Source organism: Hoyosella levis (assembly GCF_026008515.1).
GTDB lineage: Bacteria > Actinomycetota > Actinomycetes > Mycobacteriales > Mycobacteriaceae > Lolliginicoccus > Lolliginicoccus levis.
Map to the genome: position 1 here is coordinate 57,672 of NZ_BQYM01000005.1, position 57,671 is coordinate 115,342.

At 67.9% G+C, this 57,671-nt stretch carries 45 protein-coding genes, 1 tRNA gene and 1 pseudogene (2 of these 47 cut by a window edge); 25 read left to right on the top strand and 22 right to left on the bottom strand.

What is annotated here, in order from left to right; all coding sequences use genetic code 11:
• A protein-coding gene (locus tag QC765_RS06965; RefSeq protein WP_278313712.1) for an MmpA family trehalose lipid delivery protein crosses the window boundary here: on the bottom strand, positions 1–62 show its start. The gene continues 1,759 nt to the left of window position 1, outside the view; the window shows 62 of its 1,821 coding nt (coding positions 1–62); the start codon lies at positions 60–62; the stop codon falls past the left edge of the window.
• Between the two features lie 66 nt (positions 63–128).
• On the opposite strand from QC765_RS06965, the gene QC765_RS06970 reads away from it, so the two are divergent.
• Positions 129–1,355, top strand: a complete 1,227-nt coding sequence (locus QC765_RS06970; protein ID WP_309297297.1) for a polysaccharide biosynthesis protein — start codon at positions 129–131, stop codon at positions 1,353–1,355.
• Here QC765_RS06970 and pgfA read toward each other — a convergent pair.
• A complete protein-coding gene (gene pgfA / locus QC765_RS06975) occupies positions 1,334–2,461 on the bottom strand; it encodes a cell envelope lipid trafficking protein PgfA (protein WP_278313713.1) in 1,128 nt (375 codons plus the stop codon). The genes QC765_RS06970 and pgfA overlap by 22 nt on opposite strands.
• A 138-nt stretch (positions 2,462–2,599) precedes the next feature.
• Here pgfA and QC765_RS06980 point away from each other — a divergent pair, with 138 nt between their 5' ends.
• On the top strand, positions 2,600–3,820 hold the full coding sequence (locus tag QC765_RS06980; protein ID WP_278313714.1) for an acyltransferase family protein: 1,221 nt from the start codon (positions 2,600–2,602) through the stop codon (positions 3,818–3,820).
• Here the strand turns inward: QC765_RS06980 and QC765_RS06985 are convergent.
• From QC765_RS06985 to QC765_RS07000, 4 genes are all read right to left on the bottom strand, one after another.
• The gene (locus QC765_RS06985) at positions 3,751–8,007 is read right to left on the bottom strand and encodes an alpha-(1->3)-arabinofuranosyltransferase (protein WP_278313715.1); all 4,257 of its coding nucleotides are present in this window, start codon (positions 8,005–8,007) and stop codon (positions 3,751–3,753) included. The genes QC765_RS06980 and QC765_RS06985 overlap by 70 nt on opposite strands.
• A 15-nt stretch (positions 8,008–8,022) precedes the next feature.
• Positions 8,023–8,193 (bottom strand): DUF2613 domain-containing protein, encoded by a 171-nt coding sequence (locus tag QC765_RS06990; RefSeq protein ID WP_278313716.1) that lies wholly within the window; start codon positions 8,191–8,193, stop codon positions 8,023–8,025.
• Positions 8,194–8,265: 72 nt separating this feature from the next.
• Positions 8,266–9,372: an isochorismate synthase gene (locus tag QC765_RS06995; RefSeq protein ID WP_278313717.1), complete on the bottom strand. Its 1,107-nt coding sequence runs from the start codon at positions 9,370–9,372 to the stop codon at positions 8,266–8,268.
• Positions 9,373–9,462: 90 nt separating this feature from the next.
• Positions 9,463–9,942, bottom strand: coding sequence for a universal stress protein (locus QC765_RS07000; protein WP_278313718.1), 480 nt, complete (start codon positions 9,940–9,942; stop codon positions 9,463–9,465).
• Between the two features lie 177 nt (positions 9,943–10,119).
• Here QC765_RS07000 and QC765_RS07005 point away from each other — a divergent pair, with 177 nt between their 5' ends.
• Together QC765_RS07005 and QC765_RS07010 are read left to right on the top strand one after the other, a co-directional pair.
• Positions 10,120–11,322, top strand: a complete 1,203-nt coding sequence (locus tag QC765_RS07005; RefSeq protein ID WP_278313719.1) for a glycoside hydrolase family 3 N-terminal domain-containing protein — start codon at positions 10,120–10,122, stop codon at positions 11,320–11,322.
• A gap of 105 nt (positions 11,323–11,427) precedes the next feature.
• Positions 11,428–12,027: a TetR/AcrR family transcriptional regulator gene (locus QC765_RS07010; protein WP_278313720.1), complete on the top strand. Its 600-nt coding sequence runs from the start codon at positions 11,428–11,430 to the stop codon at positions 12,025–12,027.
• A gap of 123 nt (positions 12,028–12,150) precedes the next feature.
• On the opposite strand, the gene QC765_RS07015 is transcribed toward QC765_RS07010, so the two are convergent.
• Positions 12,151–13,032 carry a MaoC family dehydratase gene (locus QC765_RS07015; RefSeq protein WP_278313721.1) on the bottom strand — a complete coding sequence of 294 codons (882 nt, stop codon included), beginning with the start codon at positions 13,030–13,032 and terminating at the stop codon, positions 12,151–12,153.
• Positions 13,032–14,375, bottom strand: coding sequence for a 3-oxoacyl-ACP reductase (locus QC765_RS07020; protein ID WP_278313722.1), 1,344 nt, complete (start codon positions 14,373–14,375; stop codon positions 13,032–13,034). Before QC765_RS07020 ends, QC765_RS07015 begins: the two co-directional genes overlap by 1 nt.
• A 231-nt stretch (positions 14,376–14,606) precedes the next feature.
• On the opposite strand from QC765_RS07020, the gene QC765_RS07025 reads away from it, so the two are divergent.
• Together QC765_RS07025 and QC765_RS07030 are read left to right on the top strand one after the other, a co-directional pair.
• Positions 14,607–15,923, top strand: a complete 1,317-nt coding sequence (locus QC765_RS07025; protein ID WP_278313723.1) for an acetyl-CoA C-acetyltransferase — start codon at positions 14,607–14,609, stop codon at positions 15,921–15,923.
• 429 nt (positions 15,924–16,352) lie between these two features.
• Positions 16,353–18,170, top strand: coding sequence for a VanW family protein (locus QC765_RS07030; protein ID WP_278313724.1), 1,818 nt, complete (start codon positions 16,353–16,355; stop codon positions 18,168–18,170).
• A 173-nt stretch (positions 18,171–18,343) separates the two neighbouring features.
• Here the strand turns inward: QC765_RS07030 and QC765_RS07035 are convergent, their stop codons facing one another.
• From QC765_RS07035 to QC765_RS07050, 4 genes are all read right to left on the bottom strand, one after another.
• Entirely contained in the window at positions 18,344–20,356 is a 2,013-nt protein-coding gene (locus QC765_RS07035; protein WP_278313725.1) for a YhgE/Pip domain-containing protein, read from the bottom strand.
• Between the two features lie 22 nt (positions 20,357–20,378).
• On the bottom strand, positions 20,379–21,065 hold the full coding sequence (locus QC765_RS07040; RefSeq protein WP_278313726.1) for a P-loop NTPase family protein: 687 nt from the start codon (positions 21,063–21,065) through the stop codon (positions 20,379–20,381).
• 247 nt (positions 21,066–21,312) lie between these two features.
• Positions 21,313–23,148 carry an acyl-CoA dehydrogenase gene (locus QC765_RS07045; RefSeq protein WP_278313727.1) on the bottom strand — a complete coding sequence of 612 codons (1,836 nt, stop codon included), beginning with the start codon at positions 23,146–23,148 and terminating at the stop codon, positions 21,313–21,315.
• Positions 23,149–23,317: 169 nt separating this feature from the next.
• The gene (locus QC765_RS07050) at positions 23,318–24,631 is read right to left on the bottom strand and encodes a hypothetical protein (protein WP_278313728.1); all 1,314 of its coding nucleotides are present in this window, start codon (positions 24,629–24,631) and stop codon (positions 23,318–23,320) included.
• A gap of 208 nt (positions 24,632–24,839) precedes the next feature.
• Between QC765_RS07050 and QC765_RS07055 the strand changes: the two genes are divergently transcribed.
• The 3 genes from QC765_RS07055 (at position 24,840) to QC765_RS07065 (ending at position 29,015) form a co-directional block, all read left to right on the top strand.
• Positions 24,840–25,805, top strand: a complete 966-nt coding sequence (locus QC765_RS07055; RefSeq protein WP_278313729.1) for a hypothetical protein — start codon at positions 24,840–24,842, stop codon at positions 25,803–25,805.
• Between the two features lie 321 nt (positions 25,806–26,126).
• On the top strand, positions 26,127–26,669 hold the full coding sequence (locus QC765_RS07060; RefSeq protein WP_278313730.1) for a hypothetical protein: 543 nt from the start codon (positions 26,127–26,129) through the stop codon (positions 26,667–26,669).
• Positions 26,670–28,835: 2,166 nt separating this feature from the next.
• Positions 28,836–29,015, top strand: a complete 180-nt coding sequence (locus QC765_RS07065; protein WP_278313731.1) for a hypothetical protein — start codon at positions 28,836–28,838, stop codon at positions 29,013–29,015.
• A gap of 10 nt (positions 29,016–29,025) precedes the next feature.
• Here the strand turns inward: QC765_RS07065 and QC765_RS07070 are convergent, their stop codons facing one another.
• From QC765_RS07070 to QC765_RS07090, 5 genes are all read right to left on the bottom strand, one after another.
• Complete coding sequence (locus tag QC765_RS07070; RefSeq protein ID WP_278313732.1) at positions 29,026–30,096, bottom strand: hypothetical protein; 1,071 nt, start codon at positions 30,094–30,096, stop codon at positions 29,026–29,028.
• Between the two features lie 330 nt (positions 30,097–30,426).
• Entirely contained in the window at positions 30,427–30,861 is a 435-nt protein-coding gene (locus QC765_RS07075) for a hypothetical protein (protein ID WP_278313733.1), read from the bottom strand.
• A gap of 32 nt (positions 30,862–30,893) precedes the next feature.
• On the bottom strand, positions 30,894–31,337 hold the full coding sequence (locus QC765_RS07080) for a hypothetical protein (protein ID WP_278313734.1): 444 nt from the start codon (positions 31,335–31,337) through the stop codon (positions 30,894–30,896).
• A 2-nt stretch (positions 31,338–31,339) separates the two neighbouring features.
• Positions 31,340–31,483: a hypothetical protein gene (locus tag QC765_RS07085; protein ID WP_278313735.1), complete on the bottom strand. Its 144-nt coding sequence runs from the start codon at positions 31,481–31,483 to the stop codon at positions 31,340–31,342.
• Positions 31,484–31,485: 2 nt separating this feature from the next.
• A complete protein-coding gene (locus tag QC765_RS07090) occupies positions 31,486–32,658 on the bottom strand; it encodes a hypothetical protein (protein ID WP_278313736.1) in 1,173 nt (390 codons plus the stop codon).
• Between the two features lie 192 nt (positions 32,659–32,850).
• Between QC765_RS07090 and QC765_RS07095 the strand changes: the two genes are divergently transcribed.
• The 7 genes and pseudogenes from QC765_RS07095 to QC765_RS07120 all read left to right on the top strand — a co-directional run bounded on the left by QC765_RS07095 (position 32,851) and on the right by QC765_RS07120 (position 39,301).
• Positions 32,851–33,099 (top strand): hypothetical protein, encoded by a 249-nt coding sequence (locus QC765_RS07095; RefSeq protein WP_278313737.1) that lies wholly within the window; start codon positions 32,851–32,853, stop codon positions 33,097–33,099.
• Positions 33,096–33,725, top strand: coding sequence for a hypothetical protein (locus tag QC765_RS07100; RefSeq protein WP_278313738.1), 630 nt, complete (start codon positions 33,096–33,098; stop codon positions 33,723–33,725). Before QC765_RS07095 ends, QC765_RS07100 begins: the two co-directional genes overlap by 4 nt.
• 233 nt (positions 33,726–33,958) lie before the next feature.
• Positions 33,959–36,361: a bifunctional DNA primase/polymerase gene (locus QC765_RS07105; RefSeq protein WP_278313739.1), complete on the top strand. Its 2,403-nt coding sequence runs from the start codon at positions 33,959–33,961 to the stop codon at positions 36,359–36,361.
• Positions 36,362–36,568: 207 nt separating this feature from the next.
• Positions 36,569–36,715: pseudogene (locus tag QC765_RS16485) on the top strand (hypothetical protein); the annotation flags it as partial.
• A gap of 102 nt (positions 36,716–36,817) precedes the next feature.
• A complete protein-coding gene (locus QC765_RS07110) occupies positions 36,818–37,165 on the top strand; it encodes a hypothetical protein (protein ID WP_278313740.1) in 348 nt (115 codons plus the stop codon).
• A 154-nt stretch (positions 37,166–37,319) separates the two neighbouring features.
• On the top strand, positions 37,320–37,985 hold the full coding sequence (locus QC765_RS07115) for a recombinase family protein (RefSeq protein WP_278313741.1): 666 nt from the start codon (positions 37,320–37,322) through the stop codon (positions 37,983–37,985).
• Entirely contained in the window at positions 37,985–39,301 is a 1,317-nt protein-coding gene (locus QC765_RS07120) for a tyrosine-type recombinase/integrase (RefSeq protein WP_278313742.1), read from the top strand. Before QC765_RS07115 ends, QC765_RS07120 begins: the two co-directional genes overlap by 1 nt.
• A 354-nt stretch (positions 39,302–39,655) precedes the next feature.
• On the opposite strand, the gene QC765_RS07125 is transcribed toward QC765_RS07120, so the two are convergent.
• On the bottom strand, positions 39,656–40,276 hold the full coding sequence (locus QC765_RS07125; RefSeq protein WP_278313743.1) for a DUF4145 domain-containing protein: 621 nt from the start codon (positions 40,274–40,276) through the stop codon (positions 39,656–39,658).
• Between the two features lie 135 nt (positions 40,277–40,411).
• Positions 40,412–40,482, bottom strand: a tRNA-Gly gene (locus QC765_RS07130).
• Between the two features lie 262 nt (positions 40,483–40,744).
• Between QC765_RS07130 and dcd the strand changes: the two genes are divergently transcribed.
• The 3 genes from dcd to QC765_RS07145 all read left to right on the top strand — a co-directional run bounded on the left by dcd (position 40,745) and on the right by QC765_RS07145 (position 44,454).
• Positions 40,745–41,311, top strand: coding sequence for a dCTP deaminase (dcd, locus tag QC765_RS07135; RefSeq protein WP_278313744.1), 567 nt, complete (start codon positions 40,745–40,747; stop codon positions 41,309–41,311).
• Positions 41,312–41,413: 102 nt separating this feature from the next.
• Positions 41,414–42,748 carry a UDP-glucose dehydrogenase family protein gene (locus QC765_RS07140; protein WP_278313745.1) on the top strand — a complete coding sequence of 445 codons (1,335 nt, stop codon included), beginning with the start codon at positions 41,414–41,416 and terminating at the stop codon, positions 42,746–42,748.
• A gap of 188 nt (positions 42,749–42,936) precedes the next feature.
• Positions 42,937–44,454 carry a hypothetical protein gene (locus QC765_RS07145; RefSeq protein WP_278313746.1) on the top strand — a complete coding sequence of 506 codons (1,518 nt, stop codon included), beginning with the start codon at positions 42,937–42,939 and terminating at the stop codon, positions 44,452–44,454.
• 13 nt (positions 44,455–44,467) lie between these two features.
• Here the strand turns inward: QC765_RS07145 and QC765_RS07150 are convergent, their stop codons facing one another.
• The 3 genes from QC765_RS07150 to QC765_RS07160 form a co-directional block, all read right to left on the bottom strand.
• Positions 44,468–45,724 (bottom strand): pyridoxal phosphate-dependent aminotransferase, encoded by a 1,257-nt coding sequence (locus tag QC765_RS07150; protein WP_278313747.1) that lies wholly within the window; start codon positions 45,722–45,724, stop codon positions 44,468–44,470.
• Between the two features lie 175 nt (positions 45,725–45,899).
• Positions 45,900–49,217: a heterodisulfide reductase-related iron-sulfur binding cluster gene (locus QC765_RS07155; RefSeq protein ID WP_373876701.1), complete on the bottom strand. Its 3,318-nt coding sequence runs from the start codon at positions 49,215–49,217 to the stop codon at positions 45,900–45,902.
• Between the two features lie 371 nt (positions 49,218–49,588).
• Complete coding sequence (locus tag QC765_RS07160) at positions 49,589–50,980, bottom strand: S1 family peptidase (protein WP_278313748.1); 1,392 nt, start codon at positions 50,978–50,980, stop codon at positions 49,589–49,591.
• Between the two features lie 312 nt (positions 50,981–51,292).
• Between QC765_RS07160 and dnaK the strand changes: the two genes are divergently transcribed.
• From dnaK to clpB, 6 genes are all read left to right on the top strand, one after another.
• Entirely contained in the window at positions 51,293–53,134 is a 1,842-nt protein-coding gene (gene dnaK, locus QC765_RS07165) for a molecular chaperone DnaK (RefSeq protein WP_278313749.1), read from the top strand.
• The gene (gene grpE, locus QC765_RS07170) at positions 53,131–53,820 is read left to right on the top strand and encodes a nucleotide exchange factor GrpE (RefSeq protein ID WP_278313750.1); all 690 of its coding nucleotides are present in this window, start codon (positions 53,131–53,133) and stop codon (positions 53,818–53,820) included. Before dnaK ends, grpE begins: the two co-directional genes overlap by 4 nt.
• Positions 53,821–53,847: 27 nt before the next feature.
• Positions 53,848–55,023, top strand: a complete 1,176-nt coding sequence (dnaJ, locus tag QC765_RS07175; protein ID WP_278313751.1) for a molecular chaperone DnaJ — start codon at positions 53,848–53,850, stop codon at positions 55,021–55,023.
• Positions 55,023–55,424, top strand: coding sequence for a heat shock protein transcriptional repressor HspR (locus tag QC765_RS07180; protein ID WP_278313752.1), 402 nt, complete (start codon positions 55,023–55,025; stop codon positions 55,422–55,424). Before dnaJ ends, QC765_RS07180 begins: the two co-directional genes overlap by 1 nt.
• A 134-nt stretch (positions 55,425–55,558) precedes the next feature.
• Positions 55,559–56,266 (top strand): TetR/AcrR family transcriptional regulator, encoded by a 708-nt coding sequence (locus QC765_RS07185; protein WP_278313753.1) that lies wholly within the window; start codon positions 55,559–55,561, stop codon positions 56,264–56,266.
• A gap of 197 nt (positions 56,267–56,463) precedes the next feature.
• Positions 56,464–57,671, top strand: partial view of an ATP-dependent chaperone ClpB gene (gene clpB / locus QC765_RS07190; protein ID WP_278313754.1) — the beginning only. Its footprint extends 1,351 nt past the window's final position; 1,208 of the gene's 2,559 nt are visible here — the first part of the coding sequence; its start codon is at positions 56,464–56,466; the stop codon falls past the right edge of the window.

Consider the following 57,671-nt stretch of genomic DNA (forward strand, 5'->3'; position numbering starts at 1 on the left):
ATCACCTGGGCGGGGCCGGCCCAGCTCGACCAATGCCGGGCTCGCGGACCAGTGAAGGGCATGCCGGAACGATACGTGCCGGCGGGCGCGGGTGGCTCGCCGAGGCATCGGCACGCCATGATGGTGGCGTGACTGGACAGGCGCGCGCGGGCACCCTCATGGCAGGGATGTCCCTCGTGACGGCCGGGTCGCTCATCGCCAACGCCGCTTCCTACCTGCTGCACGTGCCCGCGAGCAGCTGGCTGGGGCCGAGCAGCTACGGCGCGTTCGCCAGCCTGCTCGCCGCGCAGCTCCTGCTGGCGGTACCGGCGCTGGCCCTGCAGATGGTGGTGGCACGCCGCATCGTCACCGGCCGACTCGCCGGCGTCGACCGGATCGGGGAAGCACGGCACCTCGGTGCCGCGACGGTCATGCTGGTCGCGGTGGTGGCAGTGGTGGTGGTGCCCATTGCCTCGTGGGCGCTCGGCACCTCGCTGGTGGCGACGTTGCTGGCATTGAGCACGGCACCCATCCTGGTGGTGCTTGCCGCGGAGCAGGGAATCCTGCAGGGCACCGGGCGGTTCGGGGCGCTCGCCCTCGTGATCGCCGGAGCCGGCCTGGCCCGGGTGGTGCCCGCGATCCTCGTGCTCTGGCTGGGCGGGGGAGTGGAGGGTGCTCTTGGCGCGGGCGCGCTCGGCACGGTCGTGGCTGCCATCGCGGCCCGGCGCCTGGTGGGCGAGGCGCCCGCCTTCGTGGAGGGGCAGGGCTCGGCCCGCCCCGATGTAGGAGCTGTCCTGCGCGCCTCGCAGGTGCAGCTGGTGATCATGGCGTTCACCGCGATCGATCTGCTGATGGCGCGCATGGTGCTCGACGAGGTCGCCGCCGGGGTGTACGCGCTGGGGGCCGTAGCGGCGAAGGTGGCGTTCTGGCTGCCGTTCGCGGTGGGAGTCGTGCTGTTCCCGCGCATGGCGGACCCCGCGCGCACCCGCGAGTCGCTCGGCGCGATGCTCGCCGTGCTTGCTGTGCTAGGCACGGGGCTCACGGTGGCAGCGTGGCTGCTCGCCCCGATCGTTCCCGGCGTGGTGGGCGAGGATTACCGGCCCGTAGTGGGCGTGCTGTGGCTGTTCGCCGCGCACGGGGCCGTCCTCAGTGCTGTGCAGGGCGCGCTGCTGTCCGTGATCGCGCGGGATCGCACTGCTGTGGCGGCGCTCGCCTGGACTGGCCTGGTTGTGCTCGCCGGCATGCTCCTGCTGGTGCCGACCACTGTCACGGCATTCATCCTCACCGCTCTGCTCGTCGCCACGGTGACACTGCTCGCAGTGGTGGGCGCGGTACTGCGTTCGCTGCGGGAGCCCTACCGGAGCCCGCCCGAGTAGAGCATCACCGCGGGATCATCGTCAGTGCCTGCACCGTCATCGCTGTCATCAGGCTCGTCCTCGGCCGCATCATCGCGCCGGGATGCGCGAACCCCGAGTGCGAGGCCCGCGCCCAGTGACACGAGCCCGAGCGCCACGAGGATCCACGAGGTGTGGATGGACACTGGGCCAGCGCCGATGGCGAGCTGTACACGGTCCCGCTCGGCGCGCGCGGCGTCGAGCTGTGCCGCAACGGTGGCACTGGTGAACGACAGGTCATGCTCGGAGACCGGCAGGGCCCGGTCCTCGGGGCTCGTGCCGAAGAACTGGTTGACCTGCTCGCGGGAATCAACGATGGTGCCGGAGACCGGCTCGACCCATAGGTCGCGCTGCACCGTGTAGTAGCGGGTCATGAAGAGGATCTCTCCGGCATCGTCCGCGGACTCATCGACCAGGCCCCAGCCCGCACGCGTCATGCCGACTCGGTTTGCTTGGTCGCGGGTCGCGCGGAAAAGATCGACCGGGCCCAACGCCTGCCGGTAGTGGCGGACGGTCACGCCGTCGAGCTCGGTGTCCTCCACGAACTCAGCAGCCGAGGATGCGCGAGCGGTGAGGTCATACACCGGATATGCCTGGCGGCCCGCCCCGTAGGGGAAGCGGTATTGCAGGCCATCGCGGGGCAGTTGCACGGCGGGGGATTCCCGATCGACCTGCAGGGATGCAATCGGCTCGCTCACCGGCATCGCGTCATGCCGATCAATCGTCACTCGATCGATGAGCGCCGAGACCAGCCCGCGGCCCGGCGTTGAATCAGCGCGCATCAGCGCATGCCCGGCCTGCAACGTCGCGGTCTCGCTCGATACCGGATCCTCGACCGTGACGCGCGTCTGGCTGCGCAGCGGCACGTCCTCCTCCCACGGCTCCTCATCGCCCTGGGCGAGCAGCGCGACGTCGAGCAAGGTGCCGGATCCCTCCATGATGCGCGTGGACTCATGGCCGAGGGGCAACCGCTCGAGCTTCGGCGCGGTGTAGAGGGGCAGCAGCGCCGCCACCACTAGGAGGAACACTGCGAATCCCACGAGCAGGGAAGCAGCAAGACGGGCTGCGCCCCCGGAACGTCCAGCCATGAAGGATTCCCCCGTAAGCATCATGCACGTTGATTCTCGACTACGATCGACCGACGATAACAGCTGTCCCAGCGGACCGCCCGGCAGGAATTGCTGCCGTTATGCAACCAATACCCGCGGGATACGGGGGCGACACTGATGTTCAACGAACGACGCGGCACGACCACCACGGTGGCCCCGCCGGTGGCGGGCGCTGCCGGATTCCTCCCGGCCTGCGAGGGGCTGCGCGCCGCCGCCGCGCTGGGCGTGCTCGTCACTCACGTGGCTTTCCAGACCGGGTCGGTCACTGACACGATCATGGGCAGGACCTGGGGCCGCTTCGATCTCGCCGTGGCCGTGTTCTTCGCCCTTTCCGGCTTCCTGCTGTGGCGCCCGCACGCCCGCTCGGCCCGGGCCGCCGGCGCGACGGCGGGCAGCACGGCCCGCTACCTGCGGCACCGCATCGTCCGGATCATGCCCGCATACCTCGTTGTGGTGATCGCGGTGCTGGTGCTGCTGCCCGAGGCGCATGGCGCCTCGTTGCAAACCTGGCTCGGCAACCTCGCCCTGGTCCAGGTATTCGTCCCCTACAGCCTCACCAGTGGCCTGACCCAGATGTGGAGCTTGTCGGTAGAGATGGCCTTCTACCTGCTCCTGCCGCTGCTGGCATGGGTGCTGTGGCGCTTGCGGGGCCCCGCCGCGCGGTGGCGCGTCCCGGTCATTGCCGCAGCAGCTCTGCTGAGCCTGGCCTGGGGATTCCTGCCTATCCCCACCGCCGATGGGGTGCACCACGACAACTGGCTGCCCGGCTACCTGGCGTGGTTCGCGGCAGGCATGATCCTCGCCGAGCAGGCAATGCGTCCCCCTGCCTGGGCGGTGCGGCTGGCCAGGGCCCCCGGGCTCATGCTGGCGGTCGCGGCGATCGCGTTCATCGTTGCCGCGTCCCCGCTCGCCGGCCCGCCTGGCCTCGTGGATCTCGTCGCCCACGAGTACGCCGCCAAGATCGTCGCCGGTGCGATCCTTGGCTACGCCCTCCTCGCGCCGATCGTGCTGGGCGTGCCTGGCCGGGCGCACCCCATCCTCGCGCACCCGGTCGCCCTGACGCTGGGCCGATGGTCCTACGCGCTGTTCCTGTGGCACGTCGCGGTGCTGATGGTCGTCTTCCCCATCCTTGGCGTGCCGCCCTTCTCCGGCTACATGCTGGTCGTGCTACTGCTCACCGTGGCCATCAGCGTCCCCATCGCCTCGATCAGCTTCGCGCTCGTGGAGGAGCCGTCCCGCCGGGCGCTGCATGCCTGGGAAGAGCGGCGCTACCGGCCACGGCCCGGTGGCCAGGCGGCAATGACCACGGCTGCCACCGCCACGAGCGCTAGCGCCTGAGTCGATGCATCATCGCCCAGATAGCCGCTCGGAGACCGCCAGGGCCCCGTCGACAGGACCGCGGCGGAGAGGGCCATCGCCGTGCCTGCCCCGATCGAGAGGGCCCGGCTGGACGTCGCCGAGCCCCACCGGCGCGCCATCGCCCACGATGACGCCGCGACCAGTGCGTACAGCCCGGCTCCGGGCAGCCCAGCGATGAAGAATGTCGCGGCCAGGCCACCGAGCATCGCGAGGCGCCGTGATCGCCACGCCCTCGACGGCGGGATGCCTTGGCCCTTGCCCTCGCGGCGCAGCAGCAGCACGCCCCCGAGCGGTACCAGCAGCGCGAGCCCACCGAACAGGGCGAGGCGGTAGCCGGAATCCAGCGGGTACGACAGCGTCACCGCGCCCGTGGTTCCTGCTGGCACCAGCCAGCCCTGCTGCCACCCGTTGACCGTCACCGGGACTAGTTCCGCGCCGTCCGGGCCGTGCGCCACCCAGCCGCTGTTGCGGCTCTCCGGCACAACGAGCAGTTCGTCGGACGCAGCCTCCACCTCAACGACCCGGCGAGCAGGGGACCATTCCCGGGCCTCGGCCGACGTGGCCGATCCGCTGCCGCCACCCGCTTCCGCTGAGCTCTCCAGGCGTGCTCCATCGACGTGCAGCAGCTCGCCCGGATCCACGGTCACCGTGCTCGTCCCGGGCCCGAGCCGCACGGCAGGGGAGCCGCACGGGATCGCCTCCACCACGGTCCCGGCCCGCGCCTCGGCCTCCGTCATGCTCACCGAGAACTGCAAGGTCTCCTCGCCCACCTCGAGGCGCGGCCCGTCCTCACAATCGATCTCGATGATGCGCGGCGCATCGTCGCGTGCCCCGATCAGGCCGTCGCTGCTGAGCACGGCGATATCGGCGATACCAGGCGGCACGGTGCTCGACAATCCGAACGGCTCGCTGGTGCGGGTCTCGCGCCAGTCAAGGATCGTCACTTCCACCGATTCGGTCATGGCCGCGGGAACGGGGATGGATACCGTGCCGTTCTCCTGCTGCTCCTCGGTGAGCCGCAGCGTGGTTGTGGATTCTCCGGTGTCCACCCGCAGAACCGTCGGCTTCGCGGGCACGTCCGCGCGCGGCAACGTCACCTCCACACGCTCCACCCGGTGCTCCCCGGGTAGCTCCACAGTTACCGAGGGCAGCTCGCGCGCGGCAACGCTGGAGGTGGCTGGCGCGTACCACACCGTCCTCGGATCCCCATCCGCCGCGGCGAACGCATTGCCCCGGGTGTCGCCGATGCTGCTGGGCCCCACGCCACGCGGTGACTCCTCCCCGGCGAGCAGTTCCTCGAGGCGCCCGCTCTGGCGCGACCGGACAAAAACACGCGCGCTCGTGCTGGTCTCCTCGTCCGCGGTGATGCGCCGCGCCAGCACTCCCGGCTCCTCTGCGGAGCGTCCCAGCGAGGGCAGGCAGATCGCCTGCACGGGCCCATCTAGGCAGGGCCGCCGCTCCGGATGCTCCTGTCCGAGATCCCACGCCGTGACCGTGGCCCCGGCCGGCGCGGGGGGCACCTCCAGGACCCGCCCGATCTCGAGCTGGCGTCCCTCCGCGCTCACCGAGAGATCCGCGATGCCGAACTGCCCGCCGAGGGAGCCATCCTCCGTGGACCGCGCGGTGATGCGTGCCCAGCTCGTCGCGCCGAGCGGCAGCGCCGCCACTACTTCTTCCCCAGCCTCGGGCACCAGCACGGTGGACGAGCCGTTCTCCGTTCTGACCTCGAGAAAGCGGACCTCTGCCCCCGCAGCGGCAGCGCTGGTGGTGATGCGCAGCACGGCCTGCTCGATCGGTTCATCGAAATCGAGCTGCAGCCACTGTCCCACCGCTGCCTCGCCACTATTGGACAGCCAGGCCGTTGCCTCGTTGCCGTCCACGGCCGCCGCGGGGCCTGATCCTGGCTGCACAGTGCCGATCTGCGTCGCATCACCGGCCGAGGAGGACACCGTGATCCCCGGCCCGATCGGCACGGCGCGGACGAGTGGCTCATCGGTGGCGTAGTCAGCGACCCTGTTGCGAGTGCGGCGCGGATCATCAGGGCCCAACGCGTGCGAGCGCTGGTGATCCACCCGGCCGAAATCGGCCTCCCGGGCCACGGGCGTGTCCGTCACGGTGATGGGCCCCACGGGCAGGCCCGCCTCCAGGGCATCCCGCGAGAGCACGTGCGGCATCGCCTCGCCTGGATGGGCGCGCTCGTGGAGGCGCAGCAGCACCTCCGGGCCGCCCTGCACGAGGGGAACGTCCTCGGCCGCCATGGTGAACACCCCGGCCGGGAAGCTGGGGTCGGCCACGACCTCGAAGATCTCGATAGCAGGGAACCGCGGACGGGTGCCCGCGCTCGGCACCTCGATCGACCAATCGTCGTTCTCGGCATCGGACTCGGGCTGCCGGGGACCGACCAGGCCCCCGAACGCCTCCGCTCGCACCAGGCCCGGGGATCCCAGCAGCGTCTGGCGGGCGATCGCTGGCGACACCGACTGGCCGGTCACGGGGTCGATATCGTTGCGCAGCACCACATGCCGGATGCCCTGGGCCGCCAGCATCGAGGCCAGCCCGGGGGACGGCTGCCCCGCGACGAGCAGGCGCTGGACGGAATCGAGCATGCGGATGCCACCGGGCGGGATCAGCGGCACGATGTCGCGGCTGCCCCAGGGCGTGGTGGCCAGCGGTTGCAGCGGCTCGTCCCGCGTCAGGCCCCACACCTGCGAGCCGAAGGGCGCGGCCGGGACCACCAGCGCGCGCGAGGGGAGGCCTGTCTCCTCGCCCTCGGAGTTGCTGGCGAGCCACTGCGCCGTCTGCGCCCAATAGTCCGGGATCCCCCCGTGCGCCCCGCGCGGCGCGAGCTTTCCCGTCCACACCAGCGAGGTCGCGACCGCCACGGCAAGCACGACCGCGGTGGCCACCGCCATGCTCGGCGTGCGCTCCGGATGGGCGATCGCCCTGCGCCACTCCGGCCTGGCCACCGCGCCCGGTAGCGGCGCCCGCGCGAGCAGCGCTGCCAGCCCGACCGCGAGAGGCAAGCGGATCAGGGGCTCCAGCTTGTGCACATTGCGCATCGGTGCGCCCGCGCCATCGAGGAACGTGCGCGCCAGATCGCTGATCGGCGACCCCCATCCGCCCGCGTACCCCACACCGATGCCCACCAGCCCCACGGCGAGCACCAGAACCAGTCGCCCACGGGCGGGGGAGCGCAGCGCCAGCCCCGCCAGGCCAGCCGCCGCGACAAGCCCCGTGGCGAGCACCGACACGGGCTGGGTGACCAGTATCGCCCCGGCCATGCGATCCGGGGAGATGAACGGCGTCCAGCTACCAGTGCCCCGCAGGACCTCCACCAGCGATGTCCATCGCGTTGTTGTCCCTGCTGACTCGATGTAGTCAAGGAATGGCGGGCTCACCGAGCCCAGCATGAGCAGCGGCACCACCCACCATGCGGTCGCCACGATGCCCAGGGGCACCCACCAGGCCGTGAAGCGCCACCACCGGCGGTCCGGGCGATGCGCGAGCCACCACACCACCGCCACCGCCGCGCCGAACGCCGTGGCCACCGCATTGATCGCGCCCATGCAGGCCACCGCGAACGCTGACGCCGCCGCCAGTTGCCACAACGGGCGACGCGATCGACCATCGAGCGCGAGGATCACCGGGAGCAGCACCCAGGGAGCGAGCATCATCGGCGTCGTCTCCGAGGAGATCGCCCCGATCGTCGTCAGGACACGCGGCGAGCACGCGTAGGCGGCCGCGGCGATGATCCGGGAGGGACGGGTGCCGATGCCCAGGGCCTCGGTGACCCGGACAATGCCCCAGAACCCGGCGGTGAACAGGATCGCCCACCACACGCGCTGCGCCACCCACGCCGGAACCCCCAGCGCATCCGTGGCGGCGAAGAACGCGCCCTGCGGGAAGAAGTACCCATAGGCCTGGTTCTGGGTCTGCCCGAACGGGGCAAGGCTCGACCACAAGTGGCTCGCGCGATCCAGGAAGCCGATCGGGTCCACAACAAGATCGAGCTTGGTGTCCGCGACCAGCAGGCCCGGCGCCTGCAGCAAGCTCGTGACAAGCGCGACGACGGCAACGACAAGCAGTCCCCATCGCGAGAGCGGGCGCGACGCGCGGGGTACCGCGTCCTCAGCGACGGTGGGCGCGGGATCGGATCCGGCTGCCAAGAACTGCGCGGCGGCTTAGCGGCTGCCGTACTCGGGCTGGTTGAGCAATGCAGTTTGCGCCTGCTCGGACTGATCCACCTCTGGGCGGGTGTTCTGCTCCAGCAGGCCGGTGCCCACGACGACCAGCGCGAACGCCAGAGCGGTACCAGCCAGCGCGGCGATCGCCCCGGGGACGAGGAACTTCATGGAAACACTCCTAGGATCGGGCGCGCGGTGCAGTCCGCAACAGGATAGCGGTCCTGGACGCGTTCCCGCACGCTACACGCCATCCAGCATGTCCGAAGGCACGCCCAGCGCCCCGAGCAGGGTCCGCAGCTTCGCGCTCGTCTCCTCGAGCTCCGCGCGCGGATCCGAGCCCGCGACGATGCCTCCGCCGGCGAACGCGCGCGCCCGGCCCCCGCGCACCTCCGCGCAGCGGATCGACACCATCCACTCCCCGTCGCCCCGCGCATCGCACCAACCGACCGCACCGGCATAGAAGCCCCGGCTGCCCTCGGAATCCCGGATCGCCGCGAGCGCGGCCTCATGCGGAGCGCCACCCACCGCCGGGGTCGGGTGCACGTGGAGCGCCAGGTCCAGGGCCGAGACAGCCGGATCCCGCAACGTTCCCTCGATGCGCGTGCCGAGGTGCCACACCTGCGGCGTCGCGACGACCGAGGGGCGTGGTTCCACGCGCAGCCCAGTGCATAGCGGCGCGAGCCGCTCGCGCAGCCACTCCACCACGAATCCATGCTCGTGCGTGTTCTTCGCCGAGCTGGCCAGTTCCTCGGCCCGCTCGGCATCGATCACTGGGTCAGGGGAGCGGGGCGCGGTCCCTGCTAGCGGCCAGCACGACACCGACCGGCCCTCGCGGCGGACCAGGGACTCCGGGCTCGACCCCACCAGGAATGCGTCCGCCATGCCTGGACCGGCCGGGGAGAGGTCGGCGCAGAACCCGTTTCCCGCGTGATCGCGGGCGACCAGCGCGGCAAGCAACGCCTGCGGATCAATGCGCTCCGAGCATTCCACCTCCACCGACCGGGCCGCCACGACCTTCGCGAGCTCGCCCGCCTCGATCCGCGCCACCAATGCCGCGATCCGGCGCATGTGCTCGGCCGCGGAGGGCTGCTCGCGCGCGCCGACGATGGCGGGCAGCGGGGGAGCCGCGGCCGGGGGCAGCCACCTGCCATCCTGGACCGTGAACCTCGCCGGAATAGTCAGGGCGCAGCGCTCGGAAAGGTCGAAGGGCAGCGCGCCGACCACTGCTGGGGCGGAACCTTCCGCGAGCGCCCGCTGCGCGTCCCCCGGTCGATCGAACACGCCGAGCCTGCCCTCGCCGATCACGAACCGGTGGGGGCGGGACAGCACAAAAGCAGATCGATCCACCCCCGTGAGTATTCCTGGCCGGGCCGGCAACCCCCAGGGCGGGGGAGGCAAGTGCTCGCGCGAGCTAGCGCCAGCGCGGAGCGGCCGCGGCTAGCCCTCGCACGGCGGCACGATCAGCACCGGCCGGTGGCAATGCTTGAGCACCTGGTCGGCGACGCTGCTATGCAGCAATGCCTTGATGCCCGTGGCGCCCCGCGTGCCCGTCACGATGATGCTCACGTCATATTCCTCGGCCGCATCGACGATGGCCGCCCACACCGTGGTCACGGTCTCGATGCAGTGCCCCTCGCAGCGCAGCCCGGCCTCGCCCGCGAGCCGGGTGCCTTCCTCGTTGACGACGCGCGCGTCCGCGAGCGCGGCATCCTCGGCCTCGGTATCCGGGACCCAGCCAGGCTGCATGACTCCGCTCAGGCCGGAGATGCGCGCAGCCTGCCGGGAGAGTGGCTCCCAGGCGGTGACGATGATCGCGCGGCTCGCGCTGAGGAAGTGGCCCGCGTGCCGGATGGCGCGCTTGGCATTGTCCGAGCCGTCGTAGGCGATGAGGACGAGATCCGAAGCCCCCGATGCCATGATTGCCTCCCGGAACGATCAGTCTCGGTGGTCCTGGCCACAAGCCTACTCCGCTCCCTCCGCCATCGCGGCGATCTTGTCCGACGGGTTGCTCGCCGGAGCATGGCTGGACGTGTCGGCGCGAGCTGCAGCCCGGGGTGAGTAGGATCCTGCACAGTCGACGAAGGGATGGGCGCGATGCTCACGCAAACCCGGACCGCGGCGCGGCTCGCCGCGCTGCTGCTGGCAGCGACCACGGCAACAGGGCTCGTGGCCTGCACCAGCGGCGACAACTCCGGCAACGGGGGAGCGGGCACCAGCGAAACGCTGTCCACTGTGACCTCCCCGGTCGCGCACACGCCCGCCCAGGGAACCGGATCCCTCGGACTGCCCTGCGGCGAGCAGGAGTTCCTGTCCCGGTTCACCACGCGCCAGAAGCTCGCCCAGATGCTCAATGTTGGCGTCACCGGCGAGGCTGATGCCCGCAGGGTCATCGAGCAGGAGCAGATCGGCGGGTTCTTCGTCACCAGCTGGGCCGATCCCAGCTTCCTCGCCAGCGGTCGCGTCGCCGCCGTGGCGGCGGAGTCCGAGGTGCCCGTGATGGTCACCATCGACGAGGAAGGCGGACGGGTCAGCCGCGCCAAGCACGTCATCGGCGCATCCCCCTCGGCGCGCGAGCTCGCCCGCACCCGCAGTGCCGAGGAAGTGTACGAGATCGCCCGGCAACGCGGCACCGCGCTGCGCGAGCTCGGCATCACCGTGGACTTCGCGCCCGTGGTCGACATCACCGACCAGCCTGACAACGAGGTCATCGGAGACCGCTCGTTCGGTAGCACCCCCGAAGCGGTCACCGAGTACGCCGGTGCCTACGCGCGCGGCCTTCGCGACGCCGGGGTGCTGCCCGTGCTCAAGCACTTCCCTGGGCATGGGCGCGCCACCGGAGACTCGCACGTCGAGGGCGTGACCACCCCGCCCCTGCCGGAACTGCTTGGCCATGACCTCGTCCCGTTCCGCTCCCTCATCGATACCGGGGCCGCAGTGATGGTCGGGCACCTCACCGTCCCCGGGCTCACCGAACCGGGCACTCCCGCGAGCCTCAGCCCCGCGACGATGTCGCTGCTGCGCAATGGCGTCGGCTATGGCGCCGCCCCATTCGACGGGCTGATCTTCACCGACGACCTCGGCAGCATGCGGGCGGTCACCGACTTGTATGACATCACCGAGGCCGCGCTGCGCTCGCTGCAGGCGGGTGCTGATATCGCCTTGTGGATCTCCACTGACCGCGTCACCGATGTGCTCGACCGGCTCGAGTCCGCGGTCGCGAGCGGCGAGCTGCCGATGAGCCAGGTCGATGCATCCGTGGTGAGGATCGGCAAGGCCAAGGGGCTCGTCGACTGCTGAGCCCGTGGGGCCGTAGCAGGGCCACCTCTCCGCGTGCCGGGGTCGCGCCGTTGTGCGCCGACCCGTAAACTTACCCGCGGGTAAGTTTCAACGGTGAGGGTAGTGATGGCTGGTCAATCCAAGCGATTGCCGCGGGCGATCCGCGAGCAGCAAATGCTGGACGCGGCCATAGACGTGTTCGCGATGCACGGTTACCACGGCGCCTCGATGAATGCCATCGCCGCCGAGGCAGAGATCTCCAAGCCCATGCTGTACCTCTACTACGGATCCAAGGACGAGCTGTTCGCCGCGTGCATCCGCCGCGAGGGCACCCGCTTCCTCGATGCCCTCACCGGGGCAGCCGATCCAAGCCTCACCCCGCGCGAGCAGCTCGAGCATGGCATCCGGGTCTTCCTCGGGTTCGTCAACGCCAACCGCAAGGCATGGCGCGTGCTCTACCGGCAGGCGATGTACCAGAACGAGTTCGCTGACCTGGTGCTGAGCAGTCGTGATCGCGCGGTGGAGCTGACCGCGCTGATCCTGCGCTCGAGCAGCAGGGACGAGCGCAGCAACGAGCAATACCGGGTCATGGCCACCGTGCTGATCGGCGCGGGGGAGGCGGTCGCGGACCTGATCGCCGATGGGACGGCCCAGCCCGAGGACGCGGTCACCTTGCTGACCGACCTTGCCTGGCGTGGCCTAGCGGGACGCAAGCCCGTTCACTAGCTCGTCCCGCGCTGGAGGCCGCGAAGCCACTCCCGCGCTGAGAAGCATCGCCTGTGCCACACCACTGAAAAGCACCAGCCCCAGAGGGAATCCCCTGGGGCTGGCGTCTTGCTAGGTGGCTGTCTACCGCGCCGTCACCGTGGCGGTGAGGTGCGTGTAGCCCTTCTTCGGGTGCCGCAGCGCGAGGTCCCAGCCGTTCGCGGTCTTGTCCGCGAAGACCTTGACCTTGGTGGGAAGCACCACGGGCTTGCCGAACCGGACGGTGTAGTCCACCGCGTCCGGGATACGGCCCTCGATGCTGCCGAGGGTTGCTGCCGCCGTCCACATGCCGTGCGCGATGACCGTCGGGAAGCCGAATGCCTTCGCGCCGACCTTCGAGAGGTGGATGGGGTTGCGGTCCCCGGATACCTCCGCGTAATGCGCGATCAGCGCCGGGGTCACCTTGACGCTGGTGGTGGGGAGGCCGCCATCCGCGCCCGGGGCGGTATCGGTGTGCTCCGACCGCGGCTCGTCGCTGAGGCTGGTCCGCTGCTTGCGCAGGAAAGTGCTTGCCTGCCGCCACACCAGCTCGCCCTCGACAGTGATCTCGGTGATCAGATCTACGAGGAGTCCGGCCCGGTGCTCCCGCAGGTCAGTGGCATGCACATCGATGGTGAGCACATCGCTGACGGCGATGGGCTTGATCTGTTCGATGCTGTTGGCCATGTGCACCATGCCCATGGCGGGCAGCGGGAAGTCCTTGGCCACGAGCAGGCTCATCACCGCGGGGAAGCTGAGCACGAACGGGTACGTCACCGGCACTGTGTTGCGCAGGCGCAGCCCGCACACCTGGTTGTAGGCCGCGAGGTTGTCGATGTCGATGCGGACGTTCTCGTTGCGCAGCACACGGTCCGGCAGGCTCGTTGCCTTGGCGCCAGGCAGCGGCAGCATGCCCGCCACGGCCTTGGCGTAGTTGCCGAGCATGCTCTGCTTGTCGAGTACCTCGATGTTGGTTGGCTTGCCCATCAGGCACCCAGCAGGCTCTGGCCGCACACGCGGACGGTGTTGCCGGTGACCGCGCTGGAGGCAGGGCTGGCGAAGAACGCGATCGTCTCGGCGACGTCCACGGTCTGGCCACCCTGGAGCAGCGAGTTGAGGCGACGGCCGACCTCGCGGGTGGCGAGCGGGATCGCGGCGGTCATCTGGGTCTCGATGAAGCCCGGGGCGACCGCGTTGATGGTGATGGACTTCTTCGCGAGCTCGGGAGCCTCGGCGTCGACCATGCCGATCACGCCGGCCTTGGAGGCGCCGTAGTTGGTCTGGCCGCGGTTGCCGGCGATGCCCGCGATGGACGAGACATCCACCACGCGGCCGCCTTCCTTGAGGCCACCGTTGGCGACGAGGCCCTCGGTGATGTTCTTCGGGGCAACGAGGTTGACGGCCATGACGGAGTTCCAGCGACCGTCGTCCATGTTGGCGAGCATCTTGTCGCGGGTGATGCCGGCGTTGTGGACGACGATGTCGAGGCCGCCGAAGCGCTGGGCGGTCTCGGCGATCTTCTCCGCGGCATTGCTCGCGGTGACGTCGAGGGCGAGGGCCACGCCCCCGATCTTGTTGGCGACGTCGGAGAGCGCGTCGCCGGCCTGCGGCACGTCGGCCACGATCACCTTGGCGCCGTCACGGCCCATGATCTCGGCGATGGTGGCGCCGATGCCACGTGCGGCACCGGTGACGAGCACGACCTTGCCGTCGAGCGGCTTGTCCCAGTCCGCGGGAGCCGAAGCGGACTTCTCGTCCACGCGGACAACCTGGCCATCGACATACGCCGACTTGGCGGACAGGAAGAACCGCAGCGGCGCGGCAAGGCCGGTGAAGTCGTTCTTGGCCTTCGGGGAGACGTACAGGAGGTTCGCGGTGGCGCCACGGCGCAGCTCCTTGGCGATGGAGCGGCTGAAGCCCTCCAGGGCGCGCTGGGCGATGCGCTCATCGGTCTTCTTCACCAGTTCCGGCGTGGTGCCGATGACCAGGATGCGGGCACAAGGCGCCATCTTGCGCATGAGCGGCTTGAAGAAGTCGTGGAGCTGCTTGAGGCCCTCGATGGTCGTGATGCCAGTGGCGTCGAAGACCAGGCCACCGAACTTATCGGTGGTGTCGTCGCCGAGCTCGTAGTCCGACAGCAGGTCCCGGATCGGCTCGACGAGACGGCCCTCGCCGCCAACGATGACGGGGCCGGGCAGCGCGGGCTCGCCAGCCTTGTAGCGGCGCAGCTCCTCCGGCTGCGGCAGGCCCATCTTGCCCGCCAGGAACGCGCCTGGGGCGGATGAGATCAGTGTGGAGTAAAGATCGGTGCTTCCCTTTTTGCCTGACACGTGTCACCTCTCGTGAGTGTTGTCACTCGTCGCAGTTTCGCTTGTCGCAGTTCGCTACCGCACGGGCATTCACCTGCGGCGCGCCGCAGGGATGGGCGACATCCACGCATCGCCCCCGGCCGCGTTGTATCCTCCCGGAATGTACGCCGGAGTGCACGGTATCGACAACTAACTTACCGGTGAGTAAGAATACGTGGTAGTCCAACACTCCCGAATTGTTTGGAGACTGAAGTGACATCGTCGAATAAAGCGGCCAAAGCCCCCGAGGGCCGGCAGACCCGGCCCGTAGCGATCCTCGGCGGCAACCGCATCCCGTTCGCGCGCAGCAACAAGGCCTACTCGAAGGCTTCCAACCAGGATATGTTCACTGCCGCGCTCGACGGGCTCGTGAGCCGGTTCAGCCTGCAGAACGAGGAGATCGGCCTCGTCGCCGGCGGCGCCGTCCTCAAGCACTCGCGCGATTTCAACCTCATCCGCGAGTCCGTGCTCGGTAGCGCCCTCGCGCCCTACACCCCCGCGATCGATGTGCAGCAGGCCTGCGGCACCGGCCTCACCGCCATCAGCATCGTCGCGGACCAGATCGCCCTCGGGCGCTCCGAGTCCGGCATCGGTGGCGGCAGCGACACCACCTCCGACGCGCCGATCGCCGTCAACGAGGAACTGCGCAGCCTGCTGCTCGACCTCAACCGCGCCAAGACCACCGGTGATCGCATCAAGCTGCTCGGCAACCTTCGCCCGAGCCAGCTCGTGCCCGCCATCCCCAGCAACGGCGAGCCCCGCACGGGCCTGTCGATGGGCGAGCACGCCGCGATCACCGCCAAGGAGTTCGGCGTCTCCCGCGAGGGCCAGGACGAGCTCGCCGCGGCCTCGCACCAGAACATGGCCAAGGCCTGGGACGCCGGGTTCTTCAATGACCTCACCACTCCGTTCCTCGGACTGACCCGGGACGACAACCTTCGCCCGGACTCGAGCGCCGAGAAGCTCGCCAAGCTCAAGCCGGTCTTCGGCACCTCCCTCGGGGACGCCACCATGACTGCCGGCAACTCCACCCCGCTCACGGACGGTGCCTCCACGGTGCTGCTGGCGAGCGACGAGTGGGCCGCCCAGCGCAACATCCCCGTCCTCGCGTACCTGCGTGACTACGAGACCGCCGCTGTTGACTTCATCCACGGCCCCGACGGCCTGCTGATGGCGCCGACCTTCGCGATCCCGCGGATGCTCAAGCGCAACGGCCTCTCCCTCCAGGACTTCGACTTCTACGAGATCCACGAGGCATTCGCCTCGGTCGTGCTGTGCACCCTCGCGGCCTTCGAGTCGGAGGAGTACTGCAAGGATCGCCTCGGCCTCGACAGCGCGCTCGGCACGATCGACCGCAGCAAGCTCAACGTCAAGGGCTCCTCGCTCGCGGCCGGGCACCCGTTCGCCGCGACCGGTGGCCGCATCGTCGCCTCGACCGCGAAGATGCTCGCCGAGAACGGTGGCGGGCGCGCGCTCGTGTCGGTCTGCGCCGCTGGCGGCCAGGGCGCTGTGGCCATCATCGAGGCGTAAGTCTCGCGCATCAAGCAGGTCGAGTGATGGATTCGCCTGCCTGGTCATGATCGCTGGCTTGCGGGAGCCCCCGGGTAGTTGTTGCAGCCCGGGGGCTTTCGCGTTCCAGCGGTCCCGCGCGGGCCGGGGCCGATTCGTGGTTCGCGGGGCCTGTAACGCGTTGCGGGGCAACGCCGATACGGCTAGTAAGTCCCGCGCGTAGACCCGAAACCCCGACCCGGCCGTCCGCGCGGGACTTCCCGCGCGCCGCGGCCGCCTGGTCACGGACGAGGGGCAGGACTTGTCGGGATTGGTTTAGGTCATGCCGCCGCGCGAGCGCGATGGCGCGGGGCCTAACCTAGCTAGGAAGCGTGTTACCGGAGCCGCTTGAGCGGTTGGGAGGCGACTGTGGCGAATCGCAGAAGTTCGAGGGCACGGCCGTTGGTGGTCGTGGCCGGCCTGCTGATGGTGCTGGTCCTGGCCGGCGCGGTGGCTTACGCGGTGGATTGGTTCGTATCCCGGGACAAGGTGCCGCGCAACGTGACCGTGGCCGCTGTCGAGATCGGCGGACTGTCCCCCGAGGATGCGCGGCAGCGGCTGGAGGCGGAGCTGGTGCCCCGCGCCTCGGAACCGTTCGTGGTGATCGCGGACGAGATGGAGTCGTCGATCCTGCCGGACGAGGCGGGCCTGGCGCTCGATATCGAGGCGACGGTCGATCAGGCTAGTCGCCAGCCCCTGAATCCGGTGACGCGACTCGCTGATCTGTTCCGCACCCGCGAGGTCGGTTTCGCCAGCACCGTCGACGGTGCCCGGCTCGAGGCCGTCGTCGATGAGGTGAAGGCAGCCGTCGATGAGGAGGCGGTGGAGGGCGATATCGTCTTCGTCGATGGTGCTCCGCAGCTCATCCAGCCACGCGACGGCCTCATCGTGCCCGCCGACGAGGCTCGCGCCACGATCGTGGAGCGGTGGCTGTTCCCCGAGCCCGTGCGGCTACCCGTGCAGGTCGAAGAGGTGACCGTCACCGAGGAAGGCCTCGATGCGGCACTGACGGAGTTCGCGCAGCCCGCGGTCTCCTCGAACCTGGTGATTCGTGGCAAGGATGGCGCCGAGGCAGTCCTTGCCCCCGAGGAAATGGGCGATGTCGTGTCGTTCGCCCCGGATGGTGACGGTGGGCTCGAGCCCGAGTACAGCGTGGATGCCGCGCGAAGGGCATTGGCTCCGCAGTTGCGCGAGACAGAGGTCCCGCCGGTAGAGGCGACGGTACGGATCGGTGACGATGGGCCCGAGGTCGTGCCCGATCAGGTGGGCACCACCGTTGACTGGGACGCGACCCTCGCGGACCTCCCCGAGCTGATGCAGCGCGTCGAGGGCCGCACCGTGGACGCGGTCTACGAGGACACCCAGGCAGAGTTCACCACAGCTGATGCCGAGGCACTGGGCATCGAGGAAGTGATCGGCGAGTTCACCACTGGCGGATTCGCCTCCGCCTCGGGCGTCAATATCAGGCAGGCCGCGGAGGAGACCAACGGCGCGATCATCGAGCCGGGCGAGACGTTTTCCCTCAATAACCACACCGGTACCCGCAGCTACGCGCAGGGATACGTTGACTCCGGCATCATCCTCGGTGGTCGGCCGTCGACCGCGGTCGGTGGCGGCGTGAGCCAGTTCGCGACCACGCTCTACAACGCCGCATACTTCGCCGGGCTCGAGGATGTTGATCACACCGAGCACAGCTACTACATCTCGCGGTACCCAGCAGGCCGCGAGGCGACGGTCTTCGAGGGATCGATCGATCTCCAGTTCCGCAACCAGTACGACACGGGCGTGCTCATCCAGTCATTCGGCGATCAGTCATCGGTGACGGTACGCATGTGGGGCACCAAGACCGTCGACGTCGAATCGGTCAACGGTGGCCGGTGGGACTACACCTCGCCGCCACGGATCACCCTCCGCGAGGGCCCGAACTGCCAGCCAAGCGCCGGTGGCCAGGGATTCACCACCAGTGATACGCGCATCATTCGCGACGCGGACTCCGGCGACGAGATCTCGCGCGAGACCCGCACGGTCCGCTACGTGCCGCAGCCAGAAGTGGTCTGCGAGGCGCCGCCTCCGCCACCACCGCCCTCGGATGACGACGAGGGTGACAACGGCGACGAGGGGGAGGAGCGTCCGTCCGAGGAGCCCGAGCCCTCCGAGCCCGAGCCCTCCGAGCCAGCTCCACCCGCGGAGCCAGCTCCCTCCGAGCCAGCTCCACCCGCTGAGGGCTAGTAGCCAGCCGCGCGGGCCGCGCGACTCCGAGCCCGCGCGGGGCGCCCCCTTCCGCAAACGCACCGCAAACTGACCGCACAGTGGCGTGTTGCACCGGCGTGTCGAGCAGTTTCTATCGCGTTTGGCGCGCGGTGCCACGGGATGCCGCTGGGTGCCAGCGGATCAGCCCTCGATTACGCCGGGATGGGTGGGTGCAGGCGCTTCATGCTCCATTCCTGCTGCCGCCGGGCGGCGTAGGCCGAGATCGCCATCGAGACGACGAGCAAGCCAGCAAGGACTATCACGGACTGCCAGAGCCTGCCGTCGGCGCCACCGATGATGAGCTGCCGCAAACCGGTGACGGAGTATGTCATCGGCACGTAGGGGTGGATGGTCTCGAAGAGCTGGCCGGTGGTCTCGGGCGGGTAGAGCCCGCCGGCGGAGACGAGGTTGATCATGAGCAGGGCGAGCACGGCGACGCGCGCGGTCGAGGGGCCGAGCAGCACGAAGATCATCTGGATGAACGCGAGGAACGCGAACCCGACGAGAACGAGGAAGATGAGCAGCCCGGCGGGATTGGCGGCCTCGAGTCCGATCGCGTAGCGCACCACGAGGAAGGTGACGACGGCCTGGGCGGCGCTGACGAGCATCGCGGGCCAGTAGGACGCGAGGATGGTGCGCAGCCCGCCGAGTCCCGCGGCGAGCGGCCGGGACTGGAGGGGCCGCATGAGCATCCAGAGAATGAATCCGCCGATGAACAGGGCCAGCGAGATGAAGAACGGGGCCATGCCCGTGCCGAAGGTGGAGGCGTAGGCCACGTGGCGGGGGTTGACCTCGAGCGGCCCACCGATCACTTCGGCGTGCTCGAGGCGCTCCTGGTTGTTCCAGTCGGGAATCTGCTGGGACCCGGCAGCGAGCTCGCTGGCGAGGAGGGTGGCGCCCTCGTCGAGGCGGCTGGTGCCGTCGGTGAGCTGGTCGATGCCGCCCACCAGTTCCCCGCCACCGTCGGCGAGCTGGCGTAGTCCGTCGGCGAGCTCGACGGCTCCGTTGTTGATCTCCTGCGCGCCGTCGCGGAGCTGGGTGACGCCGCCGGTGAGCTGGTCGCCACCGTCGGCGGCGAGGGCGAGGCCAGTGCGGAACGGGCTGGTGGGGTCACCGATCTGGTAGGCGAGCTGGGCGGCGCCATCGCGGAGCTGCTGGAGCTGGCTTTGTGACTCGGGACCGAAGCCCTGCCGGTCGATCTCGCCGCGGATCCGGTCGAGCTCGGCGGCGCCGTCATGGGCTACCGGGTGGGGGACGGTGCGCAGGAGCGTGGCGACCTCGCTGAGCGTGCCGGTGATGTGCGCCTGCTTCTCGGCGAGCACGTCGAGCTGGGCGACGAGCTGGTTCACTCCGCCGCTGAGCTGGTCGGCCCCGTCGCCGAGCTGCCGCGCGCCATCCTGGAGGTCATCGAGCCCGTCGGCGAGGGGCAGGACTCCGTCGGTGAGCTGCTGGATGCCGCTAGAGAGCTGGCCGGTGCCATCCGCGAGGACGTTCGCGCCGTCGCGGGCGGTGACGAGGTTGGTGGCGAGCAGCTGCGCGCCCTCGCCTAGCTCGGCTACCCCGGCACGGAGCTCGCTGGTGCCGTCGGCGAGCTGCTGGCTGCCGTCGGCTGCCTCGACGAGCCCGCCACGGACTGTCTGGAGGCCGACAAGGACTTGGTCGACGGACTGGGCACCGATGGTCTCGGACATGACATTGAGGATGCGATCCATCGCGGTCTGGGCGATGGTGGTGCCGATGGCGTTGGTGGCGTCGTTGTAGGTGACACGGATGGTGGCCTTGCGCGGGTCGTCCCCCGCGGCGGAGACGAGGGCCTCGCTGAAGTCCTCGGGGAACTCGACGGCGAAGTAGTAGGTCCCGTCCTCGACGCCCTGTTGAGCCTGCTCCTGGTTGACGCGGACCCAGCCGAGGTCGCCGCGCTGCTGGAGCTCGCGGGTGACTTGCTCGCCGAACCGGACAGTCAACCCGTCCATCCGCGCTCCGGTGTCGCTGTTGACGATGGCGACGGGCATCTCGTCGACCTTGCCGAGCGGGTTCCAGTAGGCCCACAGGTACATGGCGCCATACAGGAGCGGCAGGAAGATGATCGCCACGATGGCGAGGCGGGGGAGCTTCTCGCGGCCGAACCTCTTGAGCTCGGTGCCGAAGGAGAGTGCTGCGACCATGGTTGGAGTCTCCGGACGGGGGTCAGTGGCGGCTGGCGGCAAGCTCGAGGCGAAGCACCGCGGGATGGTCAGCTACGGGATCTGCGGACGTAGTGAGGACGGTGGTGTGCTCGGTGAGAGCGGCGAGCTGCTCGACGAGAAAGCCCCGCTCGGTGCTGTCCTCGATCTGGGCGAGGTCGTCGACAGCGAGGATGCGCGGGCTGCTCATCATCGACAGCGAGATCTGTAGCAGCAGTCGCTCGAGCTGGCTGAGGTCCCACAGCACGGTCTTGCCGGTGGGGATGGGGCGATCGCCGAACAGGGGAGCGCAGGCGTGCTCGACATCCGCGTCGCCGAGGCGGCCCACGGGCCGGTACCAGGGGCTGTTCCAGGTGGCGCGCTCGCGCAGCGCATCGCGGACGGTGAGGCTGTCGTCGAGGTCGTCGATGGTGCGGAAGCCAGCGATGGCGGTGTGCTTGCGGATGCGATGGCCCCGCTTGGGGTAGGGCAGGCCGAGGATGGTCGCGGACCCTGCGCTCGGGCGCATGCGCGCGGTGAGGGTGAGCAGCAGCGCGGTCCGTCCGGTGCCCGGGGGGCTCTGGATGACCGCGAGGTCGCCCTCCTGGATGTCGAAGGTGTGCGGGCCATAGACCGTGCCGCGCGAGCCACGGAGCGAGAGGTCGGCGACGGAAATGATGGGTTCGGCGGTGTCGCCGCGCGCGTCGTCCATGGGTGGTTCCTCCGCCGTGTTGCCGCCATGTTCCCGGGATGCCGCGTAGTCGCTGGCAATGGGGCGGGCCCCGTGGTGTCCACTATCGCGGACGACGCATTGGTGTGCCCGTTGTTTGACGCTACTGACTGCTGATCAATCATGTACGGGAAGGTGGCGGAAATCATGCGCCCGGCGCGGTGATGCGAGAAGGGGCGGACCGCTTGCGCGGCCCGCCCCTACTAGGTGCTCGGTGGTGCGAGGTGGATCAGAACGCCGCCTCGTCGAGCTCCATCAGGTCGAGGTCGATGTTGGTGAGGACCTGCCGGATGGCGTGGATCTCGGGCAGCATGTTCTTCGCGAAGAACGAGCCAACCGCGACCTTGCCCTGGTAGAACGGCACATCCTTCTCGCTGGCGCCCTTGTCGAGCGCGGCGAGAGCCACCTCGGCCTGGCGCAGCAGCAGCCAGCCGATGAGCAGGTCGCCCACGGCGAGCAGCAGGCGCACAGAGCCGAGACCGATCTTGTAGAGCTCCTCGATCTGCTCGGCGGCACCCATGAGGTGCCCGGTGAACGTGCCCAGGATCGCCTGGACATCCTCGAGCGCCGCGTTGAGGAGCTCGCGCTCGTTCTTCAGGCGCTCGTCACCGTTCGGGTCGTCGATGAACTTCTTGATCTCGCCGGCGACGTGGGCCAGAGCAACGCCCTTGTCGCGGGCGATCTTGCGGAAGAAGAAGTCGAGCGCCTGGATGGCCGTGGTGCCCTCGTACAGCGAGTCGATCTTGGCGTCGCGGATGTACTGCTCGATCGGGTAGTCCTGGAGGAAGCCCGATCCTCCGAGGGTCTGCAGCGACTCGGTGAGGTACTGGTAGGCACGCTCGGAGCCGACGCCCTTGACGATCGGCAGCAGCAGGTCGTTGATGCGGTAGGCGAGGTCCTTGTCAACGCCGGCGACGAGCTTCGCGGCAGCCTCGTCCTGGTGCACGGCGGTGTAGAGGTACACAGCGCGCAGGCCCTCGGCGTACGCCTTCTGCGACATCAGGCTGCGGCGCACGTCCGGGTGGTGCGTGATGGTCACGCGCGGCGCGGTCTTGTCGGTCATCTTCGTCATGTCCGACCCCTGGACGCGCTCCTTGGCGTAGGACAGCGCGTTGAGGTAGCCGGTGGAGAGGGTGGAGATCGCCTTGGTGCCGACCATCATGCGGGCGTGCTCGATGACCTCGAACATCTGCGCGATGCCCTCGTGCACCTCGCCGACCAGCCAGCCCACGGCGGGCTTGCCGTTCTGGCCGAAGGTCAGCTCGCACGTGGCGGAGACCTTCAGGCCCATCTTGTGCTCCACGCCGGTGACGTAGACGCCATTGTGCTCGCCGTACTCGCCGGTCTCCCAGTCCACGTGGTACTTCGGGACGAAGAACAGGCTCAGGCCCTTCGTGCCGGCGCCAGCGCCCTCGGGGCGCGCCAGAACGAGGTGCATGATGTTCGGGAAGAGGTCATCGGAGGTGGCGGAGGTGATGAAGCGCTTCACGCCCTCGATGTGCCAGGTGCCATCGTCCTGCTTGATGGCCTTGGTGCGGCCCGCGCCGACATCGGAACCGGCGTCCGGCTCGGTCAGCACCATCGTGGCGCCCCAGCCGTTCTCCACCGCGTGCTCGGCCCACTTCTTCTGCTCGTCGGTGCCGAGGTGGAACAGGACGTTCGCGAACGACGGCCCGGCCTGGTACATGAATGCCGCGGGCTGCGCGCCGAGCAGCATCTCCGCGATCGACCACACGAGGATGCGGGGCGCGGGGATGCCACCGATCTCCTCGGACAGGCCCATGCGGTACCACTCGCCGTCCCACAACGCACGGAAGGACTTCTTGAAGGACTCGGGAAGCGTGACCTCGTGGGTCTCGGGGTCGAAGACAGGGGGATTGCGGTCCGCATCCGCGAAGGACTCGCCCAATGGGCCCTCAGCAAGACGCGAGACCTCGGACAGCATGTCGCGCACGGTGTCGACGTCCAGATCGCCGAACTCGCCGGACTTCAGGACTTCCTCGAGGCCCAGGAACTCGAAGAGGTTGAACTCCAGGTCGCGAACGTTGCTCTTGTAGTGGCCCATTCTTACACTCTCTCCGTTGAGATGTTCGTCGGATTCCCTACCAGCGAGATGACGCCGTGGCAGCCATTCACAAGATGGTCCACCCGGCAACCTACTCGCCAGTAACTTACGTCAGTTTACGTCCCGGCCGCGCCCATGCCAATAGCGCGCCTTGCGAACTGCACCACATTCACTGCAATACCTCGCTGCTCCGGGTCTCCCGGACCGCCTCCCCGAACTCCCGCACGGTCACTGGCAGGATCAGCACGGCGACCAGAGCCTCGCTCACGAAGAACCACCACCCGACGGCCGGCAGCCCGTACTCATCCACCGCCAGCGCGACGCCCAGAAGGAAGACCACGATCGTTGCCGAGCGCGCCGCCACAACCCGCCCCACGACGCCATTGATCCGCGCCAGCGATCCATGCATCGCCTGCAGCGCCACAAATGGCATCGCTGCGGCGCCCGCGTACAACAACGGCGAGCTATGCGTCCCATAGCTGGTGTCGATCATCGCGAAGGACGTCGGAGCCAGGATCGCCAGGAACATCGAGCACGCTAGCGCCATCAAGGAGAGCAGGAACGCGAACCGATAGACCAGGCCCGGGAGATCCCACGCGGACCGGTCCGCAGCGCTCACGAACGGACCCATCACGGCCGTCAACAGCGTCCCGAACATCAGCACCAGGAAAAACGCCGGGATGAAGTGGCCAGCCGCGATCGGCCCCAGGTTCACCATCACTAGCAGTGGCAGCACCGTGGGCGTCACCGCCCCCAGCGCGGCCGGAGCATACGCGCGCAGCACACCCCGCATCATCTGGCCCCGGTCCACCTGCTGCGGCGCCAGCGCCGCGAACTCGCTCCCCCCGATCTTGCGCGCGATCACTGCCGTCAACACCGGCACCAGCACCATCATCGGCACGAACCACGCCATCGCGATGCCCGTCGAGCCCAGCGAGAAAACCCCTGCCGCCACCAGCAGCGCCAGCCTCGCCGCAGCCTGGGCCACCATCGCCACCGCGCTCCACCGGGCCCTGCCCAGCCCCGACACCATCGAGTCATACGACGACAGCACAGCGAGTCCCGCGACCAGCGGCGGAAACGCCCACGCTTGCCAGGGCAACTCGAAAACCACCTGCCGGGGCACCACCAGCACCACCAGCGTCCCCGCCAGCATCGCGACGATGAAGACGGCGGCATTGCCACGGAAGAACCAGCCCATCGCCTTCACGCCCGAGACCGGCACCACTCGCGACACCACGGCACCGATCCCCAGGTTCGCCAGCGTCGACACGCCCGTCGCCACCGCCACCAGCACCCCGGCGAAGCCAAGGGCCTGCACATCGAACAAGAACGCGGCAACGATCCAGAAGACAGCCGTGAAGACAGCGCCAAACACGCTCGACACCAATGCCGCCAGGGCGTCCGCATCCAGCACCCGGCGCGTCGCCAGCCCCGCCGACGGCGTCAAGTCCCAGCTGCTCGCATTAACGCTCTCCGACACGCCCCAAGCCTAGTGACGCAACCATGCGCCTCGGGCACAAAGGGGGCAGACGGGGCGAGAGGACTGTTGCTGTGCCGGCGCGGCATCTGGCGGGGGCAGCCCGCGAGTGCTCTCCGATGGCTCGATTCACCACCTCACCAGGCGCGCCCATGCTAGCTTCGTGAAAAATTGCCCGTGGCTCACACCTATCGCGATAGCGGAGGCCCTGATGAGAACATCCGCACGAACCTCCGCTTCCCGCAGAAGCTTCCGAGCGCCGCGCCGCGCGCTGCTGGGACTGGGTGGTGCTGGCGCGCTCGCCGTGGCCTCGGTGGCGCTCCCGGCCACCTCGGCCGCGCAACCGCCCTTGGGATGCACCCAGGTGGGGGATCAGGTCACCTGCGTCTACGACGTGCCAGGCCAGCACAGCTTCCTGATCCCCGCTGGCGTCGACACGTTGACCATAGCCGCGATCGGCGGCCACGGTGGGCAGGGCGGCGGCGCCAACGGCGGTGCTGGTGGTCTGGCAGGAACAGCCCAGAGCACCTTGAGCGGACTCTCCGGCACCCTGTTCGTGCTCGTGGGTGGCAACGGCGGCAACGGCGGAACGATGGGTGGCGGGGGCGACGCGCCCGGAGCCAACGGCGGGGCCAGTGGCGGCGACGGAGGCGCCCCTGGCGCCGGCGGGGGCGGCGCCTCGGACGTGCGCACCACTCTCGCCGATCCAGGTTCCCGCCTGCTCGTCGCGGGTGGCGGCGGAGGCGGAGGCTCGATCGGGCAAGCCGGCGACGGGGGTGATGCGGGGCAGCCCGGTACTGCCGGCTCTGGTGGATCCAGTGGCGGTGGGGCCGGCGGGGCCGGGACACCGACTGCAGGGGGCGATGGCGGCATTGGCTTCACGTCTGCCGCGGACGGGCAGGATGGCACGCTCGGCGTCGGCGGCACCGGAGGGCCCTCCGCGACCGCCGCCGGTGGCGGAGGCGGTGGAGGCCTGTACGGCGGAGGGGGCGGTGCAGGCGCCGGCTCCGTAACCGGTGGGGGAGGTGGGGGCGGAGGCTCCTCCCTCGGCGAGACCACCGGCCTCGCGCAAAGCGATGACGCGCCGAGCGTGACCATCACCTACCCCGCCCCCGAGGATCCCGGGTGCGCGGGCTCGCTGTGCATCGACCTCGGAAGCATGCTTGGCATTAGCTGAGACACCGGAGCGCTGCTGCGCTCCATCGGGCGCTGGCTCGACAACCTACTCAATAATGTGGCCGGGCGCAGGGCATGCGCCCGGCCACAAGTGCGTTTGCCCGCGCCATGGCCGGGTATTCCTCCCGCAGGTGCCGTAGCGGTGTCGGGCGACAGCCACGATCAAGCTTCCCGCGGCATCCAGAAATGGGTAGCGCGATGCGGGTGAAGCCCTCCAAGACCCTCCTCGCCGCCTCGGCTTCCTGCGTAGTCGCACGCGCAAGGACAGCGACCACGCCCCAACCCCGCCCATGACCGGGCACCAGCAGAACTAGGAATCGAAATGGAAACCAACACCATCGTCGCCATCATCGTCGCCGTGGTCGCGGTCCTCGTGATCGCCGCCATCATCGGGTCGCTTCTAGCGAAGAAGCGCAAGGAGAGTCGTCGGGCCGAAGCCATTCACCTTCGCGCCCAAGCCGACGAGCACGCGCACGATGTCGGGCAGAACGAGGCGATCGCCGCCAAGACAGCGGCAAAGGCGCGCGCCGCCCAAGCCGAGGCCGACGCGAAGGCGGCGGAAGCGGAAGGGCTGCAACACCAGGCGCACACACGCCGTGCCGACGCGGCCTCCGCCCGCGAAAAGGTGAACTCGGAGTTCGACCGGGCCAACGAGATCGACCCTGACCTACCCACGAGGGACCCAGGCGTCGTCGGCGGTCCGAGCGATCATCCCCGCACCACCACCGGCCGCACCTACGAAAGCGACCGCGGCTACCAAGCTGGCGCAGGCCCCGCCAGCACGTCGGACCGGCCTCAGCAGGATCTACCGAGAAGGCACCAACCAGGCCGACCTGATGACCCGCGGCCCTACAACCAGCCCTGACGCCACAGGAGAGGACTGAACCGGGAGGTGCATGGGCTCGCTTACCGCGGTCCCGCGCGTCGGGTTCGCGGAGGCTGCGCAGACGGCAAACGCCCTGGCGGAGGCTGAGGCCTCTACCAGGGCGTTTTGCGAGAGCCGATGACGGGAATCGAACCCGCGTATTCAGCTTGGGAAGCATTTTCCGTGTCCGCTAGCCGGAAGCCGAAGCCGCTGGTAGCGCAATCGAGAGGGTGGAGTTTCTGCAGGTAGGGTAGGAGTTGTCGGTTGACTTGCGGAGCCCTACGGTTGACTCGCGGGGCCTTGCGGGTGGCCGTGGGTGGAGGTACAGGCGAGGTACAGCACGGGGGCAGTCGTGGCTGGCGCTAACGTCTGGCGGCCTTGCGGCGATAGAAAGTCGAAGATCGTATCCACCAGGCTGAAGACATGAGGCGGTAGCAGTGGCGAGGTTCAACATTGGAATAGGCACGGGGGTTGGACCTGTGCGTGTTGGAGCTTCGAAGTCGTTCGGAGGCCGGAGCCGATCGACTAGCGCAAGCAAGCCGGGTCCGCTCGCTGCTGTATTGGCTGTTCTGATCGTCGTCCCGTTTATGGTCGTTCAGACCGTGGGCCTGGCCTGGGCCCTCGCGATTCTCGGAGCGCTGCTAGGGCTGGTGGCCCTATTGGTAGTCCGCTCAAATATCAAGAAGAAGCGTCGGCGCGCGGCGCGCGAGGCAGCGCGCGCGGCAAAGCTCGCAGCGAAGGCCGAGCGAAAAGCGACCAAGCGTCAGCGCTGGAGGCGGCAGGGTGATGCGGCGCCGGGGAGGCCTCGGCCGACGGTGCGCAATGCCCGCCTTCTACGCTAGCTGGCCCGCCTCCGTTATGTGCTCCCCGGGCGGACAGACGGGCTGGTACCGCCCGCCCTCGCTGGGTGGGGCGTCTTCCAGTCCCGGTGGCGCTCGTCCTGGACCCCAAGAGAACTCTGAAGTTCCAGGCTTCCCGCGCGGGTCATGGGTTGTCATAGCAGCCGTCCAATGGCGGCTTCCGTGCCAAGAAGGACGCCGAGGCGTACGCGCTGACCGTGGACTACTCGGCGATGCGCGGCGCAACCTTCGATCCGCGGAGCGGGGAGATGAGGTTTCGTGCAGCGGCGGCAGCCTGGCTGGAGTCTCGGCACGACCTGAAGTCCGGCACTCGTGCGGGGTACACCTACGCCCTAGCCCCAGCCGACCAGCACCGGGGCGACGCGCGAGAGCTTTGCATTGATGCGGTGCTGGGCGGGTACCCAGTGAACGCCATCACCCGCCCCCTCATTAGCGACTGGATCGCGAGGATGGTCGCCGCAAATAAGAAGCCTTCCACAGTCAAGCATGCGTACTTCCTGGTGCGTATGGTGCTGGGGCAGGCTGTAGCGGACGGGCGCGTAGCCGCCAACCCCGCCGACTACGTGAAGCTCCCGAGCGAGCGCGGCGTCGGCAGCGGTACACCGGGCCTCGTAGACGACCCCGACATGTTCCTCGCCCCCCCCCGCGCAGGTCCAGGCCCTCCAAGATGCCACGCCCTGGCCGTACAACGTGCTGGTGCATGTGGCCGCGTGGGCAGGCCTCCGGGCGGCCGAGCTGGGCGGCCTGCAAGTAGGCGACGTTGACGTGCCGAGCCTGCGATGCGCACCGCAGTCCGCCAGGCCCAGCGCGCCCACCAGACCAGGGCTACTGCGCGTGGAGCGGACGGTGGGCTTCCGCCCCGGCGACGAGCGCCCCACCTACGACGTGCCCAAGACGCGCGGATCGCGTAGGCGGGTACTGCTTCCGCCTGCTGCTGTGGCGGTACTGCGGGACTACCTGGCGCGCCACCCCCACGGCCCCGCCAGCCCCCGCTACGACCCGGTAGCGCCGCTGTTCCCTGGGTTCCGCCTGGCCGCCGACAAGCCGACGGGCCGCGCGGGCACTACCGCAGGAGCCCCGGCGGCTGCCCGCGCTACCGCCCAGGCTGCGCGGCTCGCGGAGCTCGACACTACCGAGGCCGCAGCCCGGCTCGACCTGGACTGGGGCGTGCCCGTCCGCCACCAGAACTTCTACAAGGCCGTCTACCGACCCGCCGTACTGCGGGCTAGCCTGGCCGCTAGCGAGCTAGGCGCTACCGCCCAGGCTGAAGTTTCACGCCCTACGCCACACCTACGCCTTGCTGTGCGTGGCGGCGGGGATCCCACCCCTAGAGATCGCCCGGTTCATGGGCCACGCCAAGGTCACTACGACCCTCTCCGTCTACGCCCACCTGTTCCAGGACGACCACACCGACGCTATGGCTGCCCTGGCGGGTATGGCTACGCCACCACCCGCGAACGTGGTCCCGATTAGGGGTGCAGGCTGAGGGCTTGAAGCTAACGGCGTGGCGTCGGCACGGGGGGACTTACGTTGTAGTGGAATGTGGCACGGTCGTCAGCTCCGTTGTATCGTTGGAACTCGCTTTCGTTGTGCACCGATATGCCGACGACACGACCTTCGCCGACGTGGCTTTTCGCGACAGTCCAGTCAAACGTGACGGTTGCTCCATATGCGTAGCCAAGTTCTTGGGGCATTACGTTGCTCGAATTGCCATAGAGTGTAAAGCGCCATGATATTTCGCGGTCATGTGGATCGGTGGCTGAACATTCAAAGGACACGGTTTGACCGATGCTTAGGCGCGGGATCCTGTCTTGCTTCTTATTCGTTCCGCTGCCCAGTTCATCGCCCAGAGAATCCCGTACGTAGTTAATTGATGCATAGAATGCGTCAGGTCCGGAAGAGGAGCTTCGGTAGATGGCGAGCAAGTTTTGAACTTGGCCTGCTACGCCTGCTAGCAAGTGTTTCTCAAATGGGGCTACGGGTCGAGCATGTGCAATCGTGTTTCGCACGCTCATCATAGTCTTGAGGTGAGCTTCGGTCCGCTTTCTGTCTTGTAGGATGGGTTGAACCTTTTCCCAGTGTTTAAAAATCAGGCGTTCGAGGTGATAAGCTTCTGTGTAGTCGAGTAGGTCGTCACTTACTTTGACGCCGTCTCGCCGTTTGTCTTCCTCGACGCGCTTTGCCTCTAAATCCGCGCGCTTTGGGTCGGGGAAATCATCGATCCAAGAAGCGCCGATCGCTGTCCGGACAACCTCGCGTAGCGCTGTTTCAGCGGCAGCCAGTTCTGTGTAAGCATCCACAGGAGCCAATGCCCCACCTGGTTCAATTGAATTTGGCAGAGTGCCGAGATAGGTCGCGAGGCTCGTGAGCGTTTTGGTGTCCGCGTGTATTAGCGTCTTGCCCCAGTCTACGTCGTCAATGCCCCTGTAGACGAGGTCGAATCCGAAACGTGTAACGAGCAACTCGATGTCGTCGTAGCTTCGACCGGATTCCAAGAGAGCATCACGTGTTGCGATTACTGTCTCGTAATGCTGGCCAGGATCGAGACTCCTGTCTGGTGCGTGCACGGGGCAGAGTGTACCAACGCTCGCCAACACATCCGAGGTACGGCGGAGGTACAGCCACCCCGCAGACGGCAAACGCCCTGGCGGAGGCTGAGGCCTCTACCAGGGCGTTTCGCGAGAGCCGATGACGGGAATCGAACCCGCGTATTCAGCTTGGGAAGGTGTTTCCGACCCCGAGCAGGCGTGCGAACGCGCAGGTAGGCGCCGTCCGTGTCGACAGGAAAAGTGCTGCTAGTTGGCTGTTTTGTCGACACGCCACCGCCCCGGCCTGGGCCGTTGCTGCGGGCGGCCCGCCCAAAAAGTGGAGGTGCTGTGGAGGTGCCAGGGCGGGGGCTACACCAGGTCCCAGTCCCGCTCGATGCGGGCCACCTCCGTGGCGAGAAAACTAGGAACCAGTCCGACGCGATCCTTCAGTGGGGTATCGAACAACTCATTCAGCTCGCTCAGGCTGGAATTGCTCATTCCGGCTCGCAAGGTAAGAAACCAATGTCGAGTCGTGAGCTTAGCGAGCGGCGGCAGCGTAAGTCCTGTGGTGTCGATGCTTCGACTCTTCTCTACTACGGATCGTGGCGGGTGCCGCTGAAGCTCTTCCTTCTGCAGCTCCTTGATGCCCTCCCGCCACTCGGCGATGCGCTGCACGCGGCGCTCGTGGCGGAGTTGCTTTTTCTTTACGCCCCACTGAGCCCAAGGGGCCAGCAGCGACGCTATGCCGCCGCTAACCGCCCCGGCTACACCGCCAATAGTGGCCACCCAAATCTCCGTTGCCATGCCACCGATGTTCTCATGGCGGCAGGGACCATCTAGTCCGCGATGCGCCGGCCCGTGTGGCGATGCGCCGCTTGACTTGTGCGGCGGGTGGCTTTGGTGCCCGCGCGGGCGGCTGCGGGGCTGCTGGCGGTGCGCGCGGCCCGCTTGCGCGCCGCCGTGGCAGCGGTGCTGGCGCTGCGCTGGGCGGCGCTGCTGCGCGCTGGCGGGGGCGTGCGGCTGATGCCCACGATCCCCTTGACCACTACCTGCCGCCCGCCCGGCGCGCGGTACCGGGCGCCTACTTTAGCGCCGGTCCATTTGCCGTCGCGGGTGGTGCCTAGGTGGCTCTCGGCCTTCAGGCTCCCCGTTACCATGCGGTCCAGCGCTAGGGGGCTGGCAAGCGTGCCGCCCACCGCCGCCCCGGCAGCGGCGCCAGCAAGCATTCCGGTGGACCACCGGCCTTGGCGGTCGCGGGGCTGATTGCGCCAGCTGGCCATGGCTAGGTCACCTCATCGGGGTTGGGCGGAAACGGATTGGCTACCGGCGGGCATAGCCAGCCCTGGCGTGGGGTGGCGGGCGGTGCTAGCCCCGCGCCCCAGCTGTACTCGCTGGGGCCGGGGGTGGTGTTGTGCTGGGCGGGCATGGTTACCACTTCAGCTCGGGGGCGGTGTAGGTGGGGTTGGTGGTTACTTGCAAGCACGCCGCCGCGCCCCGATGCCGGATGCCGGTACCAAAGCCCCGCGCGAAGAAGCTGTCTTGCAGGGGGTAGCGCTGGTCGCGCCCGGGGATCACGCGCAAGCCCTGGTACGCCAGGTTGGGGTGCTGCCGCAGCGCCACGGGGTTGGTAGCGCTGTTGGGGCCGCCGCTGGCCACCACGGCCACGTACCCAGCGGGGATAAACTCGCTCTCGATCAGCCACGCTGGCCCGTAGCTGCCCAGCACCGGCAGGTTGTGGAACTCGCCGGGTGCCACCTTGCCGACGATGTTGTCCTGCGTCAGGTACGCGGGGGCGCTGGCACTGCGGACAAAGTCGTACTTGGCGATAGGGGCGCTGGTCTCTCCACCCTCGGTGGGGCGGGACTCCTCTCCGGCCCGGAAGGCACTGATGGCGGCGGCCTCCTGCGGGTTGGCAAGGATTAGCAGCTGGCTACCGGCCTGGCGCCCGTAGCCCTTCTCGCTGACAAGGGTGATCAGGTCCTCAATGTCCATGCTGTCTACCGCTGCGGCGCCGCTGGCCAGGTAGTGCGTGGTGCTCTGCGAGAAGGCCTTGCCCAGGTAGGGCGGCGGGGTTATGCCGTCGTTGCCGGTGTACAGGCCAAACACGCGGTGGTGGTGCTCGTTGGCGCGCTCGGCGGGGTTTAGCAGCCGGTCCAGGATCGTGGTGGTGACTAGCTTGTTGTCGGCCTCCAGCACGCGGGTGAACACTGCGCGCACCTGCTCGGCCGAGGCGTCGCGCAGGAACTTCCACGTAAAGCGGCTGGCCTTGTCGTAGTCCTCAAAGTCGTAGCCCATCAGTAGCGCGTCGGCGGGCTCGCGCACGCCGGTGGGCTCGCCGTACTCGCTGGCGCGGTCAAAGCTCTCGCTGTGCAGCGCCTGGGGGATGGGCTCGGCCACGGCGGTGGTGGGGTGGCTTACCAGCTGCGTAATGGCCGAGCGCTCCTGGTTGAACAGGTCCAGCACTTGCGCGATCTCGTCCCAGATGGTGTTCAGGTCTACGCCGTCGGCTGTCTGGTTGACCAGCACGCCGCCTTGGTCGCTGTAGCCGCTGTCGCCGCCGAATATTGGTGCGATCCAATCCGCGGAAAATGTAGTCGACATTCTATCTCTCATTCTTTTAGTTCGCCTAGGGCGCGTGTAAGTTGTCATTCATTGTAGGCTCGCTGCACGTGCGCCGGACGCCGAGAAAACAAATGGCGCGCGTTGATGTATTTGCGCGTAAATGGGTGTAGTTTTATGTATGCCGCTGTTGATTGCGCGGCGTTTCTTTCTGTCAGACCGAGGAGAAAAGAAATGGGACGTACAGTTCCCGTGCAAGATCCGCTCAAGGCGCGCAGCGCCCCCAGCTACGACCCCACCGTGCCCGTGCTGAGCTGCGCCGCCGTGGTGGCGTACGCGCGGGCCGTGGGCAATCCGTACATCACCGTGCGCACGGTGCAGCACGCCACCACCACCGGGCAGCTAGCCAGCAGCAAGGTGGCCGGGCGCCGGATGTACAGCGAGCACAACGTGCGCGCATGGCTGCGGGGTGATCGCGCATGAGCGACTACCGAGCCCTGGCGTGGGGCGCGCTACAGGGCGCGCGCGGCACGGCGGACGCGGCCAGCCCGCTGGGCGACCAGATAGACGCCGCGCTGCGGCAGCGTCGCTATACCCCGGCGGCCGCGTGGGACGTGCGCGTGCGGCGAGCGGTGCGGCAGGCCGCCACCCAGCCGTGCGAGCTGGCCAGCACCGAGCTGCTGCTAGCCACATTGCTGGACCGTGGCCACAGCAACAACCCGCGCGGGGGCGCGGCTGCCTTTGCTGCGGGCATGGCGGTGCAGCTGGCGGGGCCGGTGGGCGTGCAGCGCGTGCGCTGGCGTGACCCCGGCGTTGCCTTCAGCGAGCACACCGAATGGCCCGTGCCGCCGGACTTCAGCGTGGAGCGGGTATGCCGCATGGTCCTGCATCACTGGGCGCACACGTGCTACTGGTGCGGCGATCGCCTGAGCGAGTATGGGGACTTTGGGATGCTCGTGGGCATGGGTGCGGCAACGGCGTTGTTCAGCACGTGCCAGCGGTGCCAGTACGGCTTTACGTGCGTGGACGGCCAGATGAGCGGCTACGACTTCGTCGCCTTTGACGACTGGGCGCCCAGCAACAACTGGCCGATTGACCGCCTGTGCTGATGCACAGGCCTGCCGCCATCATCTAGAATCTTGAGGACCGTTGTGTAGAAGGCCCTTCGACTAGCAATCGAAGATTAGGAGCCGATCAGCGGACCACCTTGCTAGAGGTGCGTCCGGGATCGGCTTTTTCTGATTCTGGACTTTCCTCTGGCGTGCAGCCAACAAACGCGATACGCCCCGGCCAAGGGGGCTCAATCCAAGGCCGGGGCGGCGGTGCCAAAGGAGCAATAGCAGTGACAAGTATACCTGAAAAGCCACGGGGAACGGGCTTCTCGCGGTGGTACGAAGATTTCTTCGATTTGAACGACCGGGCGGACCCCAACAAGCCACACGACAGGAAGCCATCGGAGATGGAGCGGCGGGGGTGGAATCCGGCGCCGCGCGCGTGGATCACAGAGCCCCAAGGCGAGCACAGCGGTTTCCGCTTCTTCCTGCCGCCTTACGTTCCCGAGGGGATCAACGAGCTGCCTCTGCCCCAGGCGGCGTTGCAGTACGCCCTGGCGGGCTGGTGGGTGCTGCCCACCGCGCCGCAACACATAAAGAACCCCGGCAGCGTGGTGGGTGGCCGCTGGCAGGACAAGTCCACCAGGGACCTGCAACAGATCCGGGAGTGGTGGGAGGAGAATCCCCACTACGGCATCGCCTTGCATGTGGGCCGGTCGGGCGCGGTGGCGTTTGACCTGGATGTAGACGAGATGCCCGAGAAGTTCCGCGATTGGCTTCCGCCGGGGCTGTTGCAGCACACCCGTGGCGCGGGTAGTGCCCGGGGCCACTACGTGTTCGGGGTGCCGCCGGGTGTGCAGGTGGGCAACGCGGCGGGCGGGTTCGGCCCGTATGGCGACGTGCGCGGCAAGGGCGTGATCATCGCGGCCCCCACGCCGCACCCCAGTGGCGGGCAGTACCGCATCGCGCCCAGCGCAGAGGGCCGCACATTGCCCGCGCTGCCTGACGAGGCCTGGGCTGTGGTCAAGGCGCACGCGGGCGAGGCAGCCGAGTCCGCCACCCCAGACGAGCTGAAGGCGTTCTACGCGAGCTGTACGGCCAGCGACCGGCCCGCCGCGCTACAGGTGCCGGTAGGTAAGTTCACCAAGGGGGAGGGCAGCCGCCACGAGAGACTGGTTGAGGTGTTGCCGTGGGCGTTCCGCGAGGCGCTGGCCGGGTGGTATCCAGCTCGGGCAGCCGCCACCCAGCTGGAGGAGGCGTTCCATGCCGCGTTCGACGGCACGGAAGGGCGCCGCCCCGGCCCCAACGAGTTTCAGCGCGCGGCGCTGTGGGCGCTGGCGCAGGCCCGACTAGCCGACCCGGAGGACACGCGGCGACGGATGGACCGGGAATCGGGATTGCCCGCGACCGACGAGGAGGCGTTCTGGCGGTCGCGCGCCGTGCTGGGGCAAGTTCGGCAGTTCGCGCGGGCGCGGCGGGCTAGCCCGTGGGCGGTGCTGGGCGTGGTGCTGGCGCGTGTTGCGGCTGGCATTCCGCCGGGTGTGGTGCTGCCGCCGCTAACGGGCGGCCGCAGCACCCTGAACCTGTTTGTTGCGCTATGCGGGCCGCCGGGCGCGGGCAAAGGGGCTGCGGAGGCTGTCGGCAAGGAAGCGGTGACCTTTCAGGACGAGCCCTACATCGCGCCACCCGGCACTGGCGAGGGGCTGGTGAAGCAGTTTGCGTACAAGCAGAAGCAGAATGGGCTATATCTGCAGGTCAACGTCCGTGAAGCAGTGCTGCTGAAAGCCGACGAGATAGACACCCTGGCGGCGTTGTTCAGCCGTAGCGGTGCAACGCTGCTGCCCGAGCTACGCAAAGCGTGGATGGGCGAGCTGCTGGGTTTTGGCTACGCGACGCCAGAGAAGGCTGTCAGCTTGCAGGGGCATCGGTACAGGCTGGCCATGACAGTTGGAGTGCAGCCGGGGCGGTCGCGGGTGCTGTTTGACGACGCCGACGGCGGTACGCCGCAGCGTTTTCTGTGGATGCCGGTAGAGGACCCCAGCGCCCCCGACGCAGCGCCCCCAGAGCCGACGGAGTGGAAGCTGGCTGCTTGGCCGGGGCAAGAGACCAAGTTGTTCGACAAGTTCTATCGTTTGGACGAACCGGTGGCCGCTAGTGAGCTCACCCATTTGCGGCTGCCGCCTGCGGTAGCGCGACATGTAGACGACGAGCGCGTGGCGCGGTTGCGCGGGGCGCAGCCCCGCGACCAGCTGGACGCGCACACCACCCTGATGAGGTTGCGGGTGGCGGCTTTGCTCATGGCGCTGGATGGCCGCACCAAGGAGGTAACAGATGAAGACTGGGCGCTAGCGGAAACAGTGATGGTGGTTAGCCAGGCCACCCGCGCGCAGGCGCAGCGAGCGCTCGCCGCCGAGGCCCAGGCCCGCAACAAGCAGGCGGGGCGCGCGCAGGGGGCGCGAACCGCAGCGGCTGAGGAAGTGCTCGAAGAATCCCGCCTGGACCGCGTTCTAAAGCTCATTCCGCAGCATGTAGAGAAACACGGCAAGCAAACGCGGCGCGATCTATCTAAGCGCCTCAAGCTAGAGCTGAGGGGGTACCTCGACGAAGCCGTTGACCGGCTAGCCAAGGCTGGTGTGGTGGCTAAGGTGCCCGGCAAGCAGGGCAGTTACACGGTGCAGCTAGCGGGGCAATAGGTGGGGTACGTGGGGTACGCCGTACCCCACCCCACATAAAAACTTGGCGCCCCCGCAGGCCCCCGGGTTTGCAAAAGACCAGGTAGAGAGAGAATTGTTCATTTCGCGTATAGGGTTTTGGGGCTGTTTTTTGCAGGCGGTGGGGTACTGGTACCCCAGTACCCCACCTAGCGGGTTTTGGTACCCCGCCCTGAGCGGGGCAAAAGGATGGAGGAGAAAGTGACTGAGAATCACGCTAGGCCCAAGCGCAAGTACGAGCGGAATCCAGAGCGGAGGCGGTGCAGCGCCCGCACCACCAGCGGACACCCATGCAAAAAGTCACCTATCAACGGGGCCACGGTGTGCCGCACGCATGGCGGCGCGGCGCCCCAGGTTAAGGCGGCGGCGCGGCGGCGCCTGGAAGAGGCCGCCGACCGCGCGGCGGCGCAGCTGCTAAAGCTGGCTACCGAAGACGGCGTGAGCGACAGCGTAAAGCTGGCCGCCATAAAGGACGTGCTGGACCGCGCAGGCGTCAGCGCGCGCACAGCGGTAGACGTCAACGTGAACCCCGAGCCCTGGCAGCAGATGTTCGCGGAGCTGGCTAGCGGTGGCCGTGCGGCCAGCCGCGCCGCGCGCGGGGTGCCCACGGGCCAGGTTGTGGACGCCGATTGGGTGGAGAACGAGCTAGCGCTCGCCACAGCAGTTGAAAAACCACCCGCCCCGGCCGCCAGCCCCACGGCGCCCGCAAGGCCCGCAGCGGCCACCACAGCCCCGGCACGGGGCAAGTGCCCGCCGGTGCCCCGGCGGCGGCGCAGGCGCGGCTAGCCCTGGGGGTGCGAGCGCCTACTAAAGTCGCAGATCAGGCCCTGTTTTGCGCGTGGTGATCGAACGTATGTTCGGGTAGTGTTTGGGGCGTACTAAACGCACTAAACGTCCGATTAGGGCGTTGGGTGCCCCCAACTCACTACGGGAGCGGACATTGGACACCACAGCACCCCTGCGGGTAATCGGCTACGTGCGGGTCAGCACGCAGCAGCAGGGCGCGCACGGCCACGGCCTGGCGGCGCAGCGGCACGCACTGGAGCACTGGTGCGCGGCCAACGGCCACGAGTTGCTGACCGTCATTACTGACGTCGTGGGCGGCACGCGCACGGACAAGATGCACGGCAGGCAGGTGGCCATCGCAGCGATTGAGTCCGGCGTGGCCGATGCACTGCTGGTGCGCGCGCTGGACCGCGCCACCCGCGACCAGGAGGACGCGGCCAAGCTGTTCAAGCGGGCGGAGCGCTACGGCTGGCGGCTAATGGATTGCGACAAGGCCGACAGCGGCGACCCCAGCCAGCGCTTGCTAGCCGACATCCGCCTGGCCGTGGCAGCGGAGGAGAAGCGCAAGATCAGCGAGCGCACCCGCGAGGGCCTGCACCGCGCGCGCCGGGCGGGCAAGCGGCTGGGGCGCCCGCCCATGATCACCCCTGAGCTGGCAGCGCGCATTGTGGTGCTGCACGCACAGCAAGGCCTGGGGGCCAAGGCCATTGCGCGCCAGTTGACCGCAGAGGGTATTCCCACGCCTAGCGGGGGCGCGCAGTGGCAATACAGCACCGTGCGGGGTGTGCTGGCCCGCGCCGCTCAGCAGGCGGTGGCGTGATGGCCAGCGTGCAGCGCAAGACGCTGAAGTCCGGCGCCACCCGGTACGAGGTGCGCTACCGCACGCCCGACGGCAAGTGCCGCAGCAAGGGTGGATTCACCACCAAGGCTGACGCCGAGGCCTACGCCACCAGCATCGACTACAAGCAGAACAGGGGCCACGCCTGGGACGCCAGGGCCGGGCAGGTGCTGTTTGGCGCCGCCGCCGCCCAGTGGCTAGCCAGCAGGCACGACCTAAAGCCCCGCACCCGCGCGGGCTACGCCAACCATCTGCGCCCCGGCGGACCTATTAACGCCGCCTTTGGCGGGTACCCGCTGGCCAAGATCACGCGGCAGCAGATCAGCGACTTTGTGCAAGGCCTGGTGGCGGCGGGCAAGGCGCCCAGCACCGTACGGCACGAGTACTTCGTCGTCAGGATGGTGCTGGCGCAAGCGGTGGTGGATGGCCGCCTGGACGTTAACCCCGCCGACCACGTAAAGGTGCCCAGCGAGACCAGTGCCCAGGGCAGCGCCCCCGGCGTGGTGGACGACCCCGCCCAGTTCCTCACGGCGGCGCAGGTCCAGGCCCTCCAAGACGCCACGCCCTGGCCGTACAACGTGCTGGTGCACGTGGCCGCGTGGGCGGGGCTGCGCGCCGCCGAGCTGGGCGGCCTGCAAGTGGGCGATGTTGACCTGCCCGCCCCCAGCCGCAACCCCAACCGGCCCGGCGCGCTGCGGGTGGAGCGCACCGCCATCGTGGTGCACGGCGCCCAGGTGTACGACGTGCCCAAGACCAAGGGCAGCCGCCGGCGGGTGCCGTTAACACCCGCCACCACGGCGTTGCTGCGCGCGTACCTGGCGCGCCACCCCCGCGCCCATTGCGCCACCGCTCCGTTGTTCCCGGCGTTCCGGCTGATCCCGGAGCGGCCCACCGGGGTTAGGGCCGCCCGCCCGGCGGCGGCGGTGCTGGGCGACCTGTCCGCGGAGCAGGCCGCCGCGCGGCTAGACCTCGATTGGAACGCCCCGCTGCGCCACCAGAACTTCTACAAGGCGGTGTACCGCCCGGCGGTGCTGCGCGCCAACCGGCTGACCCACGCAGGTTTGCCCGCTGCGTTGCGCTTCCACGCGCTGCGGCACACCTACGCCAGCCTGTGCGTGGCGGCGGGGCTGCCGGCCCTGGCCATAGCCAAGTACATGGGCCACGCCAAGGTCACCACCACGCTGACCATCTACGCACACCTGTTTGACGAGGACCACACCGACGCCATGACCGCCTTGGGCGCGCTGGGCCAGCCCGCGCACAGCGGCAACGTAGTGCCGATCAGGGACGCAGGCTAGCGGTGCCGATCGACCCAAGCGTCCGCCCGCTTACTTGTGCAAGCTCGACGCGAAGGGAGCTAGCCTCGACTAGAGCTGCGCCATGTACTAGCAGTTTGGCGTTGCGAAGGGAATGCGGCAATCTATATGGGGCCTGTCTCGCTTTGCTGATTGGCGAATCCTGCAGTTGCTTGGAGCGCGGTGTCTAATCGCATGAACCAGTCGGCAGTTCTTGCAAATTTGGGATGTTCGAGAGGGCGAGTCTTGTTGGTTGATTAGTCAACCGGCTGTAGGGCAGGCATGGCATAGACCCTGCATATGCCAACCGACAATTTTGTGCGTGTCTACCTGACGCATGTGTTCGATGGGTCACTGCTAGCCATTTACCATCGCAGGGAGGTCGTAAGCCAGGTGCAATAGCTGGCGCGTGAATTTCGCGACATCCATAGCGTCATCAGCGGCAATGCCGGGGAGTTCGTGGTTTGCTTCGTTTCCTACAACCTTGATTCTATCCACCCACGTACGCATATGTTTAGTGATTATGCCCTCGCTCTGAAGGTGTTCAAGCGCTTCTGCGAAGGTGGGCGAACGGTCCCTGGCGTTCTTCTCGGGCAATCCGTGGGTGACGGCCATGTGAAAGAGAAGCTTGCGGCACATCATCACGGCGGCAGTATTAGCGCCTACCGACAAGCACCCCCGAACCTCAAGCCAAGCCTCAAGGTCTGCGCCTCCGAGATGCTCTGGGTCGTCAAGGGGCATGGTGGCAGGGCTTGTTTTGCTTCCATTTATTACTAGGCCACGGAAGCAGTTGACACAGCGGAGCCATTCCACGTAGTGGCGTTCTCGCCGATCACCCAACGGATCTGTATTCGCAACGACGATCATCTGGGTGCCAGAGCAAAATGGGCAGTCAGCAAGGCGCCAAGCCTCCTCGCTATTTTCCTCAAGCCGCCCACGGCACCGGATTGAAACGTACAGATCACTGTTGATTGCCACGCTGACGATCGTCTCACGCCGCACCGACAAGTCCGTACAGCCGCGCCCCGCGCCTGAGGTGCTGCGGAGGTGCCAGCTTGCCCCGCAACGCGAAACGCCAGCCCAGAAATATGCTCTGAGCTGGCGTTTCGCGAGAGCCGATGACGGGAATCGAACCCGCGTATTCAGCTTGGGAAGCTGATGTTCTGCCATTGAACTACATCGGCGCTGCAGCGTGCGTGCTGCGGTATGCGAGTGTAGCAAGCTTTCGCGCGCTGTTCCTGTCGCCGGTGGTCGCGACGGCGGGCGTGTCGGGCGGAGGGCGAGCTGGGCGCCGGGACCAGCGCGGCCGGGTCCCCGCGCGAGTGGAAACTTTTCCCGCTTGGAGGGTGCGAAGTTTCCACCAGCGGAGCGGGCTCGGGCTCCCGTGCTCGCAGAGCGCCCCTGCGCCGACGCAGAACCACGGCGCCGCACCGGTAGGCTGTGCCGATGCTTCTTTCTGATAGGGATATCCGCGCGGAGATCGGGGCGGGCCGGCTGGGCCTAGAGCCGTTCGATGATGTGCTGGTGCAGCCGTCGAGCGTGGATGTGCGGCTGGACAACATGTTCCGGGTCTTCAACAACACGCGGTACACCCATATCGATCCGAAGCTGCAGCAGGATGAGCTGACATCGCTGGTGGAGGCGCCGGAGGGGGAGCCATTCGTACTGCATCCGGGGGAGTTCGTGCTTGGGTCGACGCTGGAGGTGTGCAGCTTGCCCGACGATCTGGCGGGCCGGCTGGAGGGGAAGTCGTCGCTGGGGCGACTGGGCTTGCTGACGCACTCGACGGCTGGGTTCATTGACCCGGGCTTCAGTGGGCACATCACGCTGGAGCTGTCGAACGTGGCGAACCTGCCGATCACATTGTGGCCGGGCATGAAGATCGGCCAGTTGTGCTTGATCCGCTTGTCGAGCCCGGCGGAGTTCCCGTATGGCAGCGCGCGGACGGGGTCGAAGTACCAGGGCCAGCGGGGCCCGACGCCGTCGAGGTCGTACTTGAACTTCCGCACGTAGGGCCCGTGCTGTGGTCACGGAGAGATACGTCATAGTGAACCGGTAGCCGGACTTCACCGATTGGTCGGGCTTCATTAACTCGCACTGCCTAGGGTTTGGGGCATGGCGATTCGGATGACGGTGTTCGGTACGGGCTATCTCGGTGCAACGCATGCCGCGTGCATGGCCGAGCTCGGCCACGAGGTGCTGGGCGTGGACGTAGATGCGCAGAAGATCGAGCGGCTCAAGGTCGGCGATGTCCCGTTCTACGAGCCCGGCCTGCCTGAGGTCCTCAAGCGGAACATCGAGGCGGGACGCCTGAAGTTCACTACGTCGTACGAGGAAGCAGCGGAGTTCGGCGATGTGCACTTCATCGGAGTGGGCACCCCGCAGCGGCGCGGCGAGTACGCGGCGGACCTGAAGTACGTGCACAGCGTGATCGACACGCTGGGTCCTTTGCTGGCGCGCCCGGCATTGATCGCGGGCAAGTCGACGGTTCCGGTGGGCACGGCCACGGAGCTCGCGGAGCGCGTGGCACGGCTCGCCCCGGCCGGTGACCAGGTGGAGCTGGCCTGGAACCCGGAGTTCCTGCGCGAGGGCTTCGCCGTCAAGGACACCCTCGAGCCCGACCGGATCGTGGCGGGCGTGCAGCCTGGTGGAAAGGCGGAGGCGATCCTGCGGGAGGTCTACGCCAAGGCGGTTGATGCGGGCACACCGTTCCTCGTGATGGACTACGCCACCGCGGAACTGGTCAAGGTGAGCGCGAACGCGTTCCTCGCGACGAAGATCTCGTTCATCAACGCCATGGCAGAGATGTGCGAGGCCGTGGGCGGGGATGTCACGTTGCTCGCCGACGCGATCGGGCATGACGCCCGCATCGGGCGCCGGTTCCTCAACGCTGGACTCGGCTTCGGCGGGGGCTGCCTGCCCAAGGACATCCGGGCGTTCATGGCCCGCGCGGGCGAGCTAGGCGCCGATCAAGCACTGACGTTCCTCCGGGAGGTGGACAACATCAACATGCGGCGACGCGGCCGCATGGTCGAGATCGCCACCGAGGCGCTCGGTGGCACGCTGATCGGCAAGAACGTCGCGGTCCTCGGCGCAGCGTTCAAGCCCGATTCCGATGACGTGCGCGACTCCCCGGCCCTCAACGTAGCGGGAATGTTGCAGCTCAAGGGAGCCGCGGTCAGCGTGTATGACCCGAAGGCAATGGACAATTCGCGCAAGGTGTTCCCCACGCTCGGCTATTCCGATTCCGTGGTCGATGCGTGCGAGAAGGCTGATGTCGTGCTGGTGCTCACCGAGTGGCCGGAGTTCCGGGAGCTCGCCCCCGCGGAGCTCGAGGGCGTGGTGCGTGGTCGCGTCATCGCCGACGGCCGCAACTGCCTCGATGCCCGCAAGTGGATGGACGCAGGCTGGACGTATCGCGCGCTGGGACGCAATCTCTCGACGGTCTAGGACGGTTCCGGCCAGGGGCATGCCGCGGCATTCGTATTCGGTGACCGATCGGTTTCGATTTGACTGCGAAGCACTACAGTTGCCAGATTTCCACGATGTCGAGCGTTCACACTCATCCCTAACGGCGTGCGGGCCAGCGAAGGCCGCTACGGAAGGGACGCTAGGTGGGATCGTTACTGGGAATCGCGATGGACGCAGGACACGTGCGGTCCGCGTTGCGCTACCCCGACGGGGCCTGCGACGAGCAGTGCATTCCCATCATCGATGGTGCGTACGCGGAAGCAGTGGTGGCCGCTGTCACCACCATGCAGGACTGGGTGGCGCGAACCAAGGCTGCCCGGTTCACCACCGTTGTGGTGGCGTGCCCGATGGAATCACAGAACCCGTCGGTGCTCGAGGCGCTATCCGCGATCGAATCGATCACGGTGCGATTCGTGGACTTCGCGGAGGCACAATGGGCCTACCTCGAGGAGATCGGCGCCTACACCCCGCCAGGAAATGTCATCCTGCACGGCCAGGGCGATCAGGGAACGATATTCAGCCTCATCGACCCCGCAGCTGGGGAATGCCTCGCGCGGGCATACGATCCGACGCTGAGCCTGCGCACGATCGATGACGCGATCGCCTCGATCGTTGGTACCCGCGCGCGGATAGATCATCTCCGCCACACGCTCATCGACCGCGAGTCGATCGCGCTGGGCCGCCACCGCACGATCGACCGGGAAGACGTGGCCCGGGTGGTCGACGGCGTGGCACAGCGGTCATTCCGTAGCTCCCTCGACGTGGCCCACCAGTTCGGCATCTCGGCGGAGTCGATCGTCCTCCTCGGCACGGCCTCCGTGCTCGTCGCGCCGATAGCCCGAAACTACCGGTCTGTTCCGCTCGTGGTCGCGGAGGATCCCACCGCGATCGCGGCGATAGGCGCTGCCGTGCTCCTCGCGCGCACCGACCCTGCTGCCGGTGGCGCACCCGTGGAGTTCGGAGCGGGGCTGGTCGTTCCTCGATCTGCGGATCGCCGCGCGAGGGCGCTGGGGCGCAATTCTCTGGCGTCCCGTGGACTCACGCGGGCAGCCGCTGTGATCGCGCTGCTCGCTACTACTGGGCTCGGGATCCACCTGACCACGGACATGACCTCGTCGGGCTCAGCGTCCATGGTCATCGACGGTCCGCTCGCGGAGTCCCTGCCAGGGCAGGGCAAGGCCCGCGACGATGTGCTGCTGCGGCAGGACCGCACGAGTGCGGAAAAGCCCGCTCCCAGCCGGTCCGAGACCGCGGGTGAGGGGTCAGGCGAACCGACGCCACCCGGACCTTCCGCGCCGCCCGCCGCCACGGAGCAAGCCTTCGAGACAGAGCAATCGCCTGAGAATGCGCCACCGCCTGAACCAACGCCGACTGAACCAGTCCCGCAGGAACCGGGCCCGGCGGCGGCAGGATCACAAGGAGCGCCGCAGCAGCCGGCCGTACCGCCTCAGCGGCCAGAGGGTTGGGTTCCCGCGGCCGAGCCCGCGCCCGCTCCGGAACCGCCGCCTGCGCAGGAGCCTGCACCGGCCCCTCGGCCTGCACCGGCACCCCAGACGGACCCGGCACCTCAGTCAGCGCCTGCACCAGCGCCTGAACCCCTCCCAGCGCCTGCACCAGCGCCGCAGCCCGAGGCGGTTCCAGACGCTGACACCTCGATCATTGAGGTCCCGCTGGACCTCGGCTGACCTGCCGTATCACCTACTGCGAGTAGCTGGCGAGGAAGTTGCCGATCCGTTCGATCGCCACCGTGAGGTCCCTCGAGTAGGGGAGCGTGACAATGCGGAAGTGGTCCGGGGCGGGCCAGTTGAAGCCAGTGCCCTGGACGACAAGGATCTTCTCGTGCAGCAGCAGGTCCTGCACGAACTGCTCGTCGTTGTGGATCTCGTGCACCTCGGGATCGAGGCGAGGGAAGCAGTACAGCGCACCACGCGGCTTCACGCAGCTCACGCCGGGAATCGAGTTGAGGCGTTCCCAGGCGGTGTCGCGCTGCTCGAGCAGGCGGCCTCCCGGGAGTATCAGCTCATTGATGGACTGGTGCCCGCCAAGCGCTACCTGGATGGCATGCTGCGCCGGGACGTTCGGGCATAGTCGCATCGAGGCGAGCAGGTTGATGCCCTCGAGGAAGCTCGTCGCATGATCCTTGGGGCCGGTGATCACCAGCCAGCCGGATCGGTAGCCCGCTACGCGGTACGCCTTGGATAGCCCGTTGAACGTCAGCGACAGCAGGTCGGGAGCGAGGGTCGCGAGGGAGACGTGCTTCGCGTCGTCGTAGAGGATGCGGTCGTAGATCTCGTCGGCGAGCAGCAGGAGCCGATGCTTGCGCGCGAGGGAAACGAGCTCGTTGAGCACATGCTCCGAGTAGACAGCGCCCGTGGGATTGTTCGGGTTGATCACCACGATCGCTTTGGTCTTCTTGGTGATCTTGGACTCGATGTCCGCGACATCCGGGTTCCAGTCATCCTCTTCCGCGCATCGGTAGTGCACGGGAGTACCACCGGCAAGGCTGGTGGCAGCTGTCCACAGCGGGTAGTCGGGTGCCGGGATGAGTACCTCGTCTCCGTTGTCGAGCAGGGCCTGCATGACCATCACGATGAGCTCGGAGACGCCATTGCCGAGGAAGACGTCATCGACATCGAACTCGGGGAAGCCTGGCACGAGCTCGTAGCGGGTGACGATGGCACGCCGGGCCGAGAGAATGCCCTTGGAATCGGAATAGCCCTGCGCGTAGGGGAGCGCGGCGATCATGTCCCGCATGATCACATCGGGTGCCTCGAAGCCGAACGGGGCCGGGTTGCCGATGTTGAGCTTGAGGATCCGATGCCCTTCCGCCTCGAGCCTGGCCGCGTGCGCGTGCACGGGGCCACGGATCTCGTAGAGGACGTCCTGCAGCTTGCTCGACTGCTGCAGGACGCGCGGCTGGTAATGATGCGGATGCAGGGGATCGTTTCGGCTCACGTGTTCATCGTGCCACTGCTGTCGAGCGAATATGCACGGACCTACCGGAGATGGCGCGGCCCGCGCTCATGACCGCGGACCTTGCCGGCCTGCTACCGGCAGGAGCTCGCCACAAAGCCGTGGCCCCCGCTTCCCGGGGTGGGAGCGGGGGCCACGGTGCTATTGCCTGGCTAGGCTAGCTGGCGCCCTGTCCGGGACGCTTGGCGCCGGGCTGGATCCCGAGGCCCTTCGGCTTGGGCTTGTCATCGGAAGCTGGCTTGTCGGCCGCTTCGGGCTTGCCGGTCGACGACTCATCGGACGTGCTCGCAGCATCATCGGAAGCTGGTTCCGCTGGTGCCTTGGGCTCCGCCTCGGGCTTGGGCTCGGCAGCCTTGGGTGCCTCGCTCGGCTCCGGCTTCTCCGGGGCCGACTCTGCAGGAGCCGACTCTGCAGGGGCTGCCTCTGCCGGAGCGGGCTCTGCTGGAGCAGCCTTCTCCGGCGCGGGCTTCGCGGAACCCGCGGCCTGGGACCCTGGCCGCTTGGCAGCGGCCTTCATCTGCAGCCCGCCCTTGGCAGGCGCCTTTGCCGGAGCTTCCTTCGGGGTTGCTTCCGGCTGGGGCGTCTCGGCCTTCGGGGCCTCCGGCTCGGCGGCTGGCTTGCTCGCCGCAGCAGGCTTCTCCTGGGCTGGCTTGTCCTGTGCAGGCTCCTCCGTCGCTGGCTTGTCGGCGGCTGGCTGCTCGGCGGCGGGCTTGGCAGCGGGAGCGGCGGCCTTGGCGCCGGGGCGCTTGGCCGCGGCCTTCATCTGCAGGCCGCCCTTGGCGGGTGCCTTGGCCGGTGCCGCCGCGGCCTTTGCCGGAGCGTCGTCCGTGGCGTCTGCCGGCTTTGCCTCCGCAGGCTCGCTTGGCTTCTCGGCAGCTGGCTCCTCGGCGGCGGGCTTGGCAGCAGGTGCTGCGGCCTTGGCGCCGGGGCGCTTGGCCGCGGACTTCATCTGCAGCCCACCCTTTGCAGGTGCCTTGGCAGGCGCTCCCGACTCGCTCTTGGCCGGCTCGTCCTCCGCCGGCTCGTCCTTCGCCGCGTCAGGCTCGGCTGCAGGGGCGGCCTTGGCGCCTGGGCGCTTGGTGGCCTTGACCTGCAATCCGCCCTTGGCGGGCGCCTTGGCCGCGGCAGGCTTTGCTGGTGCATCGCTGCCCGCGGCGGGTGCTGCTTCCTTGGGCTCGGTCTCCACGGCCGCGGTCGCCTTGGGTGCTGCGGTGGCAGCGGCGGCGACCCGGGCGGGGGAGCGCTTGGAGCCGACGGTGACTCCCTCGGGCATTCCGCGCTTGACGCCCTCGAGGAGCATCATTGCCACGTCCACGACCTCGACGCCCTCGCCCTTGCCGGTTTCCTGGCGGGCCGTCACGCCGTCGGAGATCATCACGCGGCAGAACGGGCAGCCGGTGGCGATCTTCTGGGCGTTGGTGTCGAGGGCCTCGTCGGTGCGCTCGACGTTGACGCGCTTGCCGAGGTGCTCCTCCATCCACATGCGCGCGCCACCCGCGCCGCAGCACAGGGACCGCTCGCCGTGGCGTGGCATCTCGGTGAGCGTGGCGCCCGATGCGGAGACAAGCTCGCGGGGTGCCTCGTAGATCTTGTTGTGCCGACCGAGGTAGCAGGGGTCGTGATAGGTGGTGATGCTCTTCGACGGCTCGTTGACGGGAATGAGCCGCTTGTCGCGCACCAGCCGGTTGAGCAGCTGGGTGTGGTGGACGACCTCGAAGTCGCCGCCGAGCTGCGGGTACTCGTTGCCGATGGCGTTGTAGCAGTGCGGGCAGGTCACGACGATCTTGCGCTGCGACTGCGCGCGGCCCTCGAAGACGTCGTTGAACGTCTCGATGTTCTGCTGGGCGAGCGTCTGGAACAGCAGCTCGTTGCCCGCGCGGCGGGCGGAGTCACCGGTGCAGGTCTCGCCGGTGCCAAGCACCATGAACTCGACGCCTGCGATGTGCAGGAGCTCGGCGACCGCCTTGGTGGTGCGCTTGGCGCGGTCCTCGAACGCGCCGGCGCAGCCGACCCAGAACAGGTACTCGGTGTCGCCGAACTCGCCCTCGTAGACGGGGATGTCGAAGTCGACCTCGTCGATCCACTTCACGCGGTCCTTGGCGTTCTGGCCCCAGGGGTTGCCCTTGACCTCGAGGTTCTTGAACAGGCCCGCGAGCTCGGACGGGAACGCCGACTCGATGAGGACCTGGTAGCGGCGCATGTCGATGATGTGATCGACGTGCTCGATGTCGACGGGGCATTGCTCCACGCACGCGCCGCAGGTGGTGCAGCTCCACAGGACCTCGGGGTCGATGACGCCGTCGGTGGCGGGGTCGCCGGTGACCTCGCCGACGAGTGGTCGACCTGCCTCGATGCGGGCAGCCTCGGGGATCTTGGCGAGGGCTTCCTCATCGGGGTTGCCGTCGGCGTCAACGAGGCCGATCTCCTCGCCGGCCATGTCCTTGCGGCCACCGGCGAGCAGGTAGGGGGCCTTGGCATAAGTATGGTCGCGCAGCGAGAGGATCAGCAGCTTCGGGGAGAGGGGCTTGCCGGTGTTCCAGGCGGGGCACTGGGACTGGCAGCGGCCGCACTCGGTGCAGGTGGTGAAGTCGAGCAGGCCCTTCCAGGAGAAGTCCTCGGCCTTTCCGGCACCGAACGCGTCGGTCTCGGGGTCGGCCTCCTCGAGCTCGAGGACCTTGCCGCCGGACATCATGGGCTTGGCGGCGCCGAGCGCGACCCCGCCGTCGTCCTCGCGCTTGAAGTAGATGTTGAAGAACGCGGAGAAGCGGTGCCAGGCCACGCCCATGGTGATGTAGCGGCCGACGATGAGCAGCCAGATCATGCCGGAGAACAGCTTGATCATGGCGAAGATGGAGACCAGGACCGGCTCGGCGGGAAGCAGCTCGGCGATCCAGCGCGTAGCGAAGTAGGAGATATCGTTTCCGCCATAGACGGCGTACTTGGAGGCGCGGACGAAGACGACGCCAAGGCCCTCGATGAGTACGACGGCCTCGACGAAGTAGGCCTGCCAGAAGCTGGAGCCGGAGAAGCGTGACATCCGGTCGGGACGGCGTGGATGGTTGCGCTGGCGGACGATGATGAGCGCGATGATGCCGACGACGGTGCCAATGCCGAGCAGCTCCATGAGGAGGCTCCAGACAAAGAGGTCACCGATGATGGGCCAGTGGAAGTGCGGGTTGTACGTCTCGCCGTAGGCCTCGAGCCAGGCCGAGGCTCCCAGGAGGAAGCCGAGCATCACGAGCCAGTGCGCCCAGCCCACGGAACGGAACTTGTTCATGCGGGTGTGGGCGAGGAACTCGATCATGAGTTGCTTGAACCGCGGCCAGACGGGGAACAGGCGTGTTCCGTCTGGCTGGCCGAGCCGGATGGTCTGCACCATCTTCCAGGCGCCGGCCCAGAAGATGATCCAGCATGGAATGCTGACGACTGCGGCGATGGTGCCGAGCGTCAGCGTAACGGGCGTCACGTCGCTCATGTCGTCGTGGCCTTTCTGTCGTGGCGGCGTGTGCCGCCAGCCGTAAGCCGTCCGCTTCCCCCTATGTTACCCGCGAGTAACTTAAGGTGCGATTCTCGCGGGACGCGGGGTATTCCTGTGCGGTTGTGTCGCGGCGAGGCCTGCGCATCCCATGCTCGCCTCGCCTAGTGCCAGCGTTTCGTGGTCCAGTCGGGGCATGAGCACCTGATCGCGCGCACACTCGTCTGTCCTAACGGTATTACGTGCCCTCCGGCTTGCTTTCGTGCAGGCGAGCCTAACTTGAAGATTCTGGTGCCCTGGCAGCGCGAACGCCCTGGGATCGTCGGCTTTCCAGCCATCCCAGGGCGAGCGCGGGCGGTGCTCCCGATGCGCTACTCGGTGTTCAGCCGGACGCCAGGAACCCGGGCAAGCACGTCATTGATCGGGGTGGCGTAGAGCAGCGGCGTCTCCCCGTAGATCGAGGTCTCCTCGATGGCGGCGGAGCACGATGTGAAATCTCCCACGTCCGAGGCGCTGGAGATGCCCACGGCGCGAGTGCCGCTGATGATCGCCCCTCCCGAGTCGCCCTGCAGCGCGCAGATGCTCGAGGTGAACGCGTTGCCCAGGGTGCGGGGGCCGATCTGCAGGGTGAGGTTGGTGGCGGTGACCACGCCGCAGCTGAAGCCGGTGGTGACGCCGGACTTGCACACGGGCATTCCCATCACGGGGTCCGCCGTCCCGGTGATGCGGAGGTCGCCGCCGCCGCGGATCCCGGCGGAGGAGAAGGCCTCCTGGTGCGCGTCATCGATCGTGATCACCGCGAAGTCGACCTTGTCCATGTTCGTCTCGGTGAAGCTGCCGAAGACCTGGCCAGCGAGGGGACCCTGCAGGAAGCGGGTGGGCGTTCCCGTGGTGCCGGGGCCGTCCGGGTTGCAGTGGCCCGCGGTGAGGTTGACCGCCTTGCCGTCCTCGGTAATGCCATTGAACCCGAGCGAGCAGCGCAGCGAGGTGGCGTTGCCGGCGATGAACGCGTCGCCGCCCAGGACCTCGAGCTGCGGCGGGACCGTGGTGCTGGCCGGTGGGAGGTCGCGATCGGCCACGCCCTGCTGCCCTGGAACCTGCTGCTCAGCGTCCTGTCCTTCTGGCGCGCCCTCCGGTGGATTGTCGCTGCCGCCTGTCAGGGGTTGCTCGTCGATCGTGTCCTCGCCCGGGACGACATCGTTGGCGGGCGTCAGCACGACGCCGGCGCGGTCGAGCAGGCCAGGCAGGTCGATGGCGGAACCGAGCTCGCTCTCAGCGAGGCCAAGGACAACGGCGTTGCGGGTGAGGTCGATGACGGCGCCCCGGAACATGCCGTCGAGCGGCTCGGGGAGCGCATCGATCCACCTCTGGAGGTCGGCGAGCTCAGCGCGCAGGGCGGTCTCGGTGCGCGAGACCTCGGTGACGGCGAATCCTGCCTCCTCGGCTTCCTCGGCAAGATTGCTCGTCGTCGCGGCGATCGTGGGCACGCCATTGTCGAGCCAGGCCCCGCCGAACTCGTCGGGGAAGCGGGCCCGGAGGTCCTGCGCGAAGGCGGCGAGGTCCTGGGCGATCGCGGAGCGCTCGAGGAATTCCTCTGCCGTGATGCCAAGATCCCGCTCGAGGGCCTCGACAAGCGCGGAGGGCAGGGCCGCTGCGTCGGGGGCAGGGGCCGGCTCGGCATGCGCGCTGGTGAGCGGGGCCATGCCGAGAGCGAGGGCAGCGAGCGCGGCGGTGCCCGCGCGGCGAAGTGGTGAGGTGCGCATCGTTGGCTCTGGTCGCCCTTTCTTGGGTTGGCGCTGCGTGAGGGCAGGCTCCGGAATAACTCTATGTTCTGCTGGTCCTGCTGGACAGGGGCGCGAGGGGGACGTCATGAGATCGTGACGGCAGTGTGGCGTGGATCTCCCTTGGCGTGCAGTGGCCCGGGAACAAAACGCCGATGGCTGGCCGTTATCCTCCATGTAAGGTTGAGCGGGATAGGCTCAGGTGACTGGCGTGATCGTCGAATCACACGTAGCTTTGAGTCGCATCCGCTCATCTTTGATCGGATGTCAGGAATATCTACAAGGAGGAACACCATGGCGCGAGCGGTCGGAATCGACCTCGGCACTACCAACTCGGTCGTATCAGTGCTCGAGGGTGGTGACCCTGTTGTCATCGCCAACGCAGAAGGTGCGCGGACCACGCCGTCGGTAGTGGCTTTCGCGCGCAACGGAGAAGTCCTCGTCGGCCAGCCCGCGAAGAACCAGGCCGTGACCAACGTTGATCGCACGATCCGTTCGGTCAAGCGCCACATGGGCACCGACTGGAAGAACGACATCGACGGCAAGAACTACACGCCGCAGGAGATCAGCGCGCGCGTGCTGATGAAGCTGAAGCGCGACGCCGAGGCGTACCTGGGCGAGGAGATCGCCGACGCCGTGATCACCGTGCCCGCCTACTTCGAGGATGCCCAGCGGCAGGCCACCAAGGAGGCCGGGCAGATCGCGGGCCTCAACGTCCTGCGCATCGTCAACGAGCCCACCGCGGCAGCGCTCGCCTACGGCCTCGACAAGGCCGGCAAGGAACAGACCATCCTCGTCTTCGACCTCGGCGGCGGCACCTTCGACGTGTCCCTGCTCGAGATGGGTGACGGCGTGGTCGAGGTCCTCGCGACCGCGGGCGACAACCACCTCGGTGGCGACGACTGGGACCAGCGCATCGTCGACTGGCTCGTCAACAAGTTCAAGCTGCAGAACGGCATCGACCTGACCAAGGACAAGATGGCCATGCAGCGCCTCCGCGAGGCTGCCGAGAAGGCGAAGATCGAGCTCTCCTCGGGCCAGAGCACCACCATCAACCTGCCGTACATCACGGTGGACGCGGAGAAGAACCCGCTGTTCCTCGACGAGCAGCTCAGCCGCTCCGAGTTCCAGAAGATCACCGCCGACCTCCTCGACCGCACCCGCGCGCCGTTCCAGCAGGTCATCAAGGACGCTGGCGTCGCGATCGGCAAGATCGACCACGTCGTGCTCGTCGGTGGCTCCACCCGCATGCCGGCCGTGTCCGACCTCGTCCGCGAGCTCTCGGGCAAGGACCCCAACAAGGGCGTCAACCCCGATGAGGTCGTCGCTGTTGGTGCCGCGCTGCAGGCTGGCGTGCTCCGTGGCGAGGTCAAGGACGTGCTCCTGCTCGATGTCACCCCGCTCTCGCTGGGCATCGAGACCAAGGGTGGCGTGATGACCAAGCTCATCGAGCGCAACACCACGATCCCGACCAAGAAGTCCGAGACCTTCACTACTGCCGAGGACAACCAGCCCTCGGTGCAGATCCAGGTCTACCAGGGCGAGCGCGAGATCGCGCGGCACAACAAGCTGCTCGGCTCGTTCGACCTCGCGGACATCCCGCCCGCCCCGCGCGGCGTCCCGCAGATCGAGGTCACCTTCGACATCGACGCGAACGGCATCGTCCACGTCACCGCCAAGGACAAGGGCACCGGCAAGGAGAACACCATCAAGATCCAGGGTGGCTCCAGCCTGTCCGATGACGAGATCAACCAGATGATCAAGGACGCCGAGGCGCACGCGGAGGAGGACAAGAAGCGCAAGGAGGAGGCCGAGGTCCGCAATCAGGCCGAGTCGCTGGTCTACCAGACCGAGAAGTTCCTCAAGGACAACGAGGAAAAGATCGATGGAGAGGCCAAGGGCAAGGTCGAGACCGCTCTCAAGGGACTGCAGGATGCCCTTGCTGGCACCGACGCCGAGGCCATCAAGTCCGCGATGGAGACGCTGAGCACCGAGTCGCAGGCCATGGGCCAGGCGATGTACGAGTCCGCTGCCCAGGACGCGCAGGGTGCCGAGGGCGCTGGCGCGGACCAGGGTGCCGACGATGTCGTCGATGCCGAGGTCGTGGACGAGCCCAACGATAAGGACACCAAGTGAGCGAATCCGACGCACGTGATCAGGAACCGGTAACGATCACCGATAATCGGAAGATCGATCCCGAGACTGGCACGGCCCGGAACGGCGAGGCTGGGTCGGCGGCGGACGCGCCCCTCGAGGGCGATGTCGTCGACCCGGCGCCCGCCGCCAGCGGGGACGATGCCGGTGAGGGCGCGACCGCGGACGAGCCCGGTGCGGACGAGGCTGCGGATGAGGGCGCTCAGGTCCGCGAGCTCGAGGCCCAGCTGGCCGAGCGGACGGCGGACCTGCAGCGGTTGCAGGCCGAGTTCGTCAATTACCGCCGCCGGGTCGAGCGCGACCGGGCCTCGGAGAAGAACGCGGCCAAGGCCACCGTGGTGGTCGAGCTGCTCGGGGTGCTCGATGACCTCGAGCGTGCCCGCGCCCACGGCGATCTCGAATCGGGTCCGCTGAGGTCCGTGGCCGACAAGCTCCAGGCCGTGCTCGAGGGCCAGGGCCTCGCCGCGTTCGGCAGCGAGGGCGAGCCGTTCGATCCGTCCCTGCACGAGGCCGTGCAGCACGAGGGCAGCGGCAGCGAGCCGGTTGTCGGAAAGGTGCTCCGGCAGGGGTACACCTTCGGCGACAAGGTGCTGCGGCACGCGATGGTCGCTGTCGTCGACAGCGACGATGAAGATGCCGCGCCTGGTGGAAGCCAGGACGCGGAGTAGGAATACTGGAGGAAGGAGGGGCGCCCGATGGTTCAACGTGAATGGCTCGAGAAGGACTTTTACAAGGACCTGGGCGTCTCCTCGGATGCGTCGCAGGAGGAGATCAAGAAGGCGTACCGCAAGCTCGCTCGCGATCTGCACCCTGATGCGAATCCGGGGGACAAGCAATCCGAGGAGCGGTTCAAGGCGGTCTCCGAGGCGCACAGCATCCTGGCGGATCCCGCCAAGCGCAAGGAGTACGACGAGGCGCGACGGATGTTCCGGGGCGGTTATCGGCCTGGCGGATTCGATCCGCGCGGCGGCTACCAGTCCACCGGCGATGCCGATGCAGGCTTCAGCTTTGGCGACATCTTCGGTGGCGGCGGTGGCGGCGGAGGCGCCGGTGGTTTCGGCGACCTCTTCGAGGGACTGTTCAACCGGCAGGGCCAGCCTGGCGCCACGCGCCGACCGCAGCGAGGCCGTCACCTCGAGACTGACACGCGCTTGACGTTCCGCGACGCCATCCTCGGCACCACTGTGCCGCTGCGCATCACCTCCCCGGCGGCGTGCACCACCTGCCACGGCAGTGGTGCACGCCCCGGCACCGCTCCGCGAACCTGCCGGAGGTGCAACGGAGCAGGCGTGATCAGCAGCAACCAGGGCGCGTTCGGGTTCAGCGAGCCCTGCGAGGACTGCCGCGGTACCGGATCCATCATCGACAGCCCTTGCGCTGATTGCTCGGGCACCGGCGTGCAAACACGGAGCCGCACGATCACCGTCCGTATTCCGCCGGGCGTGAGCAATGGCCAGAAGATCCGCATCGCGGGCAAGGGCGAGGCCGGCATGCGCGGTGCCGCGGCGGGCGATCTCTATGTCACCGTGCACGTCGATCCGCATCCCGTGCTCGATCGCTCGGGCCAGGACCTGACAGTGACGGTCCCCGTGTCCTTCAGCGAGCTCGCGCTCGGTACGACACTTTCGGTACCGACGCTCGATGGCCGGATCGGTGTGAAGGTTCCCCCGGGCACGGGGGACGGGCGCATCTTCCGCGTCCGTGGGCGGGGCGTCCCGCGCAAGGCCGGCGATCCGGGCGATCTGCTCGTCACGGTAGCGGTGAAGGTGCCAGATTCGTTGCCCGCTGATGCCGCGGAGGCCCTGGAGAAGTATGCGGCGGCCGAGCGGGCCGGTGGTTTCGATCCGCGGGCCGGATGGGCGGGTGCGTGATGGTTGATCGGCATGACCCATCGGTCCCGGGCCCGCCCGATCCCTCCATCGGGGTGTTCGCGATCTCCGTGGCGGCCGAGCTCGCAGGCATGCACGCTCAGACGTTGCGCACCTATGACCGCCTCGGGCTCGTGACGCCGCACCGGGCGAGCGGTGGCGGTCGCCGATACTCGCAGCGCGACGTTGACCTGCTGCGGGAGGTGCAGCGGCTCTCGCAGGAGGAAGGCGTCAATCTCGCCGGGGTCAAGCGGATAATCGAGCTCACCAACCAGGTCGAGGCGCTTCAGGCGCGGATCTCGGAGCTGCTCGACGAGGTATCGGCGCTGCGCTCCGCGCGCGGTGAGCTGGTGCCGCTTCCGCGCAGCAATGCATTGGTGGTCTGGCAGCGCCGGAGGCAGTGACGGCCGAGCAATGCCTGGGAGAACGCGTCTACTAGCCGGGATGCACTACCTATTTCGGGAGATTTTCAATAGACTCACCGACATATGCCCCTATTTCTAGGGGCAAACGGAGGTGTGTAGTGCAGAATACCCACGTGGCTACCAACAATGACCTCGGCAAGCGAGGCAATAAGCGTGGCGCGACGGCCAAGCTGTCGCGCGAGGAAATCGTCCAGGCTGCCCGGCAGCTCATCGAGGCCGAGGGGCCCGATGCGCTATCGATGCGACGGCTCGCTGGAGTAGTGAAGAGCTCGCCGATGGCGCTCTATCACCATGTTGATGGCAGGGCGGACCTGCTCTCGGCCGTGCTGCAGGAAATCTGCGCCGAGCTGCCGCAGCCCCTGCTGCCCGATGATCCGCAGGAGCGGATGGTGCGGCTCGCGACGCTCGTGCAGCAGATCATGCTCCAGCACCCCTGGTCCCTGGAGATCCTCAGCACGAACACGGCATTCGGGCCAGACTCGCTATGGTTCCTCGAGGAGTTCCTCGGAGCAGCGCGCGAGGCTGGCCTCAGCGAGAAGCAAGCCGGATTAGCGCTGCTCTCGGCCTGGCGGGTCATGATCGGCAACGTCTCGGTGGCGCTGAACCTGCGGGCCGTCAGGGCGTCGGAAGCCGACCCGTGGTTCCTTGATCTCGGCAAGGAGTCGGCAGAGAGGATGCCCCTGTTCAAGTCCATTGCTCCGCGCTGGCTCGAGCTCGAGAACGAGAGCAGCCTGGATGCCACGCTTGGCCCGATCATCGCGGCGATCATCGCTGACGCCCGGTCGCGATGCGACGACTCGCCCGTTCGCGAGGCTGTCTGACCGCGGCTTGGTGGTGGGGTGGTGCCCCTGCCACTGATGTGATGCAAGCCACATTCCCCCCATTCGATACTTGAGTGGAACAGACTCAACTCTTTGATCGTTGTAGTAGCTAGGATCGGTCGTGCCTGTCAAGCAACCAGGTGCCGCCGCAACCCGCTCCCACTACATCAGCAGTCGAGTCACAGGGGTGTGAACACATGGACGCTTTCTCGCCCACAACCAAGGTCCAGGCCGCCTTGTCCACCGCGATGCAGAACGCATCAGCAGCAGGCAACCCGGACATCCGGCCGCAGCACCTCCTCGCGGCCCTCCTCCAGCAACCAGATGGCATCGCTGCACCGCTGCTCAAGGCCGTCGGAGCAGATCCTGCCGTCGTCGAGCCCGAGCTAGCCCAGCTCCTCGACCGCATTCCCGTGGTCACTGGGCAATCCGCCACCCCCCAGCTAGGGCGCGAGGCGCTCGCCGCGATCACTACCGCCCAGAAGCTCGCTACCGAGCTCGGCGACCAGTACGTCTCGGCCGAGCATGTCATGGTCGGGCTCGCCACCGGGAGTGGCGACGTGGCCCGCCTCCTGCAACGCCATGGCGCCACCGACCAGGCCCTGCGCGAGGCCTTCACAGCGGTCCGCGGCAGCTCCCGGGTCACCAACCCAGACCCCGAGGCCACCTACCAGGCCCTCGAGAAGTACAGCACGGACCTGACCGCGAGCGCGCGGGAGGGCAAGCTCGATCCAGTGATCGGGCGGGACCACGAGATCCGCCGCGTCATCCAGGTCCTCTCCCGGCGCACCAAGAACAACCCCGTCCTCATCGGCGAGCCCGGCGTCGGCAAGACAGCCATCGTCGAGGGGCTCGCCCAGCGCGTCATCGCCGGTGATGTTCCCGAGAGCCTGCGCGGAAAGACCGTCGTCGCGCTCGATCTTGCCTCGATGGTCGCTGGCGCGAAGTACCGCGGCGAGTTCGAGGAGCGCCTCAAGGCAGTCCTCGATGAGATCAAGCGCTCCGACGGTCAGGTCATTACCTTCATCGACGAGCTGCATACAATCGTCGGCGCGGGCGCCACTGGCGAGTCCGCGATGGACGCGGGCAACATGATCAAGCCCATGCTCGCGCGCGGCGAGCTCCGGCTCGTGGGCGCCACCACACTCGATGAGTACCGCAAGTACATCGAGAAGGACGCCGCGCTCGAGCGTCGCTTCCAGCAAGTCGTCGTCGGCGAGCCATCGGTGGAGGACACCGTCGGCATCCTGCGTGGCCTCAAGGAACGCTACGAGGTGCACCACGGCGTGCGCATCACAGACTCCGCGCTCGTTGCCGCCGCTTCCTTGTCGGACCGGTACATCACCGCGCGCTTCCTTCCCGATAAGGCGATCGACCTTGTCGACGAGGCAGCGTCGCGCCTGCG

What these genes read in the sequence shown, in the direction of transcription:
- pgfA (WP_278313713.1), bottom strand. Translation starts at nt 2,461, where the DNA reads ATGGCTGGACGTTCCGGGGGCGCAGCCCGTCTTGCTGCTTCCCTGCTC.
- QC765_RS06980 (WP_278313714.1), top strand. Translation starts at nt 2,600, where the DNA reads ATGTTCAACGAACGACGCGGCACGACCACCACGGTGGCCCCGCCGGTG.
- QC765_RS06990 (WP_278313716.1), bottom strand. Translation starts at nt 8,193, where the DNA reads ATGAAGTTCCTCGTCCCCGGGGCGATCGCCGCGCTGGCTGGTACCGCT.
- QC765_RS07000 (WP_278313718.1), bottom strand. Translation starts at nt 9,942, where the DNA reads ATGGCATCGGGGGCTTCGGATCTCGTCCTCATCGCCTACGACGGCTCG.
- QC765_RS07005 (WP_278313719.1), top strand. Translation starts at nt 10,120, where the DNA reads ATGCTCACGCAAACCCGGACCGCGGCGCGGCTCGCCGCGCTGCTGCTG.
- QC765_RS07010 (WP_278313720.1), top strand. Translation starts at nt 11,428, where the DNA reads ATGGCTGGTCAATCCAAGCGATTGCCGCGGGCGATCCGCGAGCAGCAA.
- QC765_RS07015 (WP_278313721.1), bottom strand. Translation starts at nt 13,032, where the DNA reads ATGGGCAAGCCAACCAACATCGAGGTACTCGACAAGCAGAGCATGCTC.
- QC765_RS07035 (WP_278313725.1), bottom strand. Translation starts at nt 20,356, where the DNA reads ATGGTCGCAGCACTCTCCTTCGGCACCGAGCTCAAGAGGTTCGGCCGC.
- QC765_RS07040 (WP_278313726.1), bottom strand. Translation starts at nt 21,065, where the DNA reads ATGGACGACGCGCGCGGCGACACCGCCGAACCCATCATTTCCGTCGCC.
- QC765_RS07045 (WP_278313727.1), bottom strand. Translation starts at nt 23,148, where the DNA reads ATGGGCCACTACAAGAGCAACGTTCGCGACCTGGAGTTCAACCTCTTC.
- QC765_RS07055 (WP_278313729.1), top strand. Translation starts at nt 24,840, where the DNA reads ATGAGAACATCCGCACGAACCTCCGCTTCCCGCAGAAGCTTCCGAGCG.
- QC765_RS07060 (WP_278313730.1), top strand. Translation starts at nt 26,127, where the DNA reads ATGGAAACCAACACCATCGTCGCCATCATCGTCGCCGTGGTCGCGGTC.
- QC765_RS07075 (WP_278313733.1), bottom strand. Translation starts at nt 30,861, where the DNA reads ATGGCAACGGAGATTTGGGTGGCCACTATTGGCGGTGTAGCCGGGGCG.
- QC765_RS07080 (WP_278313734.1), bottom strand. Translation starts at nt 31,337, where the DNA reads ATGGCCAGCTGGCGCAATCAGCCCCGCGACCGCCAAGGCCGGTGGTCC.
- QC765_RS07085 (WP_278313735.1), bottom strand. Translation starts at nt 31,483, where the DNA reads ATGCCCGCCCAGCACAACACCACCCCCGGCCCCAGCGAGTACAGCTGG.
- QC765_RS07090 (WP_278313736.1), bottom strand. Translation starts at nt 32,658, where the DNA reads ATGTCGACTACATTTTCCGCGGATTGGATCGCACCAATATTCGGCGGC.
- QC765_RS07095 (WP_278313737.1), top strand. Translation starts at nt 32,851, where the DNA reads ATGGGACGTACAGTTCCCGTGCAAGATCCGCTCAAGGCGCGCAGCGCC.
- QC765_RS07100 (WP_278313738.1), top strand. Translation starts at nt 33,096, where the DNA reads ATGAGCGACTACCGAGCCCTGGCGTGGGGCGCGCTACAGGGCGCGCGC.
- QC765_RS07120 (WP_278313742.1), top strand. Translation starts at nt 37,985, where the DNA reads ATGGCCAGCGTGCAGCGCAAGACGCTGAAGTCCGGCGCCACCCGGTAC.
- dcd (WP_278313744.1), top strand. Translation starts at nt 40,745, where the DNA reads ATGCTTCTTTCTGATAGGGATATCCGCGCGGAGATCGGGGCGGGCCGG.
- QC765_RS07140 (WP_278313745.1), top strand. Translation starts at nt 41,414, where the DNA reads ATGGCGATTCGGATGACGGTGTTCGGTACGGGCTATCTCGGTGCAACG.
- QC765_RS07145 (WP_278313746.1), top strand. Translation starts at nt 42,937, where the DNA reads ATGGACGCAGGACACGTGCGGTCCGCGTTGCGCTACCCCGACGGGGCC.
- QC765_RS07155 (WP_373876701.1), bottom strand. Translation starts at nt 49,217, where the DNA reads ATGAGCGACGTGACGCCCGTTACGCTGACGCTCGGCACCATCGCCGCA.
- QC765_RS07160 (WP_278313748.1), bottom strand. Translation starts at nt 50,980, where the DNA reads ATGCGCACCTCACCACTTCGCCGCGCGGGCACCGCCGCGCTCGCTGCC.
- dnaK (WP_278313749.1), top strand. Translation starts at nt 51,293, where the DNA reads ATGGCGCGAGCGGTCGGAATCGACCTCGGCACTACCAACTCGGTCGTA.
- dnaJ (WP_278313751.1), top strand. Translation starts at nt 53,848, where the DNA reads ATGGTTCAACGTGAATGGCTCGAGAAGGACTTTTACAAGGACCTGGGC.
- QC765_RS07180 (WP_278313752.1), top strand. Translation starts at nt 55,023, where the DNA reads ATGGTTGATCGGCATGACCCATCGGTCCCGGGCCCGCCCGATCCCTCC.